Source organism: Paenibacillus sp. TSA_86.1, from assembly GCF_052691815.1.
The window spans coordinates 115,343-173,013 of record NZ_JBQZGE010000006.1; the positions used below are offsets into that span (position 1 = coordinate 115,343).

Consider the following 57,671-nt stretch of genomic DNA (forward strand, 5'->3'; position numbering starts at 1 on the left):
TTGGGAAGGCGGTGTCCCTGTGAACGAAAAAGCTACAATTCGTGACCATTTAGAACGTTATTTGAAAAGGAATCGGATGACCATTAATCGTTTCTCAGAGATTTCTGGTGTGAATTCCGGGACACTAAGCGGCACCTTGAAAGGACTTCGTCCAATAGGCTTGAATCAGTTGGATCGTATTACTGCTGGAATTGGTTTACCTGAAGGCGAGTTATATGAATTATACATAAACGAATATCTAGTAGACTCAAGCTTGGACTGGAGAAGACTCAGACCTTTTCTGTATCGTTGTGCGGAGTTAGGCCATATAACACATATGGAGACAGCGGTTAATTATGTGATTGATAACCTTTCGTACGTACCTCTGTTGTTTGAATTGGCTGAACAGTTATATGGCGAAGGAAAGCTGGAGGAATGTAAACCATTGTACAGCTGTGTAGCAGAAAGTGAGAAACTGCAGCATTCGGAACGCCTGGCTTTAAGCCAGTACCGTCTGTTTTCGATAGGACTTTCGAATGACCAGGTGAATAATCTTACTTTAGCCACACGCTTCGAACTGTTTGTAGAACGTCTGGATGAGCCGTATCAATTTGATGCACTGAATGACCTGATTAATGTGTATGCATCCTTACGCCGCTGGGACAAAGTGAAAGAATTTGCTGACCAGTTGCAGATCAAAGCTTTTATCCAATATGACGCCAAGAAAACATTAAGAGAAGTTGAGTCTAAAACGAAAAAGAAGATGGTATTTTATGCTTTGTATTCTTACCTTGCTCTTGCCGAGGTCAGTTATCAATATGGAAAATATGAAGAAACGCTTCAGTATGTTTCAAAATATGCTGACTACAGCTGGATCAAAGATCCGACCGAAGAAGAAAAGATTGTAATCCTTCAGTTTCAGGATTGGTCAGAAGGAAATAATTACTATTTCAGATTATTGTCAGGTGAGACAGAGTTGATTCAAGATTATTTAACGTATATTTCGGATCGAAAAAAAGAAGTGTTCCCTGCACTATGCGCGATAGTGACCACAGCGAATCGATATAATGTCAATATTGATGATGTTCTTGAACAATACCAATCTTATCTTGATTACGAGGAGCAGACTAGTCGCTTTGGGAAAATGAGCAAGCAATACACGAATGATCAATATGGTATTTTGTTGGCAGGGCTGGGTACGTATTATTTGAGAAATAACAACTATGACAAAGGCCTGACCTATATTCGCCAAGGTATGGAATTTGCAATTGAAAATGTGAATAAAGACGGGCTTCTGGATTGTTTAGGCCTGTTTGATGATTTGCAGTATGGAGTAACTGGACGAGGTACCAAGCCGAGTGCAGAGATGCTCATCGAGAAGATTCAGAGGTTGTACAGTCCGGAACGACGATAAAAGAGTACGAAAAGTGAAGCATAGACATCGAAGAAAAGTGTATGCACATGTAAGTACAGGTAGACGCTATCCTCTTTAGGTCAAAAAGAGGTTTTACTAGTTGTTACCCTGATGATCATCCGATTTGGAATTCCTTGAAAAGACAATCGATATCGATCGTCCAAAGGTTTTTCGGATAAGGGTTTTTTTTATTGTCCAATGTTGGAGTTTATTTGAATTTCTGTTAATTAGCAGGATGTTCTAAAATGATACAGCAGGGAGGGGTGTTATGGATCGTGATGAACTCAAACTGCGAATCGAGGAAGCGAGGCAGCAGCTCCATCAATTAAAAACGGAGTACGGCGAGCTTCTTCACCCCAGGGTCATCCACCAATCCATGGTGCTGGATGAACTCATTAATAGGTACAATCAGGTTAAAAGGATAAAGCCGATGGAGTAATCCATCGACCTCTGGGCGAGGAACTTTGGCCGGTCGCTCGCCCTTCTATTTTAGCATAAGCTGATGTGTCGAAAGAGAAACGTTCAACTTACATACAGTTTTCCTTCACGGTGACATTTTCGTTGGTTATGGTGATGAGGGAAGTGCCCGACAGTGATTCGGTATAACCGCATGCTGTTTCTTTATAGGTTTTGCCACGACTGTCCTTAAATGTAACGTAGACAGAACCTTCGCCTCTGATTTTTAACTGTGGAGCAAACTTTACTTTTTGCCCCTTCGTGATAGCCTTATTCAACGTATAGAGCAAACCTGACTGTTCTGGTTTCTCTGCCGAAGCTGAGTCTGTAGGTGAACTTTCACCTGTAACTGCCCCAGCCTGAATCTGGGTGATGTCATAGTCTGATTGATTGTCGATGGTAATTCTGAGCTTGCGGAACGGATCGATTGCATTCAGAAAGCTCATGATAGCGATAGTGCCCAGCACAAGGAACAGGCCAAGAGCAATCGTGAGTTTTATTTTGGAGAAGGGGCGACGAGGTTTGGTGTGCATGAATAAACCGTCCTTTCTAGTCGAGTGGAATTCGGTACTCTTTCCTATAGAGAAATAAACGTAGAAACGGCTTCAAAAGTTGGCTTTTGAAATTGTAGAGCCGTAAGTTAATGGGAACTTATAAGAGGGATATGATAAAGTAGATATAATATGAGGAGTTGAAGTACCTAGAGAGTTGGCCACTAAGGTAACTAGATAACGAATCAGGTGCGCCAATATACATAATTATCTCACCTAAGTTATCACATCCAGATGAGGAGGATACAAATATGGAATTGTCTCCAATGAATACGGAACAATTTGCGAGTTTTCGCAGCCGTTCAATTGCAGATTTTGCACAGGAAAAGGTAGAAGCAGGAACGTGGGCGCCGGAGGAGGCGCTAGGGCGTGCAGAGGAATCGTATGAACGTTATCTGCCAGAAGGGTTAGACACCCCGGGAGCATATGTGTTCAATCTGGTGCACCCGGTGGACGGCATTGTTGGATACCTTTGGTTTAATATTACGGAGAATCGCCGGGGGAAAGAAGCCTTTCTGCTGGATATCGTGGTGGAAGAAACCTATCGCGGCAAAGGGTATGGTACAGAAACGATGGAGGCACTTGAAAAGACCGCGCGGAGTCTCGGGGTGGATCGCATTGGGCTGCATGTGTTTGGACATAATGAGCGGGCAAGCAGCCTGTATCGCAAGATGGGCTATGAAGTGACGGACTTGACGATGTACAAGGAGATCAATAACAAGGGCTAAGGCTAGGCTTTAATCCTGTAAATCCTATATCTAAAACGGATCATTCATTCAGGTCCAGTAAACGACTTCAAACAAGTGGCCCGAAGAGGATACACAGATAGACACATGAACCAAGGATTTGAAGATGGGGATGGTTGCGGGTGAATCGGCGAAGTTCCTTGATGCCTTGGGGTTTGTCATATATAATGTATAGGATTATCCATACCGAACAAGTAATGAATGAGGAGTTGTCATATACATGGCTTTGAAAGCAGGAATAGTGGGGCTTCCGAACGTCGGAAAATCTACGTTGTTTAACGCAATTACACAAGCAGGTGCCGAGTCGGCAAACTATCCATTTTGTACGATTGACCCGAACGTGGGGATCGTAGAAGTACCAGACGAGCGTTTGGACAAATTGACAGAACTCGTTGTACCGAAAAAAACAGTGCCTACCGCATTTGAGTTTGTTGATATCGCAGGTCTGGTACGCGGAGCAAGCAAAGGCGAAGGCCTGGGCAACAAGTTCCTTGCTCATATCCGTGAAGTGGATGCGATTGTGCATGTTGTTCGTTGTTTTGTGGACGAGAACATCACTCACGTCGATGGCAAGATTGATCCGGTAAGTGACATTCAGACGATTAACCTGGAGTTGATCCTGGCAGATATCGAGAGTGTTGAGAAAAAAATCGACCGTTCCAAGAAAAACCTGAAGGGCGGTAACAAACAGGCTGCTATGGAAGTGGAAGTGCTGGAGAAAGTGAAGGCTGTTCTGTATGAAGACAAGCCCGCACGTAGCATGGAGCTGACAGACGAAGAGCGTCTGATTGTACGTGACCTGCACTTGCTTACGCTGAAACCCGTTCTGTATGCTGCAAACGTGGCTGAGGACGAAATCGGTGATGTGGCAAACAATGCATATGTGCAAAAAGTAAGAGAGTTCGCAGCTGCTGAAAATGCAGAAGTGGTGCCGATCAGTGCAAAAGTGGAGGAAGAAATCTCCGAACTGGAAGGCGAAGATAAACAAATGTTCCTGGAAGAACTCGGCATTGAGGATTCCGGTCTGAACCTGTTGATCAAAGCTGCTTATAAATTGCTTGGATTGTATACCTACTTCACAGCAGGTGTGCAAGAAGTTCGTGCGTGGACGATCCGAAAAGGAACCAAAGCACCAGGTGCAGCAGGTGTTATTCACACCGACTTCGAGCGTGGATTCATTCGTGCAGAGGTGGTTTCCTATGACGATCTGGTTGCGGCAGGTTCGATGAACGGCGCCAAAGAGCGTGGTCAACTGCGTCTGGAAGGTAAAGAGTACGTGGTGAATGACGGCGACGTCATGCACTTCCGTTTCAACGTTTAAGTTTAGTTTGCATGAACTGAACGTGCTGCATGGTCTATATATCTTCTTTCTAGCCCCCGGGATATCGGCAACGATAATCCGGGGGTTAGTCGTGTTCTTGTATAAAAAGTTTGCCAGTTCCTTCAATGGAATGAAAACATAGCCGGGTTATCATACTATAGGAGACACCCCAAAATTCAAACGTAACGGAGGTTTTTCCATGCGAGTACTTCTTATTTTCCTAGTGCTTTTAGGTCTAAGCATCAGTTTTGTCATCCTCATGGATTTGTTGATTGGTCTGCCTCTCTACGTTTCGATCAGCAATGCGACATCTCCCTTTTTGTTCATGAAGGTGGATGAATGGATCACCCTGATCTTTGTGTTGCTCTATGTCATTGGTAAACCAGTCATCCAACATTATCTGAGTCGCAAATAACGGTATTGTTGTTCAAGGCTCAGGATGTACCTCTCCATCGGCCGCGTTTTTTCAACCATCCTCCAATCAGTAATAAGACTGGAATTGCTCCACCCATAGGTAAAAAAACCGTTTGTAGTGCTATATTTCCTTCCTTAATATGTTCAGCAAAGTTACTGGAGTTGATCAGTGAAACCACCAATATCAGGAGTCCGACAGGGTATATCATCGTCCGCTTGTCCCGAATATGGAATAAATCTGTAATTGAACTCACACAGGCATAGTAGAAAATCGCAGTCTTGAAGAACACGCCAACAATCAAGAAGAGAACGAAAAAGACATCCAAACGCTGTACAAAGGCTCCTACATCAATCAGGCTGATCATGTCCAGCAAAGGAAACGTACTTTGTGAGGTGATATCTACACCTAGAACGGCAATCTGAAGCATGCTGGATATGGTGAGGATAATGCCGCTAATGAACACTGCGACAAATCCGAAACGAAGGCCTTGATTGGGCTGATCCAAGGAAGGGAAAATCACCATAAAACAGATTAATTCGGTATAAGGAAACTCAAAGGTCTGCTTCAAAAAGGGGGTAAACACAGCTCCCCATCCGTTTCCCAGCAAGGGAAATAACCGTTCTGTCTCGATTACGTTGGAACAGAGTAAAAGCACTACGCTTAACAGGCCGACTAGCAGAAGTACGATCAAAAATATCTGTGCAGTTCGGGCTAATACCTCAATTCCTTTATCCAAAACATAAGCTACCGCCAGAATCATCGCGGCTTCAACGACAATAAGAGGAGTTTGATCCAGTACCGAATTGATGAGTAAATCCCCGCCATCACGCAGATCGCGAGAAGCACCGTACAGAAAAAAGATAATGTAGAGCATGCCCAGGATCAGACCGATCGGTTTGCCAAGCAGTGCTCTAATATGACCGATGAGCTGAAGCTTGGGAGCAAGCCGGAACAAGGCTGCGTATACCCCGAAGAGGATGAGTCCACCAGCATTCCCGAGCAAGGTTGCGATCCAGGCATCTCGCTCAGCTGTTGTCCCCAAACTAACCACCAGCGAGGTTCCCATATTGAACAGAACCATCAAAGCGAGCAATTGTTGAGCATTGATCTTAACTTCGTCCACTGTTTGCACCTCCGACATGGTCATGGTCTTTTACTTGATAATCTTGCGAAGTTTGGCAACCATCCACAAGAGAAGAGGAATCCCGATGCCAAACATAACAAAGATGGTAACAAGCAATATATCCCCTTCTTCAATCTGTTCTGCAAAATTGCCGGAGAGCATTAATGACATCAGCAGCGCAATCAATGCAATCGGTGAAACCCATTTTCGGTAGTCCGAAACCTGAAACAGATCTGTAGCAGCCATAATGCCGGCATACAGGAAAATTGCAATTTTGAAAAAATCACCGACAATCAGGGTAAGCACAACAAAAACATCCAGACGCTGCACAAAATCACCGACATTGATTAGGCTGATGGTGTACAACAGAGGGAAGGTGGCTCGATTCGATATTTGTGTTCCCAGTACTGCGATATTGGTTGCACTGGAGTAGCTGAGAAGAAAACCGCTGGTGATTACTGCGGCAAAGCCAGCACGTGTTCCTTGCCTGGAGTTGTTATGTAAATACGGGAACAGCATGGTGAAACAAACCAACTCTTCATACGGGAACTCAAAGGTTTGCTTCAACGTGATGTCCAAGATGGGACGCCAACCATTTTCGAGCATCGGAAGGAGTCGGTCTACCTCGATGATTCCGGAAACATACATCAAAAGGTTGCTGGTCACCGCGAGTACCCCAAGAACGAAGGCAAAGATTAGTGCGGTTCTTGCCAACACCTCTATTCCCTTGCTAAGAACATATCCAATGGACAATATCATTACGGCACTGACAACAACTTCAGGTGTTTCGTCCAGTACAGAGGTGATCAGCAAATCGGAGCCTTCACGCAAATCCCTCGCTGCTCCATGAATAAAAAAGAGAATGTAGAGTATGCCCACAAACCAGCCCGCCTTTTGGCCTAAAATGGCTTTAGCATAACCTGTGAGAGGAAGCTTGGGGTATAAGCGATACAGCGAAACGTAGATCGAGAAGATAAGTAGCCCTCCTGCTACCCCAAAAAGGACAGCTAGCCAAGCATCTTTCTCTGCTTTGGTAGCAAGAACACGTATAATTGCAGTTCCTGCGTCAAAAAGCAGGACTAAGGCAAATAACTGGCCAGGGCTGATCTTAGCTTTTTCCACACCGGATTCACCTCTTCTTTGCTATTTTTCTTTCTTTAAATCATGTAAATAGGGTTTCGTAATCTTGCCTGTACGCTGGATCTTTGACTCGACATGTACCTCGAATTCACAAGTAGAAAATAAGGTGTTCCATTTATCTTCCAATCGTTTCCATGCCTTCGGATTGGCCCGGTTAATCGCATCTCCAAACCCCAGCACATCGGTTTTCATAGCTTGCACGGTTTGGATAGCCCCAACGACTTCCTCCTTAATCTTGGCGTTCACCTGCAACTCCAATTTGCGGATTTCCTCTGATTTGGATGGATCAATCGAAGGACAAGTAACCTCCCCCACCGTACTGACATTCCGTATTCGGATGTGTATAACAGGTTGGCCTCCTCTGAACGTAGCTTTTGTTCGTATTTTGCTCTTGAACACTTCAATGGCGATCGCGTCTTTTTTTTCTTCACAATCCAGACTGACAATGGTATTATGGATTTTTTTGTTGATCCATGAAATTCCTCGAGCATCCTGATGGTTGATCCAGCCGAGTAAACGGCCTTCTTTAAAAAGGGCCATTCCATTAATAACAAGCTGTACAGGAATATCTGTCCGCTCCAGAGTAGACTTGTTATGACCTGAATTTTGTGGTCCAGTAATCTCTAAACCGCTAATGACAGGCCCTCCTCCTTTAATCAGCAGTCCTCGAATAACATCATCGATGCCTGACTCGTAACTTTCGGCTAAAACGCGTTCTGATGTTTTTAATTTTCCCAGAATGGCATTCGCCGGAATGCTCTCAATGGGGGTCAGCGTTTTGAGGATACTGTTTGCATCAGTATTCTTCGCGATAAAAACCCTTGTTCTCAGTCGAGGTTCAGCATCTCGCTCCATAAAGTCAAATATAGATTCAATGCCTTCTTTCGCCATCTCCTCGCCAATGATCAAATCTCTGACATGCTGTACGTTCAGTCGGCGAGGGACTTTTTTGGAAACTTTGCGAGCAGCCTCCAGCAGAGTATGTCCTTCGCTGCTATACACGACAACCGGGACAACCTGTCCCGTTTTCCCGCCAGCAATCTCTCTTGCGTTAACAATTTGAAAGGAGTAACGATAGGTATCCTGATCATGCGCTTTATCAATGCCGATTGCCAAGGGCAGCGCCAAATTATTCAATTCCTTGTAGTTCCAGCAGCCTGTCAGGAGAAGTAGAGAAAGAAAAGGGAACGCCAGAAGCTTTGCTCTCCGGCCCATGGTTATTCATTCCTTCCGTTGTGATATGAGGACGTTGACGATGAATCCCCGCTCTTCACTTGAGCATCGGACGGCAAGGACATGTCTTTAATGTGAGGACGTGTCGCCGCCGACTTGATTGGAGAACGCCAGATCGTATCTTTCTGCTCTTTGAAGTCAAAGGGTGCAAACGGAGACAAGTATGGGACGCCAAAAGACTTCAGACTGACCATGTGAGCTATCAGCATAATCATGGCGATGATGATCCCGTAAAAGCCGAGTGTGGATGCAGCAAGCATAAGCGGAAAACGAATCAGTCTGGCAGCATTGGTCAGCGTGTAACCGGGTAAAGTGAAGCTGGCAATGCCTGTCAAGGACACAATGATGACCATCATGGCTGTGACGATACCGGCCTGTACTGCAGCTTGTCCCAGCACAACGGCACCTACAATCGAAACGGCTTGACCGACTGCCCTGGGCATACGAGTGCCAGCCTCGCGCATGATTTCAAAAGCAAGCTCCATCAGCACAGCTTCTATAACGATCGGAAAAGGAACACCTTCTCGCTGGGCTAGCAGGTTAATGACCAGCAGCGTTGGGATCATCTCATGATGATAAGCCATGACAGCAATGTAGATGGAAGGTACAAGAATGACAATTAAAAAGCTCAAATAACGAATGATTCGCATAAAGATGGTAAAGTCAAATCGCTGATAATAATCCTCAGCCGCCTTGAAAAACTGTGGGAAGGTCGTGGGTAGGATCAATGTGTTTGGTGAGCCGTCTACGAGGACGGCAATTCGCCCTTCCAGCAGGTTGCCAACAACAACATCTGGACGCTCTGAATTGAATACCGTCGGGAACGGAGTAATGGCATCATCTTGAACTAATTCCTCGATATAACCAGATTCGAGAATTGCATCAATATTGATGTCTTTTAATCGTTGTTTTAACTCCTCCACAACCTGTTTCGGGGCAATATTTTGCAAGTACATCATGGCCACTTGGGTGTTGGTCACAGCTCCAATGTTCATAGATTCCAGCCATAGATCGGGGCTCTTGAGGCGGCGTCGAATCAGTGAAATGTTTGTACTGATGGATTCGGTGAAGCTGTCCTTGGGACCTCGGATATTAATCTCTGTCTCAGGCGGCATAATGCTGCGTTCATTGTTACTTTGAATATTCACGATGATACAGTTCGTGGAACCGTCAATGAGAATGACTAATGCCCCGGACAATATGGAGTTCATCATGTTGCTCCAACGGTCCAGAATTTGTGTATCCCCAGTGCTCAAGGCTCTGGATTGAAGGAAATCAAAAAGGGTTCCCGAGTCTGGATCAGGTGGCAGAGCATTGTTTAATGTGTTGACGGACATTAACGAATGGCTGACAAAATCATTGATTTTTTCTGCGTCCGTCATACCCTCCATATAAACAACAGCGACGGGGGAATCTGCACCGGGGACTTGAAATGTACGTACAATAATATCCGAGCTTTGCCCTAATTCTTGTTGGATTTGTTGAAGGTTTTGCTGCAAAGTGTGGTGTAATGGATTCCCTTGAGCATCCTTTGAGAGACTCATTTCGTTGGTGTTTCGTATTTTTTTCGAACGAAAGTGCCGTTTCAAGGACATGAAAATTCTCCTTTGATATGGTATTGCTCTGTATTATCAGTAATTGAGTGGAAATTATACGTAATGCTATATATCGGGAAAAATTATTCAGGGGCAAATCTGTTTTGTTTGGATCTTTATTCAGATGTATCAGATCATTTATGCTGTATGATTGCGGTCTCACTGGATTGTTTACCTGTGATGGATATATTAAAAAGAAAGAAAAACTCTTGAGGAGGCGGCAAAGATTGGAGCAAAATTTAGCTGCTCGCACCCTGAACAGTTACTGTTCAGGAGCATAAGAATATGCTATAATTAAGAGTCGTATACCCATGATGAACTGATTGTTCCATCGATGAGATGAGACGAGGGCTTCAGGAGGTAGGCGATTTCTTTATATCACTTTAAAAGTAAAGGATTTGATGACGTTGTAGCGAGATATACGTCGATCATATAACAGAATGAGAATGGAATGACATGCTGCGGTCAGGGGATTCAGTCAGAATACTGTGGTTTGTGGATTTTTGAATTATAGATATGTAATGCGAATAATACATGTTGATTTTGTATTGAAATCAGTATGTGCATGGACAAAATAAAACGTGAGGTGACTATACATGTTGGATAAATTGCAGGCGTTAGCCGATCGTTATGACAAGCTGAGCGAGCTTTTGTGTGACCCGGATGTAGCTAGCGATAACAAAAAGCTGCGTGAATATTCCAAGGAGCAATCCGATCTTCAGCCGACATACGATGCGTACAATGAGTACAAACAGGTTAGTGAGGATCTGGAAGCGGCGAAGGAAATGCAAGGCGAGAAACTGGATGACGAGATGCGCGAGATGGTCAAAATGGAAATTGATGAACTGTCTGCTCGCCAGAAAGAGCTGGATGAACTCATTCGTGTGCTGATGCTGCCCAAAGATCCAAATGATGATAAAAACGTCATTGTGGAAATTCGCGGTGCAGCTGGTGGAGATGAAGCGGCGTTGTTTGCAGCGGATCTGTACCGGATGTATACCCGTTATGCAGATGCGCAGGGCTGGAAAGTTGAGCTGATGGATGTAAATACCAACGATCTCGGCGGATTCAAAGAGGTTGTATTCATGATCAACGGACGCGGTGCTTACAGCAAAATGAAATACGAAAGCGGTGCACACCGTGTACAGCGTATTCCAACAACGGAATCGGGCGGACGGATTCATACATCAACTTCAACCGTTGCGGTGATGCCGGAGGCGGAAGATTTTGATATCGAAATCCATGATAAAGATATTCGTGTAGATACATTCTGTTCCAGTGGTGCCGGTGGACAATCGGTTAACACAACGAAATCAGCGGTACGTGTAACTCACGTGCCAACAGGTATCGTAGCAACGTGTCAGGATGGCAAATCCCAGAACTCCAACAAGGATAAAGCGTTGCAAGTATTGCGTACACGGATCTTTGATATGAAACGTATGGAAGAGGAAGCGAAAATCTCCATTGAGCGGAAGAGCAAAGTCGGAACGGGTGACCGCAGTGAGCGGATTCGTACGTACAACTTCCCGCAAAGCCGTGTGACGGATCACCGCATTGGTCTGACGATGCACAAGCTGGATCAGATCATGAACGGAGAGATTGAAGATATCTTGTCTGCCCTGACGATTGCTCAGCAGACTGAGATGATGGATAGAGGAGAATAATCTGTGACGGGCGCGCAGTTTGTAATGACGCCGGAGCAGAGTTGCCGGGAAGCCTTCGTAGAGGCTTCCTCTTTTTTGGAGAAGTGCGGCGTGTACGAGCCGCACAACAATGCACGGCTGCTGCTGGAACATGTACTGGGCGTCTATGGCGCCCGGTACTACATGATGCAGCCGGAGCCATTCCCCGGCGAGCTGCGCAGCCGCTGGGAAGACGCCGTCACGCGCAAGGCTGCGGGTGAGCCGGCGCAATATATTATCGGCAGCCAGGAATTCTACGGGCTGCCGTTCGAGGTCACGCCGGCCGTGCTGATTCCGCGGCCGGAGACCGAGCTGCTGGTCGAAGCTGTGCTGCGCGCAGCAGACCGCGTGTTGGCCGGCGCCGGCGGTGCCGTGCGCGCCGTCGACATTGGCACGGGCAGCGGTGCCATCGCGGTGACGATGGCTTCGCTTCGCCCGCAGTGGCAGGTGTCCGCCGGGGACCTCTCGGCGGATGCCCTGCACGTGGCCGCGCGCAACGCGGCCGCGAACGGTGTACAGATCGACTTCCGTGAAGGCGATCTGCTTGCTCCGTTCGCCGGGGAGCGGTTGGACATCCTGGTGTCCAACCCTCCCTACATCCCGGCGGGAGATATCGCCGGGTTGCAGCAGGAGGTGCGCGATCATGAGCCGCGCCTCGCACTGGATGGCGGTCCGGACGGGCTCGCCCCGTATCGCATCATGCTGGAGCAGCTGAAGCTGCTGCCTGCGCCGCCGCAGATTGTCGGTTTTGAGCTGGGCATGGGCCAGGCTCGGGACGTGGCAGCATTGCTGGAATCGGCGGGACATTGGCCGGAGATTATTATCGTTCCTGACCTTGCCGGAATCGAACGGCATGTCCTGGGTGTTCGACCTTCGGAACAGGTGACAAAAATGTAAGGCACGTAAGTTTTCTTTTTGCCGTGAAATCCTCTACAATGGGGTATGCCGAAGATTTTCTGAATGCTTGGGGGAACATAATTACATGCTGCACAAATTCAAAAAGATCGACTACTCCATCGTTTTTATATTGGTGATTCTGATGGTCATCTGTATAATGGCCATTTACAGTACGACGTCTGGTCGTCCGAAGCTAGAGGGCTTCACCAAAAATATGATCGTATTTTATGTGTTGGGTTTTGTTGTTTTTTTCGGAATGTCCATGATCAACTATAAGTTTATCGTCAAAAATTATTTATACATCTATGGGCTAGGCCTATTACTGTTAGTTCTGGTCTTGTTTATTGGTAATGAGTACTACGGAGCCCAAGGCTGGCTTTCCATTGGCGGGATCAGTCTTCAGCCTTCGGAGTTGTTCAAGCTATGTCTGATTGTCATGTTATCTACACTGCTCGCCAGGAAGAAGAACAGGCCTTTGTTTTTTGGTCGAGATGTCATTCCAGTCAGTTTATGTGTTCTGCCGCCCTTGCTGCTCGTGTTGCTGCAAAATGATCTAGGTGCAGTACTCAGTTATATTTTTATCTGGATCGGTTTGTTATGGATCGGCAATATCAAATTTTCACATGCATTGATTGGTTTTGTACTGGCGGTAAGTGCCATCGTTGCTGGCATACAGGCGTATATTCATTATCATGATGAAATTACAGGTTTCCTCAAAGATATTAAACGTGCACACTGGGCAGAACGATTTGACCCGTGGCTTGTGCCTGAACTGACGTCCAGAGATGTATTGTGGCAGACATACAACGCCAAACTTGCCATTGGTTCTGGTGGTGTTACCGGCAAAGGATACATGGAAGGCACGACTATCCAATCTAATCGGGTACCCCTGGCCTATGCGGACTCTATTTTCGTACAGATTGGTGAAGAGTATGGCTTTGTTGGTGCATCGGTACTTCTTTTACTGTACTTCATCCTGATCCACAGGCTGGTGTTGATTGCTTTGGAGTGTAAGGATCGGGTGGGTGCGTATCTGATTGTAGGGATTATCGCGATGATTCTGTATCAGGTCTTTGTCAATATAGGACCGTTTATAGGACTCATGCCACTGACAGGTATCACGTTGCCATTCATCAGTTATGGGGGAACATCGCTGGTCATTAACATGATCAGTATGGGCATTGCCATGAGCATTAAGGTACACACCGAAGAGAATGAAGATATTCTGGGTGCAGTGGAGCAGCCAAGTATTACAGAACTGATCTTGAAACTGTTCAGACGTAAATCTGCGCAGCAGGAGCAACCGGAACAATGACATGAAAGGGTATACTGAGGTATACCATAAAGCTCCTATTAAAAGCTCTTTTATAACGATGCGCTCGTAAAAAAACAGATCAGCTTTGGAACCGACCTTTCCAGCATTTGCGGGGGAGTAGGTTCTAAAGCTTTTTTTGTTGTGACCGGATTTCCATTCTCCTACCCAATTCGGTACAATGGTAATATTGATCATTATTGGTAAAGCGCGATGTGAGAACTTAGGGGGAAACTCAAACACCATGTGGAAAACGGTGAAAAAGCTGGATGGCATCATTCTTTTTGTCTTGTTGTTGTTAATGGTTATCAGCATATTTGCCATTTACAGCGGTACACGTTTTGATCCCAAACTGGCGAATCATCATGTGAAAACGATCTATTTCTATGTGGTGGGATTTATCGCTGTTATTGGAATTGGTTTGATTAACTACAAGTTGTACGTGAAATACGCGTTTATGGTGTACGGTATAGGTATCGTTTTCCTGATACTGGCTAATGTACTTGGAAGTAAGGTGAACAACGCGAATGGCTGGCTGAAGATCACGGAGACCATTTCGTTTCAACCTGCCGAATTGTTCAAAATGATCCTCATTCTGTTTCTCGCCCATCTCATTGTGAAACGTAAACGGGGGGAGCTGGGGTTCTGGAGAGATGTGGTACCGATTGGGCTCTGGACATTTATTCCGTTTGCGCTCGTTATGGCACAGAATGACCTCGGTAACGCTCTGGGTTATGTGGTCATCCTGATTGCGGTGTTATGGATCGGAAATATCAAGCTGAAACATGCGTTAATCGGGCTCACGATTGTAGCTGCATTCTTTATTGGTTTCATCAAATCGTACACCTTCTATCATGATGACGTGTTTGCCTTCCTGGAAAAGATCAAACGTGAGCACTGGGCTGAACGGATCGATCCGTGGCTTGTGCCGGAGAAAGCCACAGCCAAAGCGATGTGGCATACGAAAAATGCAGGGCTCGCCATCGGATCAGGCGGGATTACGGGCAAAGGGTTCCTGGAAGGAACCTCTGTTCAAAGCGGACGTGTGCCTTATACGTACTCGGATTCGATCTTTGTTGTGGTGGCGGAGGAATTCGGTTTTGTGGGAGCTTCGCTGTTAATCCTGTTATATTTTATCCTGATCCATCGGATGGTACTGATTGCGCTGGAGTGCAAAGAACGAGCCGGGCCCATTATCATTGTGGGCATTATCGGGATGTTACTCTATCAGGTGTTTGAAAATGTAGGAGCGTTCCTTGGCCTCATGCCGCTGACAGGCATTACCTTGCCATTTATCAGTTATGGAGGGACGTCTTTGCTAATTAACATGGCCTGTATGGGCCTGGTAATGAGCATTAAGTTGTACGGTGACGAGGACGAAGATGAACTGTTTCCGGAGGAAGAATCTCCATCCTTAATGCAGCGAATTCGGAGTCTGATCAAAAAGAAAAAAGAGAACAGCGCGATGTAGTAGTGTTTTTTACGGGTTGGAGGGATTATTCATGATGAATAATTTTCAAAAGATTGTGTCTTGTAGCATTTTAATCCGTTGCTATCTTCGAAGAAAGCTTAGTGAACACTAGGCTTTTTTTGTATGTGCGAAAAGGGAAGTTTCAGGGGAGAGTAGAATAAATGAGTGTTGAAATGATCTCTTTTTACTAAGAAATCTCTTTTCGCAACGGCGATAAGGAATATGTCTATGCTTGTCACCCTGGTATATAGCTAATACATCTTCTTCTATGAAAAATTTTAATAGATTTCAGGTTTGTACTAGGTTTACTTCTTCCTCTACCGGGCATACTGATAGACATGAGAGAGTTGGCAGCTGGATATCGGAGCCGAGGGGGAGAACGGGATGAACAGACGAATGGTTAAACAAATTGGACTTATCATTGGTTGTCTTATGATGATTATTATGATGTGGGAAGGTCAGAAAACAGACGCGGCTGTTGCCGCTGCAGCGATTCCGGAGCAGTCGATCCGCCTGCGGATTCTGGCGAACTCGGATACGGCTGGAGATCAGCTCGTGAAACGTGAGATTCGGGATGCGGTGGTTGCACAGATGGGCGAGTGGGTTGGAACGCTGGAGGATCCGCAAAGTCTGGAGCAGGCGCGCCATGTGATTCGTGAGCATCTGTCCGAGATTGAGAATCGGGTAGGGGAAGAGTTGACGAAACGCGGACTGACCTATGATTACCAGGTGGAGCTTGGCACGGTTCCTTTTCCAACAAAGCTATATGGCGGTACTGTGTATCCAGCGGGTGATTATGAAGCGGTGCGGATTACATTGGGCGAAGGCAAGGGGCAGAACTGGTGGTGTGTGTTGTTCCCGCCTTTATGTTTTATCGATGCGAGCACTGGAGATGCATTGGCAAAACCAACGACAGTCTCTGCGGCGGCTGGGGATTCGGTAGAAGTGAAAGCTTCTGTACAGGGAGAGACACCCGAAGCGAGATTCTTCCTGTGGGATGTGGCCGTGAAATTATGGGATTGGATAACAAATTTATTCACTTAACAACGATTTGTTGATACCAAAAGTTGGAGTGCAATTGGAGTCCAAGATAGAATATAGAATACGAGAGGGGAGTTTCGTTGCAGGTTTGCAGGGAGCTTCCCTTTTTTATATAACAAATTTATGGTGGAAGTACCCCATGTTTGGATCAAACCTGTAACGTGACAGATATGATATACTTATATGTACTGAAATTGAACCTACTTGAAGTTTAGGGATGATGATATATATGAACAGAGAGCATGAAGCGAGATCACATACCTCGTTAGAGGACAAGCATGGCAATGAGGCGGCAGAGTCGGCCAAAGGTAAACAAAATACGGCTTACTGGGATGTCAGAGCACTGGTACAGGAGCAAGATGAGGCGGAGGAAGGGCAAGAACTTTTCCCGGTTTCCGGTGTGAAAAAGGGTAGCACCGCCCGTGAAGCGGCGCTCGTGGACTTGAAGGCAGCCGCGGCTTGCCTTCGTCAAGGGGAGATCATTGCCTTCCCGACCGAGACGGTCTATGGCCTCGGCGCAGATGCGCGCAGCACAGAAGCGGTGGAGGCGGTATTTGCCGCCAAAGGGCGGCCATCCGACAACCCGCTCATTGTGCATATCGCGCACCGTGACCAGTTAGATGATCTGGTCACCGAAGTTAATGCAGCGGCGGAAGCGCTGATGGCGGCCTTCTGGCCGGGCCCGCTGACGCTGGTGCTGCCGGTTAGGCCAGGGGCGGTGTCCCCGCGGGTCACTGCCGGGCTGGATACGGTGGCCGTGCGCATGCCGGATCACCCGGTGGCTCTGCCACTCATCGCGGCGGCGGCATGCCCTGTGGCTGCGCCAAGCGCCAACCGTTCCGGACGGCCTAGCCCGACCCTCGCCGCACATGTGCGGGAGGATCTGGATGGCCGCATCGGCGGCATCGTGGACGGCGGCCCCACAGGGGTGGGCGTCGAGTCCACGGTGGTGCAGGCCGGTGACGACGGTACCGTCACCATCCTGCGCCCTGGCGGCATCACGGCGGAACAGCTGTCCGCCGTGGCCGCCCGTGTCGCCACGGACCCGGCGCTTCTCGCCGAAGGGTCCGGGGGCGACAGCACCAGCCCGGCGCCGCGCTCGCCGGGCATGAAGTACACGCACTACGCACCCGCAGGGGCGCTGTGCGTGGTGGAGGGGCCGCCCGCAGCGGTGGCGGCCTGGATTAGCGCCGCCCTCGCAGAGGCGGCGCAGCGCGGAGAGCGCACCGCGGTGCTGGCGTTCGCCGAGCACGCGGAGCAGTACCGCGCCGATGCCGTGTTCTCGCTGGGCGACGCCAGCGAGCTGCAGGAAGCTGCGCGCAGGCTATACGCCGCGCTGCGCAGCTGCGACGAGCAGGGCGCCACATATATTGTGGCGGAAGCCTGCTCGCGCGAAGGGCTGGGAGCAGCCGTCATGAATCGGCTGCTCAAGGCGGCGGGCAACCAACTTATTCAAGTTGATTGAGCCGCCCGTCTGAACGCTCCTGCCCATCGGGTCAGGAGCACCAACTTTCGCGGGCAGTCGTAACATTTAACGAAACAAGTTTTATTTTCTTGCGGCAAGCGTAAGCGGGCCTTGAGCTGCTTTTCCCATCGTAAGGGTATATTGATACTTCGTTGCTCCACTTCCCCTGCATCCGTCATGTTTGGGTCCTTGTCCGCATATCGTGTACAAGAACCTTTACGCGACTTGGGGGTATGAGGATGTGGGATGTGTCTGCCCATGTGGGGCAGTTGGTAACCATTCTGATTATGGCGGTTGCGCTTGGACTTGATGCATTCTCGCTGGGCATTGGAATTGGCATGAAGGGCGTACGGCTGCGGGATATATTGAAAATCAGTACGGTCACAGCACTGTTTCATGTCATTATGCCGCTTGCTGGAATGTATATGGGTAAGTATGTCAGCTCCTTGTTGGGCGATATTACGAACTATGCGGCAGGTGGCTTGCTGGTGTTACTGGGTGCCCACATGATTTTGAATGCGTTCCGCGAAGGGGAAACCAAACTGGTGGATCATCGCTCCCTGCTGGGTATTATTTTATTTTCGTTCAGTGTCAGCGTAGATTCATTCTCTGTCGGGGTGTCGCTTGGTATGTTCAGTAGTGATCTTGTCCTGACCATTCTGGCATTTGGGTTCTGTGGTGGCTTAATGTCCATCTTGGGGCTGCTTCTCGGACGCCGGGTGAGCCAGAATATGGGGGATTACGGCGAGGCTGTAGGCGGGGCGATCTTGCTTGCCTTTGGACTTTTGTTTATATTCTAAAATAAAACGTGTAAATCATCGGATAGGCATATCACATCTTTGATCCAATGGGGAGGCTAACATAATGAAACATATTTTATTCGTATGTACAGGCAATACGTGCCGCAGCCCCATGGCAGAAGGGCTTTTGCGGAAACTCGCTTCCGAGCGCGGCATCCAGGTGCATGTTCGTTCTGCAGGTGTAGCCGCAACGTCGGGTATGCCGATATCGCGTCATGCCGAGGCGGTGTTGAGAGATCATAGTGCGGAAGGTCCAGCTCACTCCACACAGCTCAGTGCAGAACTGGTTGAATGGGCGGACCTCATTCTGACGTTGACCCGGAGTCATAAACAACATGTCATGCAGGTGTTTCCGGACTCCATTCAGAAGACGTACACCCTGAAAGAGTATGTAGAGAACGATGCACAAGTGCTTCAAGACCTGGAGGAATTGGACAGCCTGTTCGCTACATTGGAGATGAAGCGGGCACTTGGACAAGAGATTCTGGCCTCGGAGCGGGAGCGTGCGATTGAGATTAGACAGAGAATTCCAAGTTTCGACATCTCGGACCCATTTGGCGGCAGTCGGGATGATTACAACATTGCGGCGGCAGAGATTCGGACGGCGTTATCCCGTCTTTTGGATAAGCTTGAATAATTCAGGCAAGCAGAGGAAAGATATAGAAACAGAACAAGCGATGTAAATTAACCGTTGATTTTAAGTGTCGGTTGATTTATGATGAAGGGGAAAACAGGGATCCGGTGTAACTGGCGACGAAGTGGGCACAACCACAATGGAGCACCGGAACAAACGGCCGGTCGCCTGGGCAAAAGAGCAATTCTGCGATACCCGCAGACTGCTCTTTTTTTCGTCTTTCATCTGATTTTTCGCTATAATAGTACCTGAGATGCCATGCAACGTATGTGTAGAGCGAATGTGCACAAGAGAATGGGCATGATTTTATCGGGAGGCGATAGGATGACTATTGAACTGGATTCGGAACAACCCGGATTGCAACAACAGACCGCATCGATCCTGCGCGAACTGGCATTAGCCGGGAAGCTTGGCTCCGGTCAAGTTGTAGTTATTGGCACAAGTACAAGCGAAGTCGCAGGCCAGCGGATTGGAACAAGCGGTGCAGTGGATGTGGCGCAGCAGTTGCTTGCAGGGGTTCGTGAGGTACAGCAGGAGTTTGGTTTCGACACCGTATTCCAATGCTGTGAACACCTGAACAGGGCGCTTGTAATGGAACGGGCGTTACTTGAACGGCTTGGACTGACAGAGGTTGGCGCTGTACCTGTGCCGAAGGCTGGTGGTTCCATGGCATCTACCGCCTATCGTTCATTGTCCGATCCATGTCTCGCTGAACATATTCAGGCTCATGCAGGTCTGGATATTGGAGAAACGATGATAGGTATGCATTTACGCCATGTTGCAGTTCCTTTTCGGACCTCGCTTCGTTACATTGGTGAGGCTCGTGTCGCGGCAGCACTGACACGTCCGAAACTGGTTGGAGGCGAACGTGCAGTTTATCGAATGGAAGAAGAGCCCGATTCGACTTTTTGTGACTAACGTATAAAGTGAAATGATGTTTACACGTAAACGGAGAGTGCAACACCAATCTGGAGAAGCAGAGCGTTCACGTTTATCACCGAATTTTCCCCTTTATCAAAGGGGTTCAAAGAAATTTGGGGATAACAGTGATCGTAAGATGGTGATGCAATCGAAGTCAGGAGTGTAACCTGTAGGCTCGCTTTATAACTTCATAATAATTAGGAGGAATTTAATCATGGAACAATTGCGTAAGAATGACCCTGCAGTACTGGAAGCGATGAATCTTGAACTGAAACGTCAACAGAACAACATCGAGCTGATCGCATCCGAGAACATCGTAAGCGAAGCGGTAATTGAAGCAATGGGATCTGTTCTGACGAACAAGTATGCTGAAGGATATCCAGGTAAACGTTACTATGGCGGTTGTGAGCATGTGGATATCGTTGAAGATATCGCGCGTGATCGTGCCAAAGAATTGTTTGGCGCAGAGCATGCCAACGTGCAGCCACACTCCGGTGCACAAGCGAACATGGCCGTATATCTGGCAGCGTTGAAGCCTGGCGATACGGTACTGGGTATGAACCTGGCACACGGCGGTCACTTGACGCATGGTAGTCCGGTTAATGCTTCTGGTTTGCTGTACAACTTCGTTGCATACGGCGTACAAGAAGATACATTCCTCATTGATTATGATGAAGTTCGCAAAGCAGCATTCAAACACCGTCCTCGTCTGATCGTGGCAGGTGCAAGTGCATATCCACGTACCATTGATTTTGAAAAGCTGGCTGCCATCGCCGATGATGTTGGCGCTCTGTTTATGGTCGATATGGCACATATCGCAGGACTTGTTGCAGCTGGATTGCATCCTAACCCAGTGCCACATGCACACTTTGTAACGACAACAACACATAAAACACTGCGCGGACCACGCGGCGGTATGATCCTGTGCCGTAAGTCTTGGGCAGCTGCAATTGATAAAGCCGTATTCCCGGGTTCCCAAGGTGGACCATTGATGCACGTTATCGCTTCAAAAGCTGTAGCATTTGGTGAAGCTTTGCAGCCTTCGTTCAAAACGTATGCTCAGAACGTGGTGAAGAACGCACAAGTGCTGGCTGAAACATTGATCGCTGAAGGATTGAACATCGTATCCGGCGGTACAGACAACCACTTGATGCTGATCGACACACGCAGCGTGAACATCACAGGTAAGGAAGCAGAGCATGTGCTTGATTCCATCGGAATTACCGTGAACAAGAACGCTATTCCGTTCGATCCTACAAGTCCGTTTATCACTAGCGGTATCCGTATCGGAACACCAGCGGCGACTTCCCGTGGTATGGATGAAAAAGCGATGGTATCCATCGGTAAGATCATTGCCAAAACACTTAAAAATCCAAAAGACACAGCAACCCTTGATCAGGCTCGTGCAGAAGTAACTGCTTTGACGGACCAATACCCACTCTACACCGACCTTAAATACTAATACTGTCTCTTTTACTGCTAAAAAACATTGCTCGTGCTGTTTGTATTTGAAGGTTGTTAAAATGGAATACAGATGAACGAAGTGAGCAGAATGAGGCCGTAGAAGCGGAGCGTTCGCATTTATCCCCGAATTTTCACCTTTCTAAGGTGATTCATAAAATTTGGGGATAACGGCGATCGAAGGAGCATTCTGGTGGCGGAGTGGTATTGTATTTAACATTTTGCTATTCAAGTGACACAACAGCACGAGCAAACAGGACCGGATGAATCATTTTCCGGTCCTGTTTTTGTAGGATTCGCTTTTCTGTAATGATTAGGTGCCCTTTGATGGTGTAATTCAGTGTGGGTGATGATATAATATACAGGATTTATCGAGCCTGTGAATGATGGCTAGGTATATTTGGAAATGCTTAACTCATGAAGAACTTACCGGAGGGACAATTTAATGGGAAAATTAGTAATATGTGATCACCCCCTGATTCAACACAAACTGACGTTTATACGCGACATGCGTACGAATACGAAAGATTTTCGTGAATTGGTTGATGAAGTAGCCACGTTGATGGCTTACGAGATTACAAGAGATGTTGAACTGGAATCGATTGATGTACAGACTCCTGTAGCAGCAACACAAGGAAAAGTAATTTCTGGACGTATGCTTGGACTGGTACCGATTCTGCGCGCAGGACTGGGCATGCTGGATGGCGTTGTGAAGTTGTTGCCAGCGGCAAAAGTAGGACATGTTGGTTTGTTCCGTGACCCGGAAACACTGCAACCGGTTGAATACTACACCAAGCTACCTACAGATGTAACGGAGCGCCAACTGATTGTAATTGACCCGATGCTGGCAACGGGCGGATCGGCCATTGCAGCGATTGACGTGCTCAAGAAACGCGGCTGCACTCAGATCAAGATGATGAACTTGGTTGCAGCGCCAGAGGGCGTAAAAGCAGTACAGGATGCACACCCGGATGTGGATATCTATGTGGCTGCACTGGACGACCGTCTGGATGATCACGGATATATCGTGCCAGGACTTGGCGATGCAGGAGACCGTCTGTACGGAACGAAATAAGCATATTTTCATGCGGATTAGAAAAGGAGCTTTGCTCGAATGTCCAAAAAAATTAAAGTGATGACAATCTTCGGAGTGCGTCCGGAAGCCATCAAGATGGCTCCGCTTATTCTGGAATTGCAAAAACATCCCGAGTCCATTGAGTCGATTGTTTGCGTAACTGCGCAGCATCGTCAGATGCTGGATCAAGTTCTTGAAGTTTTCGACATTCATCCCGATTATGATCTGGATGTCATGAAGGATCGTCAAACGTTGAACGAGATCACCATTCGTGTTCTTGGCGGTCTGGAGCCAGTTTTGCGTGAAGCCAAGCCGGATATTGTGCTGGTTCACGGAGATACCTTGACTACATTTGTAGCCAGCTATGCAGCATTCCTGCAACAGATTCAGGTTGGGCATGTGGAGGCAGGATTGCGGACGTGGAACAAGCTGTCGCCGTATCCGGAAGAGATGAACCGCCAATTGACGGGTGTACTGGCTGATTTGCATTTTGCACCTACTGACTGGTCTTCTTCCAATCTTGCAAAAGAAAATAAACCGGAGTCTAGTACCTACGTCACAGGCAACACGGTAACCGATGTGTTTCAATATACAGTACGGGAGGATTACAAGCACCCGGTACTAGATTGGGCACAAGGCAAACGCCTGGTGCTGATGACTGCTCATCGCCGTGAATCTCAAGGCGAGCCTCACCGCAACATTTTCCAGGCCGTCAAACGGATTGCAGACGAATTCGAAGATATTGCCATCGTGTACCCGGTGCACCCTAGTCCTGCTGTGAAGGAGCCGGCTCACGCGATTTTGGGGAATCATCCCCGTATTCAGTTAATTGATCCGCTAGACGTAGTGGATTTGCATAACTTTTACCCGCACACTCACTTGATCCTGACCGATTCAGGCGGTTTGCAAGAAGAAGCGCCTTCGTTTGGTGTGCCTGTTCTTGTACTGCGCGATACAACAGAGCGCCCAGAAGGCATTGAAGCTGGCACGCTGGAATTGGTAGGGACGGAAGAAGAACGCGTATATGAACGGACCAAGGCGTTGCTTTCGGATGAAGCACTGTACGCAAGCATGAGCCAAGCTGCTAATCCATACGGTGATGGACACGCATCGGAAAGAATTGTCAATGCGATTTTGCACCATTTTGGCGTGAAAAGTGATCGTCCGGAATCATTTCACAGAAAGTTCAAAAAATAATTCACATTTTTTGACGGTTTTACGGAGGGGATAGCATACAGTTAAACTGTACGGTTTTCGCGGGTTTATGGGCTTTAGAGGTTCATAAGCCCGGCGTTTCCCCCTTTAAAACGCTAAAATCAATCAATTGACAAAGGCTCTCATCATTCAGTAAAATTAACTGGGATTGCAAGGGTGGCGTGGAAAATGGCCGATTCGAACAAACCAAATTCATCCCGTAACCATGACGATAATGTATGGAAAGCAATGGGGCTCGTGACAGCTTTTGGGATCGAGATTGCCATTCTCGCTGTTGCCGGATATTACGCTGGCTCCTGGTTGGACAAGACCATTGGAGGCAACGGAATATGGATCGCCGTAAGCGTTCTCTTTTTTCTTGCGGCAGGTGGGGTAAGCATTTACTTTATCGCGAAAAAAATCATGGGGGAAAGTGATGAGTGAACTAGCCAGATACCGCAGATCAATGACTGTTTTCGTCATGTATGTACTTATGATTTGTTTTCTCGCAGCGGCTTTTATGCCACGAGTGGAGACAATTGCTTTGGGACTAGCTCTGGGTACAGGAATTAGCTGGATTAATGCATTTTACCTGGGCTACAAAGTAAGGAAAATGTCTGATGAAGCGGCAGAAGGTAACTTGAAGCGTGTGAACCTGGGATTTTTGACAAGAGCAGCGCTGGCTGTGCTCGGTATATTTTTATCGATGCGCTTTCCGCAGTATTTCAATACATATGCGGTCGCAGGTGGTCTGGTTATTGCGCAATTTTCCTTACTGATTATAGGGATTATCTATTCCCGCAGAGCAGAATGAAATTAGGTGCTGCAGCTTTCAAGTCGAGAAAGGGGTGAGAAAAATATGCATGAAGCTCCAATTATTATGCTTGGCGGATTTCGACTGGATTTATCAGTTGTGTTGATGCTGGTCGTTACAGGTGCCCTTGTTTTTATTTTCGCTGTACTGGCGACACGAAGATTATCCGTTGAAAACCCCGGCAAGCTGCAAAATTTTATGGAGTGGGCAGTAGAATTCGTCCGCAATCTGATCTCCAGTACAATGGATATGAAGAAAGGTAAACATTTTATCTCTCTCGCTCTTTCCATGATTATGTTCATCTTTGTAGGGAACATGCTCGGACTTCCGTTCCAGGCAGTAACCGGGATGGATAAGGTAGAACAAGCGCAAGTATTCGGTCAACCGATTGTTACGGCCGTGGAAGCCTTTGAGAAGGCCCATGCCAAGGATCCGAATGCACATCCACACGTTGAACTGGCTTGGTGGAAATCACCGACAGCAGACTTGTCTGTAACGATGGGACTGGCCCTGGTTGCTTTCCTTGTATCTCATGGACTTGGATTATTCCGCAACACCAGAGGATATCTCAAGCATTACCTTCAGCCGTTTGCCCTGTTCTTGCCGATCAACTTGATCGAGACGGCATCGAAGCTGTTAACACACGGTATGCGTCTATTTGCGAATATCTTCGCGGGTGAGGTACTGATTACAACGATCCTGAAGCTGACCACATTCAAAGTGTTTGGTGCGATCGCGGCTATTCCACTGTTAATGGTTTGGCAAGGCTTTAGTATCTTTATCGGCGCGATCCAGGCATTTGTGTTTGTTATTTTGATGATGGTATACATCTCACAGAGCATCGAGACGCACGAAGAACATTAAGTTTCAAGCCCTAAGAAGATATCTTCATCAGGCTGAACAATAAAAAATACGATTTATTATTTTAAGGAGGATATACAAATGGGAGCAATGGCATTAATCGCAGCAGCAATTGTTGCAGGACTTGGCGCGTTTGGCGCAGGTATTGGTAACGGTATGGTAATCAGCAAAACGGTGGAAGGTATCGCTCGTCAACCAGAAGCGAAATCTACTCTTCAAACAACAATGTTTATCGGTGTAGGTTTGATCGAGGTATTGCCGATTATCGGTGTGGTACTCGCGTTCATGTTCTACGGTATGGCTTAATTTAAATGGATAAAGGTTTGGCGGGGAAGGCCACAGCCCTCCGCGCCTTCTTTTTAGGGAAATGTCCGTCCTAACAGGCGAACGTTTTAAGGATACCTCCAGGAAGGAGTGAACAGATTGAATTTCATATGGGAAAATACAATTCTTGCGATGGTTGCATTTGCAATTCTATATTGGCTGCTTAGTCGCTACGCTTTCGGCCCTTTGTTCTCCATTATGGAAAAGCGTCGTGAACTCGTGATGACGCAGATGAACGAGGCTGCACAGACTCGTGAACAGGCTATTGCCTATGTGGAGGAGCAAAAACAAGCTCTGGAACATGCGCGCAAAGAAGCTCACGACATCATCGAGCAGTCCAAACAAACGGGCGGCAAGCAGGCTGAGTCGATTTTGGCTGATGCCAAGGCAGAAGCGAATCGTCTCAAAGACGATGCGGTACGTGAGATCGAGAGCGAGAAGAACAAAGCAGTCGCAGCACTTCGCAGCGAACTGGGTACAGCTTCCGTTCAAATTGCTTCCAGATTGATTAAAAAAGAAGTTGAGAACGGTCCTGCACAAGAGGAACTTGTGAACCAATACCTCAATGAGGTAGGAGGCCGACAATGAGCCGCGATACGATTGTTGCCAAGCGTTATGCGAAAGCATTGTTTGAAGTTGCACTTCAGCAGCAGCAGGTGCTCGAGGTTGAACAGGAACTGCGCGCCGTAGTTAGTGCGTTAACTGGAGATGCCGAGATTATCAAGTTTATTGTATCTCCGAACATCTCTGATGAAGCCAAACAAAATGTGCTTCGTGCAAGCCTGGATGGCAAAGTGTCCGAACCTGTCCTTCGTACGGTTCTGCTCATGATTGAGCGTGGACGCGTTGAACTGTTGGACGAATTGTTGAGTGACTACGTGAAGATCGAAGGGGATTCTCTTGGAATCGCTGACGCTCGTGTATACTCAACATATGCTTTGAACGATGAGGAAAAAGAAGCGGTAGCCCGTGAATTCGGTGGCCGTGTGAATAAAAAGATTCGTATCGAGAATTTTGTTGATCCGACTCTGCTGGGCGGATTGAAAGTCGCCATTGGCGATACGATCTATGACGGCAGCTTGGCTGGCAAGCTCGAACGTCTTGAGCAGTCTTTTAACAGACGAGTACAGTAGATTGGGGTGAGGACATTTGAGTATCAAACCAGAAGAAATCAGTACATTAATTAAGAGCCAAATCGAACAATACAAGACCGATATCGATGTAGTCGAAGTCGGAACGGTTATCGAGGTTGGTGATGGTATCGCTCGTGTTTACGGACTTGAGAACGTCATGTCCAACGAGTTGGTTGAATTCCCAAGCGGTGTAATGGGACTCGCCATGAACGTGGAAGAAAGCAATGTCGGTGTCGTTATCCTGGGACCTTACTATGATATTCGTGAAGGCGACCAAGTGAAACGTACTGGTCAAATCATGCAGGTGCCTGTAGGCGAAGCATTGATTGGGCGCGTTGTGAACCCGCTCGGTATTCCAGTGGATGGCAAAGGGCCAATCGCTACAACGGAATTCCGTCCGGTTGAAGGTAAAGCACCAGGCGTAATGGATCGTAAATCCGTTCATGAGCCGATGCAAACAGGAATCAAAGCCATCGATGCAATGGTACCAATCGGTCGCGGACAACGTGAGTTGATCATCGGTGACCGTCAAACAGGTAAAACATCAATTGCCATTGATGCAATCCTGAACCAAAAAGGTAGCGGCATGAAGTGTATCTATGTTGCTATTGGTCAGAAGCAGTCTACGGTTGCACAAGTTGTGGAAACTCTTCGTCGTAAAGGCGCAATGGAGTACACGATCGTTGTAACAGCAGCAGCTTCCGATCCATCACCACTCTTGTACATCGCACCGTACTCCGGTTGTTCGATGGGTGAGTATTTCATGTACAAAGGCGAGCACGTTCTGGTCATCTATGATGACTTGACTAAACAAGCTTCTGCTTATCGTGAGCTGTCCTTGTTGCTTCGTCGTCCACCGGGCCGTGAGGCTTATCCGGGTGACGTCTTCTACCTGCACTCCCGTTTGCTGGAGCGTGCTGCGAAGCTGAATGATGAACTGGGTGGAGGTTCTTTAACCGCACTGCCGTTCATTGAAACACAAGCTTCCGATGTATCTGCTTATATTCCAACGAACGTAATCTCCATCACGGATGGACAGATCTTCCTGGAAGCTGACTTGTTCAATGCTGGACAACGTCCGGCGATCAACGTTGGTATCTCTGTATCCCGTGTCGGTGGTTCTGCTCAGATCAAAGCGATGAAAAAGGTTGCAGGTTCCCTGCGTCTTGACCTCGCTCAATATCGTGAGCTTCAAGCGTTCTCCCAGTTCGGTTCCGATCTGGATAAAGCGACTCAGGCTCGTCTGAATCGTGGTGCGCGTATGATGGAAATTCTGAAGCAAGGTGTTAACCAGCCGTTGCCTGTAGAACAACAGGTAGTCAGCTTGTATACTGCAGTTAAAGGATTCCTTGATGAGATTCCAACAGGTGATGTTACTCGTTTTGAACATGAGTTCCTTGCGTTCATGGAGAGCAACCACCCGGAAATTCTGGGATCGATTCGTGACACGAAAGAACTGACAGCAGACAATGAAAATGCACTCAAAGGTGCAATCGAGAAGTTCAGAAAGAGCTTCGCTGTCTCTGTCTAAATAGATGATTGTAGCTGCGGAGTTGTCTAACCGATTCCGCATGTCTGCATGCAAAACTTTGACTCTGTCAAAGCAGGATTATGCTTACGAAGTAGTTTTGACTATGTCAAAACTTTAAGGTGGTGAAATCATGGCAAAAGGTATGCGCGAAATTAAGCGTCAAATTAAAAGCGTACAGAGTACCAAGCAGATCACCAAAGCAATGGAGATGGTTGCAGCTGCAAAACTGCGTAAAGCGCAGGAAAAAGCAGAGGCAGCACGTCCATATTCAGAGAAGTTGAAAGAAGTTGTGGCGAGTATTGCCTCCAGTACCCAAGGTATCCAGCACCCGATGCTGGAAAGCCGTCCGGTCAAAAAGACAGCGTATCTGATCATTACGTCAGATCGGGGTCTTGCAGGTGGATACAATGCGAACGTTCTGCGTCAGGTGAATCTGACTCTGAAAGAGCGTCATAACTCTCAGGACGATTACGAATTATTCGTTATTGGTCGTAAAGGGCGTGACTATTTCAGAAGACGTGAAATAGCTATGGCTTCCACAACAACGGATCTGTCGGACTCACCTTCATTCGCAGATATCAAATCCATCGCTCATGAGGCGGTTCATGGATTTGAACTGGCTGAATTTGATGAATTGTACATTTGTTATAACCGCTTTGTAAATGCGTTGACCCAGATTCCGACAATGGAGAAACTTCTTCCTATGGAAACACCTGAGTTAACAGCTGTAGATGGACCGACTGCAAGCTACGAGTATGAACCGTCAGCTGAAGCTGTGCTGGAAGTATTGCTTCCGCGTTATGCGGAAACATTGATCTACGGTGCACTGCTGAACGGTAAAGCGAGTGAGCTAGGTGCTAAAATGACAGCGATGGGCAATGCAACCAAAAATGCATCCAAGCTCATTAACGAACTGTCATTGACTTACAACCGCGCACGTCAAGCAGCGATTACACAGGAGATTACGGAAATTGTGGCAGGTGCTAACGCAGCACAAGGCTAAATGTTTTTTATTTAATGAAGGCTTGCACTGCAAAGATGAACGAACGGAACTTTATTTTTGCCAAAGTAGCAGGCTTGTAGGAGGGGAACGTTAAGATGAACAAAGGACGCGTTGTGAGCATCATGGGTCCGGTTGTTGACGTCGAGTTTGATCGCGGCGGTCTGCCGGAAATCCTCAATGCCATTACGATCACTACAGTAAGCGAAAGCGGCGTTAGTGTAAATCTTACACTCGAAGCTTCGAAACATCTGGGTGACAACCGGGTACGTTGTATCGCGATGTCCTCCACGGACGGTCTCGTACGTGGTATGGAAGCCGTAGATACTGGAGCTCCAATCTCTGTACCTGTCGGTGAAGCGACACTGGGCCGTGTATTTAACGTACTCGGCGAAGCAATCGATACTGGCGGTACTGTAGCAGCTGCACACAAAAACCCGATTCACCGCTCTGCTCCTGCATTCGATGAACTGACGACCCAAGCGGAAATGCTTGAAACAGGTATCAAAGTTATCGACTTGCTGGCTCCTTACGCTAAAGGTGGTAAAATCGGTCTGTTCGGGGGCGCCGGTGTAGGTAAAACGGTAACCATTCAGGAACTGATCAACAACATTGCGCAAGAGCACGGTGGTATCTCCGTATTTGCCGGTGTTGGTGAGCGTACACGTGAAGGTAACGACTTGTATCACGAGATGAGTGATTCCGGCGTTATCAACAAAACAGCAATGGTCTTCGGACAAATGAACGAGCCTCCAGGCGCACGTCTTCGTGTAGCCCTCACAGGTCTGACCATGGCGGAATACTTCCGTGATGAAGAAGGCCGTGACGTGTTGCTCTTTATCGATAACATCTTCCGTTTCACCCAAGCGGGTTCAGAAGTATCTGCCTTGCTTGGACGTATGCCTTCTGCGGTAGGTTACCAACCTACGCTGGCAACCGAAATGGGTCAATTGCAAGAGCGTATCACTTCAACGAAAAAAGGATCGGTTACATCCATCCAGGCGATCTATGTACCTGCGGATGACTATACTGACCCGGCTCCTGCAACAACGTTTGCTCACTTGGATGCAACAACCAACTTGGAGCGTAAAATCTCCGAAATGGGTATCTACCCTGCGGTAGATCCACTCGCATCCAGTTCCCGGATCTTGTCTCCTGAAGTTGTTGGCGAAGAGCACTATAGCGTTGCACAAGGTGTTAAACGTATCTTGGCACGTTATAACGAACTTCAAGATATCATCGCGATCTTGGGTATGGACGAGCTCAGTGAAGAAGACAGAGCGCTCGTTTATCGTGCGCGTAAAATTCAACGTTTCTTGTCCCAGCCTTTCCACGTTGCTGAAGCATTTAACGGTATTCCGGGTAAATACGTTCCGGTTAAAGAAACGGTGCGCAGCTTTAAAGAGATTCTCGAAGGCAAGCATGACGATCTGCCGGAAGCAGCATTCCTCTTCGTGGGTACGATTGAAGAGGCAGTGGAGAAAGCTAAAACACTGGTATAATCTGACTCCAGGATTGTCCTTATGAAGCGAGCTATCCTTCGGATAGTTTCAGGAGGGATGGAATTTGAGCACCTTTTTGTTGGAAATCGTAACGCCTGAGCGCCTCGTCTATTCACAGCAAGTGAACAGCGTCATCGCTCGTGGTATTGAAGGGGAACTGGGGATTCTCCCTGGTCATATCCCGATGGTTACACCTTTACAGATTGCACCAATCATTATCAAAAACGGAAAAGAGAACAAGCAGGTCGCTATCGGCGGCGGCTTCATCGAAGTCCGCAAAGATAAAGTTGTTGTACTCGCTGAGAGTGCCGAATTCCCGGAAAGCATTGATGTGGATCGTGCGCGTGCGGCCAAAGAGCGGGCAGAACGCCGGCTTGCTAGCCAAAGCAACCAAGACCATTTTGATCACCGCCGTGCAGAGATTGCTTTGCAAAAAGCGGTTAACCGGATTAACGTATACGGCAAATAAAGTAACTTATGGAGCCCGGCGGCACAGTCTGCCGGGTTCTTTTAATCTTTTACAGCGAAATAGGCAATTGATTTCAGGGATAGCTACGAGATCAGTTATGAATTTGAAGGTTAGAGAGCCCTCTCTTTATATAGTATGAATCGTTTCACATCATTAGATTCACCTTTTAATCGGCCCATGAATAACATATAGGACTTAAGTAATATGGGCGCATTCCCCTGATAGAACCAATTTTTACGAAAGTAAGTTGAATTATTTCCGAGGAAATGACAGAATCGATATCGATGTAACGCTCTTTTATGTCGTTTTAGTCACACAATCCTAGCGAATAAAAATTAAAATGTTTTTTGAAGTGGAAATCAATGTAATTGACAAGCGATAGTGAAACAGCCTATATTCCATAGAGTCAGCAGATGCAAGAAGCTGGATACTAGATTTCCGTCATCATGTACAGCCAAATTGTTGCTGCTCGGTCATATAGGTATCAGGTGATCCTGCGATCCGGAGTATAACTGACAGCTGAACGTGCATATTTTTCTGCTTCGAACATTCCAGTATACTAACAAGTTATGGGTGCAAGGCATATGATATGCTGATCATTGCAACAATTAAGGTGGAGGTAAAAGATATGGGTAATGATCTGGCGAATCAGGTGAACCAGACATTGAGCACCAACAGTCTGATCTCAATCGTTGTTTCTCTTATATGTATTGCGATAACGTGGTGGTCACTGCAAAATCTGAAACTGGATTTGGTAATCAGACAGCCGAAAGGCCCTCAGGGAAGACTGCTACATTTGCTGCTTGCTATTATTCTGGGGCATGCCGTTGCTGGCTTTGTTATTGATTATTTGTCTTGGACTCAAATGTTGAGAAATTTGTTTTAATGTTGAGATGGTTGGTTAATCATCTGTTAGGTTCTTCAGTGGCTCAATGTCGAATAACATCGATTAATTGTGTTAACAATTAGAGTATAAGTTGTCGGCCAAAACTCAAGAAAAAAATGTGAACGTTTAATTGAACGAATTTGAAGTGTTTATGTAAAAAATGCTTGTATCGCACAAATCAACAGTGTTATGATGGAAGTTAGGGAATTCACAATTTTCCACTTATTATGTAGGTTATAAACGGGATATCCGGTTGGTACCGGCTAAAAATCATCCCAATGGGTCTGTTCTGATGCTATGATGGCCTTTTTGATGATTTTCACAAAGCCACTAAGCAAGAAGCACAGAACACATGGTATCATCGATATGAATTATACAATCCAATTCTTTTCTGAATAGACATCTGAGCATACATGCCAGAATTTGTCGAAATTCCACACACAGCAACAGTCCTTTCTATCACAGTAGGGCTCACGTATTCCGGAATGAAGAAAAGGGAATAAAAGCGCGGAGGGAACCATGATGAGCAAATTTATCGTCCGCGGTGGCAAAAGGTTGACCGGAAGTGTCAAAGTTAGCGGCGCTAAAAATTCTGTTCTTCCGATCATCGCTGCCTCTCTCTTAGGGGAAGAAGGACAAAGCGTTATTATTGACGCACCTCCTCTAGACGATGTGATGACGATTAACAAAGTGTTGGAATCGCTGGGAGCGGGAGTTACATACCGGGACGAAGTGATTACCGTAAATGCGGAGAATCTTACTTCCTGTGAAGCCCCGTATGAATGGGTTAGTAAAATGCGGGCGTCTTTTCTGGTCATGGGGCCTTTGTTGACGCGTTTGGGTCAAACAAGAATCTCACTACCTGGGGGATGTGCCATCGGTACACGACCGATTGACCAGCATCTCAAAGGTTTTGAAGCCATGGGAGCCGAGATCAGCTTGGGTCAAGGTTATATCGAAGCACGTAGCCAAGGACGGTTGCGCGGTGCGAAAATTTATCTGGATGTGGCTTCTGTAGGTGCCACTCAAAATATTATGATGGCTGCAACATTGGCCGAAGGTGTAACGGTTCTGGAGAATGCGGCGAAAGAACCTGAGATCGTGGATCTGGCTAATTTCCTGAACGGGATGGGAGCTAAAGTCCGCGGAGCCGGTACGGGCGTTATTCGTATTGAAGGTGTGGAGAAGTTGTCTGGTGTCAGACATACGGTAATCCCGGATCGCATTGAAGCGGGAACATATATGGCTGCAGCAGCAATTTCTGGTGGTGACGTATATGTTGAAGGTGCCATCTCCGATCACTTGGGTTCCGTCATTGCTAAGCTGGAAGAAATGGGCGTAACCATACAGCCGGATGAGAATGGGGTACGTGTTATTGCCGATCGTCCACTCAAAGCAGTGGATGTCAAAACATTACCATACCCAGGATTCCCGACAGATATGCAATCCCAGATGATGGCTTTGCTGCTGGCATCGGAAGGAACTAGCGTTGTGACAGAAACGGTCTTTGAGAACCGCTTCATGCACGTTGATGAATTCCAGTTGATGAACGCAGAGATCAAAGTAGAGGGTCGCTCGTCTATCGTTACGGGCAATGCAGAGCTGAAAGGTGCCAAAGTGACAGCTACAGACCTGCGTGCAGGAGCTGCTCTGATCATTGCTGGCCTGGTTGCTGAAGGTACAACTGAAGTGGGTGGTGTGCATCACATCGACCGTGGTTATGTACATTTGGCAGAGAAGCTTAATGGCCTTGGAGCGGATATCTACCGGATTTCGGTGGAAGAGCCTAAGCTGGATGCAGTTAAAGCACCTAGCGAAAAGGTTGAGGAAGAAGTTCCAATGTTCAAAGTACAACCAACTTGGGTGTAACATACATTTATGTTACGGATCATTCTTCGCGTATAATCCACAGTAACATATGGATTTCGGATAGAAGAGAGATCGTAAACGTATGGGTTTGACTAAGCTAAGCCTTCGGGCTTGGCTTTTTTTGTGTTCTTTTTTATATTTCCAAATGGAGGGGATGGTAGTGCGTTAAGTACCTGATTCTATTAATAGCTGATCTTAAAATGTACCCATATAACATCTGATTCTGTATCTGTTCTACACAAGATGAAAGAGCATCTGTTGCATATCCTGTTGATAGGATCGGCTGCCTAAACTGCATAACAGCAATGTTTTCGAGTATCCACTAATACGGGAGACACGGTAATAAACAGATGTATACGCCTTTCGTTTCTCTTAAACCTGGTTCTATCAGATCCAGAGAACTCATATCTTAAACTATGGATTTGACAAAAGAACCAGTCATGACCTGGTCATCGACAACGGAGGGGTAACACGGATGAAAGAAGCTCGTGTACAAGTGAAAGTGCCTCTTGTCCCACGGCCCGGAATACAGGGATTAGAGGAAAGTTCGATCCAGGATACAGAGAAAGACAAATCTGCTCCTGCGAAGAAGGGAAACAAACCGCTACAGATGGCGAAGGTACAGATGATAACGGGGGGTAAGCCTGAAACGATATATGCCAGACCTGGGCAACATTTTGCGGAGGAGCTGAAGCAAGAAGCTACAGCGCATGTGAATATCCCCATTATTGAGTTAGATCCCTTTCGCAAGGTGAAACGTCGTCGTATGCGTGCTTTTGGCCGTCGTCACCGCTGGGGGCATATTCCTTGGCGTTGGCAGCCCGCAGCAGCCGTTTCAGCATTGCTCGTTCTGGCGATAAGCATTCCGGTCATTCTGGTGTGGCCGCGAGCAGCCGAGCAGGTCAAATCAACGCCATCTCCTGCAGGCGTTAGCACTAGTACGAGTACAAAGAGTCCAAGCCCTGTACCTGCAGTGCCTGTAACCTACCCTGAGCCTAATGTACGTGTTTACTTGGCTGCCAAAGGCATAACGATACAGTTGCCGCTTGAGACATATGTGACGGGGGTAGTGGCTGCAGAGATGCCGGCTGAATTCAGACTGGAAGCATTGAAGGCTCAAGCGATAGCTGCTCGTACTTTTATTGTGAGAAGACTCGCTGCAAACGATACAAGTGGCGTACCTTCAGACGCAGCAGACGTGACGGATACGATTCGTCATCAGGTCTTCATTCCTCCTGACCAGGTAAAGTCCGATTGGACCCGGCTAGGTAAAGCAAAGGAGTGGGAGAAACTTCAGCAAGCTGTCCGTGAAAGCCGTGACGCAGTCATGACGTATCAAGGTCGGGCGATCACAGCATCCTTCTTCTCAACTAGCAATGGATATACGGAAAATGCAGAGGATGTGTGGGGCAACGTTGTTCCCTACCTGAAGAGTGTGGATAGCCCATGGGATAAACAGCTGGCTCCGGGTTTCAGAGAAACGATTACGATGAAACGCAGTGATATTTTGCAAAAGATGAACCTGGATGCGATTCCGGTAACTGCTGAAAAGAGCGGTTCCTGGATGAAAGTGTTATCTACCACTAAGGGGAATCGTATTAAGGAAATACAGATTGCCGGCGAAACCTTCAGCGGCCCGGAAGTCCGCAAACGTCTTGGGCTCAGATCCAGCCAGTTCAGCTGGAAAACGGAAGGTGATGCAGTGCAGATTACGACATATGGATATGGTCATGGGGTGGGTATGAGTCAATGGGGAGCTAATGGCATGGCGCAGGAGGGGCACACGGCTACCGAGATTCTGAAACATTACTACACCGGAATCTCTTTCGGACAGGCATCCAAGATGTTAGCTTCAAAACAGGAGAGATGATAACAGCCGGTCGAAAGGTTTTCTGGCCCCGGAGCGGCGCACGCCCTACCACCCATATATAGCACTCTTTGAAAGCTGCGTGAAAATAATTAGAGTCGCGCGTGTATAAAAGAGTTGCACCCGGTAACACTTGTTACTGAGGTGATCAAGATGAATGAACAAAACAACAAAAAAACAGTCCAAGAAGAAACTCCTAAAACAACGCAAGGAGTACCGGCTGCTCAGCCCTCTTCGTGGAGAAAAGCAATGTCCAAACGTTGGGTTTTCCCGGCAGTCTACATCGCAGCAGCAGGCATTATACTAACTCTAGTGTGGGTCTATCAGGGAACAGGCGGTAAAGCTCTGAACCCGGACTCTGCTAAAGAAGCAGTAGAAACAGGCGCAGCGAGTACTGAGGGAACAGCGACAGGCGGAGAACAGGAAAGTGTGGAAGTTGTTGCAAAGTCGGAAAATTTCGTATGGCCCGTAGCATCTCCGTCCGAGATTTCGGTCGTGAAACCATTCTATGACAACGAAGCTTCAAGTGAAGAACATGAGGCGGCAATGGTGCAGTACAATGACACATTTATTCCGAATACGGGTGTAGATCTGGCGCGGGGTGACAACAAATCCTTTGAAGTCAAAGCAGCACTCAGCGGAAAGGTTACACGTGTTGAGCAAAATCCGCTCACAGGTCAAGTGGTGGAAATTACCCACGGCGACAACCTGAAAACCGTATACCAAAGCCTTGCTGACGTCAAAGTAAAACAGGACGATGAAGTGAAACAAGGGGATGCCATTGCATCTGCTGGTGTAAGTGAACTGGGTAAAAACTTGGGGAACCACCTTCACTTTGAAGTTTATGAAGAAGGACAGCCCGTGAACCCGCAAGGATATCTTCCGGAAAAATAAATGATTTTTACCGCACTAACAGGATGGGCAGGGGTGAATAACCTCTGCTCTTTTTATGCTTTTCAGAAAATAATGGGACTTCCGAAGCTTGTCACTCCTCTAAACCGCGAATATATAGGCATGCTCCTCATATAATGTACCAAACTATCCACACAGTAGGGAGGCGGGAGCGTGCACGATTACATCAAGGAACGGACCATCAAAATTGGTCGCTGCATTGTTGAGACGAGAAATACGGTCCGTACCATTGCCAAAGAATTCGGCGTGTCAAAGAGTACTGTGCATAAGGATCTGACGGAGCGTCTGCCGGAAATCAACCCTGATCTTGCTGACCAGGTGAAACACATTTTGGAATACCATAAGTCGATCCGTCATTTGCGGGGCGGTGAAGCGACCAAAATCAAGTACAAAAAAACGAGTGGAAAAAAACGTGAGGTGCTGGCTTCCGCCAAATCATAAGCAAGTTCTTCAAGAACTAGGCCAAAAAGCTCACAGTATGGATTGAATCCCTCCCCTGAAGTATGATATGTTAAAAGCTGGTACAGGATCGAATTATGACATCTTATCAGCCCGATTTTTACATATATATGTTGCACTTTGTCGAACGAGCGGTGACGTGATAAGAGACACTTTTTCACAGGATACGCTGACCAAATAATATCACTTTGGGGGCTCTTTTATGTTTAGCAAGGATATCGGTATTGATCTTGGCACGGCAAACGTGCTTATTCACGTGAAAGGAAGCGGAGTTGTTCTCAATGAACCTTCCGTCGTGACCATTGAAAGCGATACGAAGCGGGTCCTTGCTGTCGGGGAAGAGGCGCGTCGTATGGTAGGGCGTACGCCGGGTAACATTGTTGCCATTAGACCGCTGCGCGATGGCGTTATTGCGGACTTCGAAATTACGGAAGCCATGCTTAGACATTTCATTAGCCGTGTGGGGGCGAGAAGCTGGTACAGCCACCCTCGAATTTTGATCTGTGCACCAACGAATATTACTTCCGTAGAGCAGAAGGCCATCCGTGAAGCGGCGGAGCGCAGCGGTGCCAAAGAAGTATTCTTGGAAGAAGAGCCGAAAGCGGCAGCCATCGGTGCGGGTATGGATATTTTCCAGCCGAGCGGCAATATGGTCGTGGATATCGGCGGCGGAACGACTGACGTTGCAGTCCTGTCTATGGGCGACGTAGTCACCGCCTCTTCTATTAAAGTCGCAGGGGACAAGTTCGACGAAGCCATTACCAAGTTTATCAAAGCAAAATATAAACTCATGATCGGTGAACGTACAGCGGAAGATATCAAAATCGCGATTGGTACCGTGAATGCAGCTGCTCATAAGGCCGAGATGGACATTCGTGGTCGTGATATGGTAACAGGTTTGCCTGTGACGGTAACCGTGTCAGCAATTGAAATACAGGAAGCGCTATGGGATTCCGTGCAATCCATTATCGCTGCAGCCAAGTCCGTATTGGAACGTACACCACCAGAACTGTCTGCGGACATTATTGATCGCGGGGTGGTATTGACGGGCGGTGGTGCATTGCTGAACGGACTGGATGAACTGTTGTCCAATGAATTGCATGTACCGGTATGGGTTGCAGAGGATCCGATGCACTGTGTTGTCAAAGGGACAGGCATTATGCTGAATAATTTGGATCAAGTAGTTAAGAAAAAGTTCTAGTCTGCCGATATAAAGAGCAAAGGGTTCACTGCAAAGGTGAACAGAACGGACAAACAGCGATCTGCAATGCAGGGACAAGCGTTTGAGGAGAGGGGTTCATTCATGTTAAGAGGTCTGTACACTGCTGCTGCGGGAATGATTACAGAGCAACGTCGCCATGACACAGCCACGCAAAATATCGTAAATATGAACACAACGGGATACAAACAGGTGAACAATGTAAAGCGCGCGTTCCCGGAAATGCTCATTACTCTAACAGGCGGGGATCCCAATCTTCCAACAAAGCGGCTGGGCAGACTCAACTCCGGTGTATTCGCGGAAGAGAGTTTATCCATGAATATTCAAGGTGCCCTTATGGAGACGAAGCAAAAAAGTGATTTTGCAATTTCCTCCAATCTAAGTGTGAATGATCCTCAGACAAACCAGCCTGTTCCGTTTGATGCTTCTGGCAAATTTGTACGAGCAGATGGAACCGTAACGTACCAGCCACAGGCGTATTTTACGGTTCGGGATGCAGATGGCAATACCCGTTATACACGTGATGGTCATCTGGAAGTGAACGGAACGGGGCAGCTTCTCAGCTCCACCGGTTCTCAGGTACTGGATAGCAACGGACAACCCGTTGTATTGACAGGTTCTGTGGAGCAATTTAAAGTGGATGAGCAAGGCCGCCTTGTTAATGCGGTTACGGGTGCTCCAACAGGCGTTACGCTTGGAATCAGTGTTATTGACCAGCCGAATCAGTTGGTTCGTCAAGGTGACGGCAACTTTAGCCTGAATGAAGATAATGGAGCAACCGCTAGAATGATGGCTGCTGCCGATAATGTTCAGATTCATCAAGGTTACCTGGAAGGATCGAATGTAGATGCCTCCCAAGCAACCGTTGACATGAATGCTGCATTCCGTGCATATGAAGCGAACCAGAAGGTCATTCAGTTCTATGACCGCAGTTTGGAAAAAGCTGTAAACGAAGTTGGTCGTGTATAACGCCATTCATTTATAACCGAACAGTGAGGGGCTCAAGTGCCCTTAGCGAAGCAAAGCAGGAGGTTAAACCACCGCATGAATAATTCCATGATCAGTGCCAAGGTTTCTATGACCGCGATTCAGCAACGACTGGATGTCATTGCCGATAATATTGCCAACGTGAATACGGCAGGCTATAAGAGCAAACAGGCAAGCTTTGAGGATGCCCTGACTCGCGTACAGCAGCAAGATGATAAGTACAAGCAGGATGGACGTTCGACACCGATGGGATATAACCTCGGTTTTGGAACACGTCTGGTCAATCTTACCAGAGATATGTCCCAAGGTAGCATGAAGGAGACGGGCAACCCGACAGATTTGGCTATTGAGGGCAACGCGATGTTTGCTGTTCAGGCGAATGGTCAGAAACTATGGACACGGCAAGGGGCATTTCATTTTGTACCGGATATGCGTCCAAAAGTTAATCCTAATGATCCGGACCGGATGGTGCTGGTCAATGACGCCGGGCATTTCGCTCTGAATCGTCAGGGGGAGCTGATTACGGCTCCAATGAATAGCACGGTTGCTTTTGATGATAAGGGTAACTTGCTGATTCGTCAGGGGGGTGGAAATGCCGTCATTACAGGGCAGTTGCAGATGGTGGATATCGAGCGTCCTGAAGGACTCGTGCAATTAGCGGATAATCTGTTTGGTCTGGACGCCGGGGTAACCGAGAACGATGTATTCGGGGCTAACGCGGCAACACGTGTGCCACAAGCATCGATCCGTACAGGTTTTCTTGAGCAGTCTAATGTGGATATGACACAGGAAATGGCATTGCTGATGCAAGGTCAGCGGATCTATCAACTGGCGGCGCGTGCGCTTACGTCCAGTGATTCCATGGCGGGTCTTGCCAATAATATGAGAGCATAAAGGTGAATGGGATGACAGAAACACAGCAGCAGAACAGCAAGCCGGAACAGAAGGAAGTCAAGAAGAAAAAGAAGAGTTGGTGGCGCATCGCAAGATGGTTTCTGATTCCGATTCTGCTTGTTCTTGCCCTCGCTGGCGGCATGGTCGCTGGATATGTGGTACTGGGCAAACAGGATATCGGTTCCGTATGGCAATGGAGTACCTGGAAGCATGTCTATGATCTGGTATTCGCTCCATAAGATAACGAGTACAGCGAAAACTCCTGCGCAGGCAGGAGTTTTCTTTTTGGTGTTGAAAACAGTATAATGATGGATGACGTTTAACGTCAGAAGAGGCCTCCCCTGCGAAAGACATGCTGTCATCGCGAAGAGAGACCCCTTATCTCAACCTTCACTACTGCAGTCATGAAGGATATTACTAGTGTTAACCCTAAATCAACATTTCATACTACATTAAAAATGAAACTCATTTATATGAGGATCGACTTGATCATATCCGTTTTTTGTGATCACGATAAGTGGAGGGAAGAGAATCGTTCAAAGAAGCACAGCGTCCGCGTTTGTCACAGAATTTTACCCATGATAATGGGATCAAGAAAATTCAGGGACAATGGCGGTCATGGAACGATCTCTTTCCGGAACGACCTAAGTGAGCACATAAAACGCTATGATGGAGAGTCTTCGTATAAACACCCCGAGAGGAGATTATATTGTGCTAGATATCAAACAAATTCAATCCATTATCCCGCATCGCCCGCCTTTCCTGTTGGTGGACAGAATTTTGGAGATGGAGGATGGCAAACGTGCCGTTGGTTTGAAAAATGTAACCATTAATGAACCGTTTTTCATTGGTCATTTTCCGGAGTATCCCGTAATGCCGGGGGTATTGATCACGGAAGCATTGGCTCAGGTTGGTGCAGCAGCAATGCTGAACCTGGAAGCGAACAAAGGCAAAATCGGTTTCCTGGCGGGACTCGACAATTTCCGATTCCGTGGACAAGTTGTGCCTGGAGATACGTTGATCCTGGAAGTGGAGATCACCCGTCTGAAAGGTTCGATTGGTAAAGGCAAAGCAACGGCTCGTGTGGAAGACAAAATTGTCGCTGAAGGCGAAATCATGTTTGCACTGTCAGACCCAAGCTGATTACATATGGTGAATCGTGAACAGCTACGTGCGTAAATAGAAATTTATATAGACGGAAGGGGCTTATTGGATATGGAACAGTTAAGCGCAGCAGCAGCCGAGACGTTGCAGCAATGGTTGGAGGATGCTTCCATTGATGAAGCAACCAAACAGGAGCTTCGTGATTTGAAGGATCAACCGAAAGAGCTGGAAGAGCGTTTCTACAGAAATCTGGAGTTTGGTACAGGTGGGTTGCGCGGTGTTATTGGTGCCGGCAGCAACCGGATGAACAAATACACGGTGGGTCGTGCGACACAAGGCTTTGCCCGGTATTTGCTGGAGCAGCATGGGGACAAGGAAGGTAAACCTTCCGTTGTTATCGCTCATGACTCCCGTCATTTCTCACCTGAATTCTCACTGGATGCCGCGCTGGTGCTGGCAGCTAACGGTATTGTTGCCAAGTTGTATCCATCCCTGCGTTCTACACCACAACTGTCCTTCAGCGTGCGCTATCTGCAAGCGACGGGTGGTATCGTTGTAACGGCAAGCCATAACCCGCCGGAATACAATGGATACAAAGTGTACAACCACGAAGGCGGACAGCTGGTGCCGCATGAAGCAGAGAAAGTCATTCAATATATTCAAGAGGTTCCTTCCTTGGCTGATGTGAAAAAGCTTACACAGGAGGAAGCCGAAGCGCAAGGGTTGCTGATCTGGCTGGGTGAAGAGGAAGATCAGGCGTTCGTAGATACGGTGGCAAACCGCAGTCTGAGCCGTGAACTGATCCAATCCGGCATCGGCCGTGATTTCAAAATCGTGTACACACCGCTGCACGGTACAGGTAACCTTCCGGTTCGCCGCGTACTGGAGCAGATTGGATTCGAGCAATTGTACATTGTCGCTGAGCAAGAGCAACCGGATGCTGAATTTTCGACGGTGAAGTCCCCTAACCCGGAAGAGCGCGAAGCGTTCACACTGGCGATGAAGCTGGGCGAATCCGTAGGCGCAGATATCCTGATCGGTACAGACCCGGATGCAGACCGTATGGGTGCTGTCGTGAAAGACAAAGATGGTAAATATTTTGTCTTGTCCGGTAACCAATCGGGTGCCATTATGGTACATTATCTGCTCAGTCGTCTCCAAGAGACAGGTACGCTGCCAAGCAACGGTGCAGTAATCAAAACAATTGTAACGAGTGAGATGGGTGCAGTGATTGCGGAACATTACGGTGCAGAAGTGATGAATACCCTGACGGGTTTTAAATATATCGGTGAAAAAATGAATCAGTTCGAAGCCACCGGAAGTCATACCTTTCTCTTCGGATATGAAGAGAGTTATGGTTACCTCTCCGGCAACTATGCCCGTGACAAGGACGCTATCCTTGCCTCGATGTTGATTGCCGAAGCCGCTGCCTACTATAAGAGCCAAGGCAAAACACTCTATGATGTGTTGCAGGAACTGTACAACCAATTCGGCTTCTTCCTGGAGAAACTGGAATCACGCACGCTCAAAGGCAAAGACGGTGTTGCACAGATTCAAGTAAAAATGACCGACTGGCGTTCGAATCCGCCACAGGAAGTTGCGGGCATTGCTGTGCAAGATGTGCTGGATTATTCATTGGGTCTGGACGGGCTGCCGAAGGAGAACGTGCTGAAATTTATTTTGGCGGATGGTTCATGGTTCTGCCTGCGTCCTTCGGGCACAGAGCCGAAGATCAAAGTGTACTTCGCGGTGCGCGGTGAGAGTTTGCATGATGCCGAAGGCCGGATCGAACGTTTGGCTTCAGCAGTCATGTCGCGTGTAGACGCACAATAAAACAAATGGTACTGTAAGAAAAAGATGCAGAAGGCCTCTCCGCACCGTAAGGTTGGTTGGCGGAGGGGTTTTTCTTTGAAATAAAATGGCAAGTGTGCTGGCATATAAGAGAGCGTGTTAACACATGCTGAACGTAAGAATCATAAGAGCAGAACGGGCATTTGGTTCCAACAACTGAGGAGGTTACACGTAGTGCGTCAAAAATGGCTTTATTGGAATAACGCTTCCCGGAAGTGGTTGTGGCTCATCGTTATTATTGGTTTGGTAGCATCCATCCCGGTTATCCGTGATCGGGTACAGACAGAATCTTCAGCGAACAAGGTAGAACTGGTCTTCAATTATCGAGGGCTGCTGGATATCTCCACGTATCAGGCTCATCCACAAGATTTTATGGATCAACAGATGACAAGGCTGAAAGATGCCGGTGTGACAACGATGGCTGTGTTTGAGAGCACGCTCGACGAGCTTAAGAAAACACGCCGCTTGATGGTTTACTCAGGTCAGGATCTTGCGAATATGACCAAAGAACTGGTTCCTCCCAATGCGAACTATACTTATGTGTTGTTCACGTCGGAAGAAAATGCGCAGACCTATACCCCTATCATTGAACAAACGTTCGCTGAACGTCAGATCCCGGTTAAACCCTGGGAGTATGAAGGACGCAGCGGCTTAATATTGCAGACACCGCCGGAGAATGCCAACATGCAGCCGATGCAGCCCGACCCGGTTGCGGTGAAAATGCTGCGTGATAAAGGTTTTCATATTTTGCCCCGGATCTCCGACACCGTACCATACAACCAACAATCGATGGAGCGTATGCTTACGTTCTTCGAAGAGAATGGTGTGACACGTATCCTGTTTGATGGGGATGCAGTGAAAGGGTACAATGATAATGCAGAGATGAAGAGTCTGGATCAGTTTGCTCAGCTGCTGAACAAACATCATATTGGTCTGGCTGCGATTGAAAATCTGAAGAAGCCGCAGGATGGGTTCCAGACGCTGGCTTACAAGATTGATTACAATGTGACTCGTCTGTACTCACTAAGTGATGCGGACGCGAATTTAAAAGAAGATACCATTGCAGATCGATTTGTACTGGCAGCCAAGGATCGCAACATTCGCATGATTTATATGAATGCTGCACCAAGCCGGAATACAGCCAAAGCGGCCATCACCGATCCGATCGAAAATCTGATCAAAAGTTTGGGTGAGCCGGGACATGCCGTTGAACGTATGGCTAAACATGGCTTTGAGCTTGGACAGGCCGAAGCATTCACGGTGAAAGATTCGTCCATTCAACGTTATGCGAAGCTGATCGCGCTTATTGGGGCAATCGCTTTGATTGCACTGATGGTTTCTTATTTTGCCCCTGTGTTTACGATTGCGGTATTCCTCCTTGGACTGGTGGGTAGCGCAGGTTTGTTCCTGTTAAAACCTACACTGCTCGAGCAGGGAATCGCTTTACTGGCGGCAATTTCCGCACCAACGATTGCGATGGTGCTGGCTGTTCGGACGGTGAATGCGCAACAACTGCGTCAGCCGGATGCTCCTGCGGGTCGTCGTTTGGCACAGACACTCGTTTTATATGTGAGAACATCGATTCTTTCATTTGTGGCCGTACCTTTTATGATCGCATTGTTGAACAACATCACGTACAGCTTGGTTATTAATCAGTTCCGTGGTGTTAGCCTGTTGCACTTTGCGCCGATTGGATTGGTTGCAATTTATATTGTATTCTATCGTGGTTCGGGTTCAATCTCTGTGAAACAAATCAAAGATATGCTGCGTATGCCAATCAATATTCTAATGGTTATACTGGCGCTTGTTGCTGCCGCTTTTGGATATTATTATCTGAGCCGTACAGGAAATGCGGGTACGGTAACACCATTCGAGATGTTCCTGCGTACGACGCTGGAGGATACGTTTGGAGTACGACCTAGATTCAAAGAATTTGTGCTGGGACACCCGCTGTTTATCGTTGGCGTGTTCGCCGCTTTAAAATACCGTAAAGTCATCTTTGTGCTTATTATCGCTACGATGGGTCAATTGTCCATGGTTGATACGTTTGCACATATTCATACACCGGCTGTACTGTCACTGATTCGTGGGGTGATGGGACTCGGACTTGGCTTGATCTTTGGTATCATTGCTGTGGGTGTGTGGCAAGTCGTGGAAGGATGTTGGAAAAAATGGTCACCACTTCTAAGAAATTAGTCATTTCGGGATACTACGGATTCCGCAACAGCGGGGATGAAGCTGTGCTGAAATCCATCCTGACTGCATTGGAGGAAGAGAGCCAGCGGTCAAACGTAACGATTGAACCGATTGTACTCTCCATCGATCCAGCGTGGACAACTTCCATGTATGGTGTTCGTGCAGTTCATCGGATGAAGCTGAAGGAAGTTCGCGAGGCACTCAAGGAAAGTGATGGACTGATTAGTGGCGGGGGAAGCTTGCTGCAGGATGCGACGGGATTGAAGTCCATTCCTTATTATCTGGGTGTCATCAAGCTGGCTCAGTGGTTGAAAAAGCCTACATTTATCTATGCTCAGGGAATTGGCCCTGTTAACCGTAAAATCTTTAACCCGATGATCAAATCGGTATTCAGATCTTGTACCTATGTTTCGGTTCGGGACGAGCAATCCGCCGATTATCTGCGGGGTCTTGGACTCAAATGGAACCAGATTCATGTCGTGCCTGATCCGGTGATGGGGTTACCTCTGCCGGATACCGCTTCTATTGATCAACAACCTGTCCATTCACAGGGTTCGGCAGATAAACATGCCGAGCTGCCTGTGGTTGGGGTGTCTGTTCGGTTCTGGGAAGCGGATCGCAAGGAGCTTACCGCTATCGCCGCTGGTTTGAAAAAACTGGCTGCGCAGAAGGCTGTACATCTGCGCTTTATGCCGTTCCATCTGCCTGATGATGTGCAAGCATCCCGTTTTATTATGGAACTGATCGGTGATGTGACCAGTAAAGGCAGCGAAGTTAGCATCACGGAAGATCTGACCGATCCTCAGCAGATGCTGGAGGAAGTGAGCCGCTGTGATCTGATGATCGGTATGCGTCTGCATAGTCTGATCTACGCGGCATCACAGTATGTCCCGCCCGTCGGCATTTCGTATGATCCCAAAATCGATCAATTTCTGCTTCGGCTAGAAAGTGATGCTGTGGGTAATACGAGTTCACTTGATGGGGATAAGCTTGCCCAAACGGTAGCTGGACTGCTCGATCAGCGTTCACAGTGGCTAAAACAAAACGAAGATCGCATTACTGCATTGAAGCAGGAGGCCAGAGAGCCTGCCAAGCAGATTATTACCTATTTAGGCCGCAAAGGATGAGATAACAATGACTCAGACCGGAACGATTCCTACCGTTTCCATCTACGGTATCCCCTTTTCCAAACGAACGATGAAAGAAACGGTCAAGACGCTTGAAGAAGCTGTCTTGTCGAAACAGCCACATCAGATCATCACTGCCAATCCGATTATGGTCATGGCTGCACTGGAAGACCCTGCAATGATGAAGGTGATGCAGGATGCGGAGATGATCGTACCGGATGGAACCGGTGTGGTATGGGCTGCGAACTACTGCGGTGACCCTGTAGCAGAGCGAGTACCGGGTTTTGAACTTTTACATGAATTGCTGCGGGTTGGAGAAAACTATCGATGGGGCGTGTATTTGCTCGGTTCTACCCCTGAGGTGATTCAAGAAACGGCGGTTCGGTTACAACAGCAGTATCCGGCTATTCGTATTGTGGGTTACCGCGATGGATTCTTCGGTTCGGCTGAGGATGAACAGGTGGTAGCTTCGATTCAGCAGGCTGCGCCTGATCTGTTATTCGTTGCTCGCGGAGCGGATACCCAAGAACCCTGGATTCACAAACACAAGCATGCACTGCAAGTTCCTGTCATGATGGGGGTTGGCGGCAGCTTTGATGTGATCTCGGGCAGAAGCAAACGGGCTCCTAAGTTGTTCCAAAAGTTAAGACTCGAATGGTTCTATCGTCTGTTGCGTGAGCCTAGCCGGGCTGGACGTATGCTTGCGCTCCCGAAATTTGCCCTGAAAGTAATGAGGGACAAAGAAAACGTGACAAAAGCCCGTTAAAAACAGGTAATTACGAGATAAATGCTTGTTTTTGCTAGAAATTGAGGATAGCTTTTCGTATATGATCAGCGTATAATTCATTCCGGCACATACGTGTGTCACTAGTTGAAAATATTTTTTTCGTTGCACTAGGCACTACGATGTCAGAATAACCCTCTGATCGCCCTTATCCCCAAATTTCTTTATATCCTTGTTCAAGGATGAAATTCGGTGATAAATGCGAACGCTACGCTTCAATAGGTTATTTCTGCCCTCTCCGTTAAAAGTGCAACAGTATATCTTTTCAAAAGTGAAAAACAATGTTTCTTTCATATATAGAAAAAAAGAGATCAGGGGATTTATAATTTTTGTTCAGGTATTATAATTGGGGGTCGAATGTTCAAATGGTAGCGATCTTTATCATTGGATTTCTAGTGTCAATGGGACTTGCTTTAGCTCTGACACCGCTTGTTAAAAAGTTCGCAGTTCGCATCGGTGCGATGGATACACCGAATGCGCGTAAAGTGCATACCCGGATCATGCCGCGTCTTGGCGGATTAGGTATTTTCCTGGCTTTTATCATTACGGTTGCTGCACTGCTTCCGTTTGTCTCTGCCTGGTTTACCACTCGGGACATGAGTTTTGTTAGTGCATTTCTGGTCGGAGGTTCCATCATTGTATTGATTGGTGCTTTGGATGACCGTTTTGAACTGTCTGCCAAAGTAAAGCTGCTCGGACAGATTGTAGCTGCATCTGTTGTAGTATTCGGATTTAACATCCGTGTAGACTTCGTCAACATTCCATTTCAGGATGCGTATTCTTCACTCGAGACGTGGGTATCCATCCCGCTGACGATTCTGTGGATTGTTGGTGTCACTAACGCCATTAATCTGATTGACGGACTAGATGGTCTGGCTGCTGGTGTATCCGGTATTGCTATTGGAACGATCGCAGTGATGTCTTTCCTGATGGGCAATACCATGATTGCTCTGATGTGTCTGGTGCTGCTCGGCAGCATTATCGGATTCTTGTTCTTTAACTTCCATCCAGCCAAGATATTCATGGGGGATACCGGTTCACTCTTCCTTGGTTTCTCACTGGCAATGCTTTCGATGCTCGGATTCAAACAGATTGCAGTTGTGTCCTTCATTACACCGCTGATCATTATCGGTGTGCCGCTCTCGGATACATTGTTTGCGATTATTCGCCGTGCGGTACAACGGAAGCCGATCTTCTCACCGGACAAAGGCCATCTGCATCACTGCCTGCGTGAACTGGGATTCAGCCATCGTCAGACTGTACTGATCATTTACGGTATTGCTGCATTCTTCGGTGTGCTCGCGATTATCCAATCTTCGGCAGCGATGTTTGAAGCAAACTGGGTAACCTTTGTTGTGATCTGTATCATGATGTTCTTCCTGCAAGTGGGTGCTGAAGTCATCGGACTTGTTAGCAAAACGAGAAGACCCGTGATCAACTTCCTGATGCGTATGCGCGTGAAGTTGAACCCACAGACCCGTTCTAAATCCTAAACAAACAAAATGGATGATCTCCTGCTATTGTTCAATCTCATATTATAAACCCTGCCTTATCCGGAAATCGGATAAGGTTTTTTGTTTTTTTTGAGATTTTTACTAAATAATTGGAACCTTTTTGCCGATAAATACTGGTAACTGACTTAAAAAGAGGAGAGATGATACGTAATGCAACAAAAGAAACGGCCGTTGGTCTGGATCATGTTGGTCACCATGGTGCTCTCATTGTTCCCACAAGGTCTGTTCGGTGGATCCGTTGCTTCGGCTGCCAACGCACTGACTACCTACTTTACACCAGATAATACTGCGATAAGCAAAACAGCGGATCTCAACATTGAAGACTCGGCGAATGGAAGATTCTTGACTCGAGATCGAGCTTATCAGACGACTCAAGGGACAATTACAATAACAGGTGCTTATGCTTTTGTATCCAAAGATACAATGCGTGTCAAAGTAGAGCAACTAAACTCTGTTAGCGCACCAAGCAACAAAACGAAGTGGGAGCCGGATGCCACCCGTTCCAACACAACTGCAGTAAACGCCAGTACAAGTGGAAACAACTTTACGGCAAACAACATTACCTTGTTCCCTGGCTTTAACCGGATTACCTTCACGGGGACTCAGGGATCTGTAGAACGTTCAGATACGTTCTATGTGTTGTATGATCAAGTTCCATTTATCCAAGATTTCAAGATTTTCACCGATCCAAGCAGTGGTTCCAATACGTCTTACGGTCTGAATGAAGGAGCGCAGACGGTAGTCAATACACAGTTTGTATCTGTTCAAGGTAAAGTTCAGAATTCAACCAAGGTCACCGTTTCTTTGAACGGCGGAGAAGAACTGGATTCGTCTTTGCTGCAAAATGGAACATTTTTCACGCCGCAATTAAAACTGACTGCGGGATTAAACAATATAAAATTCAAAATTGCCAACGGCTCGGATTCTATCCTTACCGAACGTGCAGTTTATTATTATGACAAAGATCAGCCGTTCTCCAAGCTGAATATCATTCTGAACGGGGGAGAAACCAACTCGGTTCTGAACAACATCCCGACATATAGTACAGCAGCTGCTGATGCTACGCTTGAAGTGCAGGTGGTGTTGCCATATTCAGCGAGCGCTACTTCATTTCAAACTTCAGGTACTCTCACGGTGAATGGAACAACGATGACACTGGGGACAGTTAAAGAAACCGTTATCCCCGGTCCTGACGGTTCCACACCTGAATATCGGATCGTAGAGTTCACAACAACGACTGCATATCCATTGCAGACAACGACGACTCCTGCCGGAGTTGCGAAAAGTCAAATAGCTAATGTTGTTGTTGGGCACGGAACATTCAGTTCCGGATATACAGGGAAGTTTACTTACGCTCCAGGTGTTAAAACGATTACTAATATGTACTATCTGCCAGATTACGTTGGCGGAGCTACTACGAATAAAGTACCGTTGAACAATGCTCAGATTTCTACAGGAGATTTCTACATTTTGGTTGAGTCCAGTCAGGCGATTGGCACGGAAATTCCAGTTGGCGAATATTTGCCGACAGGTACAACCAAGCTGACAATTACAGACCCACCAGCAGGTGTGACTGTTCCAGTAGATGCAACAGGTAAGACGAAGGTGTATTTGGTAAAAAATCTGGCTAACGGCACCCAGAAAATGCGTTTCTATTACACAAATCCTGATCCGCATTATGATGTGACTGTGTCCTATGCTTCCAAAAGCTATATTTACGTAGCCAACTTATATGATGGGCAGAACTATACGTTCAACTCCAAAACGACCCAGTCCTTAACGGTCAATGGTGAGTTTGTTGGTTTCAGTACCCTTGCATCTCCTCAATTCACGAGTCAATTATTTGTGAATGGTGTAGCCAGAACACCTGCTGGTTTCCCGGGCACCAACGGTAAGTTTTCCTTCCCGTTGACTATTGGCGGTACGGGAGAACTTGTATATGGGGAAAATACAATCACAATTACAGGCACAGATAAAGACGGTGCAGGTAAAACGAAGATCATTGAGAAAAAACTAAGAATCTATATTTCGGACAGCAACGTGTCCAACATCGATAAATTCATGCCCGTCCCTGTTCCAACGGATTCTCGTGTCGAATTTATCAAGAATGATGTGAATCTGTATACTCCTGAAGAGATGGTCAACATCTTCAAAGTGACTCCAGACTTTATCATCCGTGATGGTAAGTATGTAACGAGTAAGGATAGATATGATCTGGTATTTAAGGGCGGCGGTGCAACAATTGCGAATCTGTACTCCGGTTCCAAGCTGATCTATAACTATGCAATACCGGTTGGAGTTGATGCGAAGTCGAATCTACCAACTTCAGACGGTCACATCGCTGATGTTGCCGGGAATCAAGATCAATTCATGATCCGTATTCGGAACTATATTTTTGAAGCACCAGGCAGCCATGTATACACGTTAGAGCTAATTAACAGCACGGGAGCAAGAACGACACAACGATTGGAGATTGTAAGAGAACCGTCTTCTTATCGTATCCTCTCTCCTGTAGCAACCGTTGGACAACAGATTGTTGTTAACAAAAACTATGTACACTTTGATATTGAAGCAGAAGGTGCATCACAGGTGTTGATCGGCAAAGAAGCAGCCGTTAAACGCCCAGATATGGACAACCGCTTTGTTCTGGATTATGTAGGTTTGACGCCAGATAAGAATAATGCGATCAAAATCCAGATTACGCGAGAGGGCGGCAAGATTAACGATACGGTTAACGTATTCTATACAAGCACCGTTGGTGTAGATGCACAGTATATGGCACCGAAAGTGGCCAACAAATATTCTGCATTTAATAAAAAGCTTGAATTGTCGTTCCCGAAAGCAACCATTCTGCAGTCGGCTACCAAATCAAGCAGTGGCGTGATCAAGTATTATCCGGACAACAAAATCCTGTTTGGTATTGTTGATCCGAAGGATGGCGTACTGGAACGTAAGAATGATTACGGCTTTAATATTGGACAAGCAGATCCTCGCAGTACTGGAGGGTTGTCACCTATCACCGTTCCGACCATTTTGACAGAGATGTTTAACTCCAACCTGACAACAAGTAACTTCGTTCCGGTATCCGATACGTATTGGATTAATGGCGGAATTGGTGAACTTGGAGACAAAGGTTCAAGCGGATATAAACCAGGAACGAATGGTGTAACACCGTACTCCCTGGAAGGAAGCTTTACACAGTTCCCGACAGAGCGAATTCTAGTGCCTTCCAACCGGGGGACGCTCAGTCTCGCTTATGATCCATCGATTGTAGATGAAGTGGGTTCAACCATTAGTGTATTCCGTTACTCCGATAAGAGTAATATTGGACAATGGGAACCGATTGGTGGAGCTGTGGATACCAAGAAACATACCATTACCGTGTCTTTTGACGAATTCGGCTATTACAAAGTAATGAAGCTAAGCAAAAGCTACTCGGATATTACGAATCACCCATGGGCAAGAAATATTTTGAATGCTCTTTACTCCAAAGGAATCATGAACAATTTGCGTTTTAACGCGTTTGGTGCAGACGATCAGACTTCACGTGGGGAGTTTGCTACCCTGCTGATCAAAGGTTTGGATATTCCTCTGAACTATTCGAAGGATATACAAACCTTCACAGATGTAAATCCAACAACAGCAAGCGATACATGGGATTTCGCATCTATTGAGACAGCGGCCAAAGCAGGTATCATTACAGGACTCAGTGATGGATACTTTGGTGTAGAAGATCCAATTACACGTGAGCAGGCAGCCGTTATGATCGCACGTGCGATGAGCATGAAGCTTGCCGCAAACGACAGTAAGCTGGCAGCAACGATGTCTAAATCCTTCCAGGATTCTAATCTGATTGAGTACTATGCCCGTCCTTCGGTGCAGGCGGTATCCAAGGCGAAAATTATGGAAGGCAGTCCAGTGCAGGGCAATGCCAAATCATTCCTTTTCAATCCAAAAGGGAACCTGACTCGCGCTGAGGCAGGCAAAATTGCCGTTGAACTGTTCAAAAAAGGAACTAAACTTTTCCCTAAAACGTTAAGTTAATGTATCAGATCTGAGAATGTTTTAGGAAGAACCTGTCCCTTAAATGAGAAGGGGCAGGTTATTTTTACGGCTGAATATGAGATGGTATAGAAACCTTTTATAATAGAAGGAAACAGTTTTTTACCAATAACTATTTTTGTAATTTGCTAGAGATTAAGATACAATAGCGGTAAATACACAATGATCTAGAGGGTGAAGTTAGCTTATGAAACCGATTTATTCTAAGGCTCAGCTGGGCTACATGAAGGCGAAGACACAGTTCGAGAAGCAAGCAGTCATTCTGGAGAAAAAGTTGGAAGATACACGCAAGACTCAGGAAATCTCTCAGGAAGTGATGGAAGGGCTAGTACAGACTACGGGCTTCCATGATGCGTATAATAATCTGGTTCTGGCAGAGAATGAGCTGATTGAATGGTCTCACATAACGATGAAACATGAGAAGACGTATCGTGAGAACAGACTTGCGATTGATGACATGTATCTGAAGTTGAACAGTGATCCGAAGATGCGTGCACAGATTATTGAATTGGCAATGAAAATTCGATAATATACAGAATTGAACATGTGAAAGAGGGCCAAATGGCTCTCTTTTTTTATTTTGGAAAATGTGGAATTTGTCGCTTCATCGTCATAATTAGCGGGTATAAATAAACGTCCCACACATTTCTGACTCTTTCTTATTACAGATGGCGAATCAGCAAAGTGGTGGTACAACTGGTTTTGAACACGCTAGAAACCCGCACTGCACCAATACATAAATAAGTTCAAAACTTTTTTTGCGGAATGCGCAACTTTTTGAAATCTACTGCGTTTAAGATGTAGAGTCGAAAACATTGGGGAACTTACCAAGAATGACCTCGTGAAGAATCTTGTCTATTTATTAGAAAAAATTACTTTACGGCACGAGAGACCCATTGTATAATACGTTAGGTAGGATTAGGAAACTACTCTATTTACGTGTGATTCTATCATTATTCTAGGTAACAAGTTTCTGTGATATGCTCACAGACATCATTTATATTAACTTGCTCATGACTCTGGAAAGGGGGTGCGACAATAGAATGAGGAACACGAGCGACCCTATTAAAGAAAATTCCAATGTTATGAACACCCAAGGAGGAGAAAAAAAGTTTATGAAGAAAATTTTATCCGTAGCTTTGTCTACAGCAATGGCATTCTCAATGTTTGCTTCTGTAGCATTCGGTGATACAGCAGTTTCCCCGCAACAACAGTTTGATGCATTGAAAGCAAAAGGTATCTTCGAAGGTTTCCCTAACGGTACTGCAGGTTTGGATCAAGAGATGACTCGCGGTCAATTCGCAAAAGTTATCACTAAATTGCTCGGCCTGAAAGAAGTTACTGGTCAACTTTCTTACAACGACAAAAACTACACAGCTAAAAACTGGGCTGTACCTTACATCGAAGCAGTAACTGCTGCTGGTATCATGGAAGGTAAAGACAAAGTTAAAAAAATCTTTGACTTCAACGGTAAAGTGACAATCGCTGAAATGGCGACAATCCTTACTCGTGCACTTGACCTGGAAGTTCCAGCTGAAACGAACAACAATGCTCCAGCATGGGCTAAAGGTTATGTTCAAGCAGCAATCAACGCTGGTCTGATTGACGCTAAAGCTAACTTCACTGCTAACGCTTCCCGTCAACTGTTGGTAGGCGCAGCTTACTCCGTTGATCAAGCTCAAAGCTTGAAAGTTGCTTCTTATGAAGTAAGCGAAGCTGGTAAAGTTGTTACTTTCAAAATCAGCGACGGTGAATCCGTTAAAGTAACTTTGGATAAAGCTCTTGAAGCTAACAAAGAAACTGAAGTGAAATTCACTTACAAAGAAAAAGAATTCACTGAAAAAGTTACTTATGTAGTAACTACAGCTACTAAGCTTGAGAGTGCAACTGCTACTAACTTGGCTCAAGTAGTTCTGAACTTCGACGGCAAAGTTGACAAAAACACTGCTGAAGACGAAGATAACTACACAATTGCTGAACGTGATACCAATACAGCTAAAGGTGTAAAATCTGCAGTTCTTTCTGCTGATGGAAAATCAGTTACTTTGACAGTTGCGACTGGTAACGAAACTGGTTTCACTAACCAAGTAGCTTACAAAGTGAGCTTCAACAATGTAAAAGCTGGAGATAAAGTTTTGAGCGTTAAAGACCAAGAGTTTACTCCAGTTGATTCTACACTGCCTGTTGTTGAGAGCGCTCAAGCTCTGGGTAACAAAACAATTCGTTTGGTGTTCAGCGAGCCAATCAGATCCGCAAACCCAGGTAATTTCCAAGTTGACGGAAACACTTTGGTTGGTACAACTAAAGTTACAGGTAACACTGTAATCGTTAAATTGTACACTGCTCTTTCTGATGGTGCACACAAAGTGACAGCTACAAACGTTGAAGATTATGCTGGTTTCAAATCTTTGGCTAAAGAGTTGAACTTTGATGTAGTTGCTGATACAACTGCTCCAACAGTTACTGTAGAAAGTGCTACTTTCGAAACAGTTACATTGAAATTCAGCGAGCCAGTTGACCCAGACACAGTGTTGGCTTCCAACATCTATTGGTTGCAAGGTTCTACTAAGAACTACGCTACTGGATCAGTACAACAAGTTTCCGATGACACTTTCAAATTCACATGGGCTAACAAACTGCAATATGCAACTGACGTTTATGTGACTAACGTGAAAGATTACTCTGGTAACACAATTGCTGCTGACACTAAAGTTGCAGTGAACCCTGTATTGGATCAAACTCGTCCAGAAGTTGTTAATGCTGAACTGAATTCTGATCGCAAAACAATCACTGTGAAGTTCTCCAAAGCTTTGGAAGCTGCTTCTGTTGACGCTAGCGACTTCGTGATTAAAGATGCTGATGGTAAAGAAGTTAGCAAACTGAAAACTGCTACTCCTTCTGCTGATCGCAAAACTGTAACAATTGTTCTTGCTACATCTTTGACAGAGGGTAAAGCTTACACTTTGAACATCACTGGTGTAAATGACGATACCACTTTGAAAAATTCAATTTTGCCTTACTCAAAAGAGTTGACTGTTAAAGATACAACTCCACCACAGTTGGTTACTAACCCTGTTGTAAGAAATACGACTAACAACACTATCACAGTTACTTTCAATGAAGCTATGGCTGTTTCTGGTGATGGTGCAATCACAGATCGTGCTAAGTATTCTTACCACACAACTGCAGATGGATGGCAAGTATTGCCTGCATCTGTTAACATCAACGTATCTTCAGATGGTAAATCTGCGGTACTTGGATTCCCACAAAATATCAAAGTTAACAATGTTGATAAATTACAAGTGCGTTTGGTTAAAGACGTAGCAGGTAACTATCTTCAAAACTTGACTTCTGGTGATTTGACAGTAGGAAATGCTACAGCAGTTACTTATAGCTCTGCTGCAGCTACAGCTACTAATAAAATCGAAGTAGCATTTAGCAAAGAGTTACTTGCTAGCACAGTTACAGCTTCTGACTTCACGGTTAAAGCTGGTCAAACAGAATTGAGTGTTATCAACGCAGTTTTGGCAAGTGATGCTAAGAAAGTAGTTCTTACTTTGGCTGACTCCACTAAGTTGAATGAGAACGGTACTTATGGTACTGGTACTCCTTCTCCTGTAACGGTAGTAGTTAAAGATGGTGCAACTACTTCAACTTCAGCAGGTGAAGTGATTGCTCAAGGTACAAAAACTGTATCTGACAGCATTCCTGCAACAATTGAATCTGTTAAAGGTTTGGCTAATGGTAAGTTGCAAGTGACATTTAACGAAACTCTTGCAAGTGCAGCTACAGTTGCTGAGCGCGCTAACATTGCAACTGACTTCGTTATCAAAAATAGTGATGGTACTCTTGTTCCTGACACAGATTATAAAGTTGAATCTGTTAATGGCGCTATTGTAACAATTAACTTCACAGCAGAACAATCTGGTGTTGGTTCGGTTGCTATCCCTAACCCTAGATTCTTGAAAGACGCTTCTAATACTACAGTTGCTTCCTCTTCTGCTATTGAAGTAGAACTGAAAAAAGATACTACAGCTCCAACTGTAACAACGTTGTTGCCAGCAGCTGGTAACTTCACATCATCTACTACTCACACATTGGTTTTCAGTGAAGCAATTGATACTTCAAGCCAAAATGCTGTTAAAGCAGCTGTTGATGCTGCTTACTCCGCAACTGGAACTGCTACAGTTTCAAGTGCTTGGACTTCAAACACTACTTTGACAGTAACTATTACTGCAACAGATGCTACTAACCAAGTTACATCTGGAGCAGTTGCAAATACTAACGTTACTGACTTGGCAGGTAACACTTCTACTGGAGTTGCATTGCAACAATAATATTTTGTTTTAATAAGAGGAGCCCTTGTGGCTCCTTTTGTTT

50 protein-coding genes and 1 riboswitch are annotated in these 57,671 nt (G+C 46.6%); of the genes, 45 read left to right on the forward strand and 5 right to left on the reverse strand.

The annotated features are described in order from the left end of the window. The first annotated feature begins 19 nt into the window (after positions 1 to 19). Positions 20 to 1,393 (forward strand): helix-turn-helix domain-containing protein, encoded by a 1,374-nt coding sequence (locus tag ACUTVW_RS14645; protein WP_445646503.1) that lies wholly within the window; start codon positions 20 to 22, stop codon positions 1,391 to 1,393. Positions 1,394 to 1,661: 268 nt separating this feature from the next. After that, on the forward strand, positions 1,662 to 1,832 hold the full coding sequence (locus ACUTVW_RS14650; protein ID WP_445646504.1) for a Spo0E family sporulation regulatory protein-aspartic acid phosphatase: 171 nt from the start codon (positions 1,662 to 1,664) through the stop codon (positions 1,830 to 1,832). Positions 1,833 to 1,920: 88 nt separating this feature from the next. Here the strand turns inward: ACUTVW_RS14650 and ACUTVW_RS14655 are convergent, their stop codons facing one another. Further along, the gene (locus ACUTVW_RS14655) at positions 1,921 to 2,382 is read right to left on the reverse strand and encodes a hypothetical protein (protein WP_445646505.1); all 462 of its coding nucleotides are present in this window, start codon (positions 2,380 to 2,382) and stop codon (positions 1,921 to 1,923) included. Positions 2,383 to 2,651: 269 nt separating this feature from the next. Between ACUTVW_RS14655 and ACUTVW_RS14660 the strand changes: the two genes are divergently transcribed. From ACUTVW_RS14660 to ACUTVW_RS14670, 3 genes are all read left to right on the forward strand, one after another. Then, positions 2,652 to 3,128 (forward strand): GNAT family N-acetyltransferase, encoded by a 477-nt coding sequence (locus ACUTVW_RS14660; protein ID WP_434749135.1) that lies wholly within the window; start codon positions 2,652 to 2,654, stop codon positions 3,126 to 3,128. A 238-nt stretch (positions 3,129 to 3,366) separates the two neighbouring features. Further along, positions 3,367 to 4,467, forward strand: coding sequence for a redox-regulated ATPase YchF (ychF, locus tag ACUTVW_RS14665; RefSeq protein WP_434749136.1), 1,101 nt, complete (start codon positions 3,367 to 3,369; stop codon positions 4,465 to 4,467). Positions 4,468 to 4,666: 199 nt separating this feature from the next. Then, positions 4,667 to 4,882, forward strand: coding sequence for a hypothetical protein (locus ACUTVW_RS14670; RefSeq protein ID WP_434749137.1), 216 nt, complete (start codon positions 4,667 to 4,669; stop codon positions 4,880 to 4,882). Positions 4,883 to 4,901: 19 nt separating this feature from the next. Here ACUTVW_RS14670 and ACUTVW_RS14675 read toward each other — a convergent pair whose 3' ends face one another. Genes ACUTVW_RS14675 through ACUTVW_RS14690 form a run of 4 tightly spaced genes read right to left on the reverse strand, consistent with a single transcriptional unit; the run spans position 4,902 to position 9,973 of the window. Next, a complete protein-coding gene (locus tag ACUTVW_RS14675; protein ID WP_434749138.1) occupies positions 4,902 to 6,005 on the reverse strand; it encodes a GerAB/ArcD/ProY family transporter in 1,104 nt (367 codons plus the stop codon). A gap of 30 nt (positions 6,006 to 6,035) precedes the next feature. Then, positions 6,036 to 7,127 carry a GerAB/ArcD/ProY family transporter gene (locus tag ACUTVW_RS14680; RefSeq protein ID WP_434749139.1) on the reverse strand — a complete coding sequence of 364 codons (1,092 nt, stop codon included), beginning with the start codon at positions 7,125 to 7,127 and terminating at the stop codon, positions 6,036 to 6,038. Between the two features lie 21 nt (positions 7,128 to 7,148). Further along, positions 7,149 to 8,360: a Ger(x)C family spore germination protein gene (locus ACUTVW_RS14685; RefSeq protein ID WP_434749140.1), complete on the reverse strand. Its 1,212-nt coding sequence runs from the start codon at positions 8,358 to 8,360 to the stop codon at positions 7,149 to 7,151. A 2-nt stretch (positions 8,361 to 8,362) separates the two neighbouring features. After that, positions 8,363 to 9,973, reverse strand: a complete 1,611-nt coding sequence (locus ACUTVW_RS14690; protein WP_434758265.1) for a spore germination protein — start codon at positions 9,971 to 9,973, stop codon at positions 8,363 to 8,365. A gap of 596 nt (positions 9,974 to 10,569) precedes the next feature. Here ACUTVW_RS14690 and prfA point away from each other — a divergent pair. From prfA to ACUTVW_RS14890, 40 genes are all read left to right on the forward strand, one after another. Then, the gene (prfA, locus tag ACUTVW_RS14695) at positions 10,570 to 11,637 is read left to right on the forward strand and encodes a peptide chain release factor 1 (protein ID WP_434749142.1); all 1,068 of its coding nucleotides are present in this window, start codon (positions 10,570 to 10,572) and stop codon (positions 11,635 to 11,637) included. 24 nt (positions 11,638 to 11,661) lie between these two features. Next, positions 11,662 to 12,552, forward strand: coding sequence for a peptide chain release factor N(5)-glutamine methyltransferase (gene prmC / locus ACUTVW_RS14700; RefSeq protein WP_445646609.1), 891 nt, complete (start codon positions 11,662 to 11,664; stop codon positions 12,550 to 12,552). An 85-nt stretch (positions 12,553 to 12,637) separates the two neighbouring features. Then, positions 12,638 to 13,867, forward strand: coding sequence for an FtsW/RodA/SpoVE family cell cycle protein (locus ACUTVW_RS14705; protein WP_445646506.1), 1,230 nt, complete (start codon positions 12,638 to 12,640; stop codon positions 13,865 to 13,867). 241 nt (positions 13,868 to 14,108) lie between these two features. Next, the gene (locus tag ACUTVW_RS14710; protein ID WP_445646507.1) at positions 14,109 to 15,335 is read left to right on the forward strand and encodes an FtsW/RodA/SpoVE family cell cycle protein; all 1,227 of its coding nucleotides are present in this window, start codon (positions 14,109 to 14,111) and stop codon (positions 15,333 to 15,335) included. A 384-nt stretch (positions 15,336 to 15,719) separates the two neighbouring features. After that, positions 15,720 to 16,379: a stage II sporulation protein R gene (spoIIR, locus tag ACUTVW_RS14715; RefSeq protein ID WP_445646508.1), complete on the forward strand. Its 660-nt coding sequence runs from the start codon at positions 15,720 to 15,722 to the stop codon at positions 16,377 to 16,379. 226 nt (positions 16,380 to 16,605) lie between these two features. Then, positions 16,606 to 17,841 (forward strand): L-threonylcarbamoyladenylate synthase, encoded by a 1,236-nt coding sequence (locus tag ACUTVW_RS14720; protein ID WP_445646509.1) that lies wholly within the window; start codon positions 16,606 to 16,608, stop codon positions 17,839 to 17,841. A gap of 239 nt (positions 17,842 to 18,080) precedes the next feature. Then, positions 18,081 to 18,641 (forward strand): manganese efflux pump MntP, encoded by a 561-nt coding sequence (locus ACUTVW_RS14725; RefSeq protein WP_445646510.1) that lies wholly within the window; start codon positions 18,081 to 18,083, stop codon positions 18,639 to 18,641. A 64-nt stretch (positions 18,642 to 18,705) separates the two neighbouring features. After that, entirely contained in the window at positions 18,706 to 19,278 is a 573-nt protein-coding gene (locus tag ACUTVW_RS14730; protein WP_445646511.1) for a low molecular weight protein arginine phosphatase, read from the forward strand. 96 nt (positions 19,279 to 19,374) lie between these two features. After that, positions 19,375 to 19,456, forward strand: a riboswitch (ZMP/ZTP riboswitch). A gap of 143 nt (positions 19,457 to 19,599) precedes the next feature. Beyond that, positions 19,600 to 20,193 carry a TIGR01440 family protein gene (locus tag ACUTVW_RS14735; protein ID WP_445646512.1) on the forward strand — a complete coding sequence of 198 codons (594 nt, stop codon included), beginning with the start codon at positions 19,600 to 19,602 and terminating at the stop codon, positions 20,191 to 20,193. Positions 20,194 to 20,410: 217 nt separating this feature from the next. After that, positions 20,411 to 21,658, forward strand: a complete 1,248-nt coding sequence (gene glyA / locus ACUTVW_RS14740) for a serine hydroxymethyltransferase (protein WP_434749151.1) — start codon at positions 20,411 to 20,413, stop codon at positions 21,656 to 21,658. A 444-nt stretch (positions 21,659 to 22,102) separates the two neighbouring features. After that, positions 22,103 to 22,732, forward strand: a complete 630-nt coding sequence (upp, locus tag ACUTVW_RS14745) for a uracil phosphoribosyltransferase (protein ID WP_090922856.1) — start codon at positions 22,103 to 22,105, stop codon at positions 22,730 to 22,732. 39 nt (positions 22,733 to 22,771) lie between these two features. After that, positions 22,772 to 23,929 (forward strand): non-hydrolyzing UDP-N-acetylglucosamine 2-epimerase, encoded by a 1,158-nt coding sequence (gene wecB, locus ACUTVW_RS14750; protein ID WP_445646513.1) that lies wholly within the window; start codon positions 22,772 to 22,774, stop codon positions 23,927 to 23,929. A gap of 186 nt (positions 23,930 to 24,115) precedes the next feature. Beyond that, positions 24,116 to 24,370: an AtpZ/AtpI family protein gene (locus ACUTVW_RS14755; RefSeq protein ID WP_017691931.1), complete on the forward strand. Its 255-nt coding sequence runs from the start codon at positions 24,116 to 24,118 to the stop codon at positions 24,368 to 24,370. Beyond that, entirely contained in the window at positions 24,363 to 24,740 is a 378-nt protein-coding gene (locus ACUTVW_RS14760) for an ATP synthase subunit I (protein ID WP_445646514.1), read from the forward strand. Before ACUTVW_RS14755 ends, ACUTVW_RS14760 begins: the two co-directional genes overlap by 8 nt. A 45-nt stretch (positions 24,741 to 24,785) precedes the next feature. Continuing rightward, a complete protein-coding gene (gene atpB / locus ACUTVW_RS14765; protein ID WP_434749154.1) occupies positions 24,786 to 25,604 on the forward strand; it encodes a F0F1 ATP synthase subunit A in 819 nt (272 codons plus the stop codon). A 78-nt stretch (positions 25,605 to 25,682) separates the two neighbouring features. Beyond that, positions 25,683 to 25,907 carry a F0F1 ATP synthase subunit C gene (atpE, locus tag ACUTVW_RS14770; RefSeq protein ID WP_017691934.1) on the forward strand — a complete coding sequence of 75 codons (225 nt, stop codon included), beginning with the start codon at positions 25,683 to 25,685 and terminating at the stop codon, positions 25,905 to 25,907. 117 nt (positions 25,908 to 26,024) lie between these two features. Next, complete coding sequence (atpF, locus tag ACUTVW_RS14775; RefSeq protein ID WP_434749155.1) at positions 26,025 to 26,513, forward strand: F0F1 ATP synthase subunit B; 489 nt, start codon at positions 26,025 to 26,027, stop codon at positions 26,511 to 26,513. Further along, a complete protein-coding gene (locus ACUTVW_RS14780) occupies positions 26,510 to 27,058 on the forward strand; it encodes a F0F1 ATP synthase subunit delta (RefSeq protein ID WP_445646515.1) in 549 nt (182 codons plus the stop codon). The genes atpF and ACUTVW_RS14780 overlap by 4 nt, the downstream gene beginning before the upstream one ends. A gap of 16 nt (positions 27,059 to 27,074) precedes the next feature. Further along, positions 27,075 to 28,589, forward strand: a complete 1,515-nt coding sequence (gene atpA, locus ACUTVW_RS14785) for a F0F1 ATP synthase subunit alpha (RefSeq protein ID WP_095291229.1) — start codon at positions 27,075 to 27,077, stop codon at positions 28,587 to 28,589. Between the two features lie 130 nt (positions 28,590 to 28,719). Next, positions 28,720 to 29,592: an ATP synthase F1 subunit gamma gene (gene atpG / locus ACUTVW_RS14790; protein ID WP_445646516.1), complete on the forward strand. Its 873-nt coding sequence runs from the start codon at positions 28,720 to 28,722 to the stop codon at positions 29,590 to 29,592. Positions 29,593 to 29,687: 95 nt separating this feature from the next. After that, the gene (atpD, locus tag ACUTVW_RS14795; RefSeq protein WP_445646517.1) at positions 29,688 to 31,091 is read left to right on the forward strand and encodes a F0F1 ATP synthase subunit beta; all 1,404 of its coding nucleotides are present in this window, start codon (positions 29,688 to 29,690) and stop codon (positions 31,089 to 31,091) included. 64 nt (positions 31,092 to 31,155) lie between these two features. Then, a complete protein-coding gene (locus ACUTVW_RS14800; protein ID WP_434749159.1) occupies positions 31,156 to 31,560 on the forward strand; it encodes a F0F1 ATP synthase subunit epsilon in 405 nt (134 codons plus the stop codon). 628 nt (positions 31,561 to 32,188) lie between these two features. Beyond that, positions 32,189 to 32,446, forward strand: a complete 258-nt coding sequence (locus ACUTVW_RS14805; RefSeq protein WP_090922880.1) for a DUF1146 family protein — start codon at positions 32,189 to 32,191, stop codon at positions 32,444 to 32,446. Positions 32,447 to 32,968: 522 nt separating this feature from the next. Beyond that, positions 32,969 to 34,315, forward strand: coding sequence for a UDP-N-acetylglucosamine 1-carboxyvinyltransferase (gene murA, locus ACUTVW_RS14810; protein WP_445646610.1), 1,347 nt, complete (start codon positions 32,969 to 32,971; stop codon positions 34,313 to 34,315). A gap of 475 nt (positions 34,316 to 34,790) precedes the next feature. Next, the gene (gene spoIID / locus ACUTVW_RS14815; protein ID WP_445646518.1) at positions 34,791 to 36,185 is read left to right on the forward strand and encodes a stage II sporulation protein D; all 1,395 of its coding nucleotides are present in this window, start codon (positions 34,791 to 34,793) and stop codon (positions 36,183 to 36,185) included. Positions 36,186 to 36,335: 150 nt separating this feature from the next. Next, positions 36,336 to 37,076, forward strand: coding sequence for a peptidoglycan DD-metalloendopeptidase family protein (locus tag ACUTVW_RS14820; protein WP_445646519.1), 741 nt, complete (start codon positions 36,336 to 36,338; stop codon positions 37,074 to 37,076). Positions 37,077 to 37,247: 171 nt separating this feature from the next. Next, entirely contained in the window at positions 37,248 to 37,535 is a 288-nt protein-coding gene (gene spoIIID, locus ACUTVW_RS14825; RefSeq protein WP_024632710.1) for a sporulation transcriptional regulator SpoIIID, read from the forward strand. Between the two features lie 220 nt (positions 37,536 to 37,755). Further along, positions 37,756 to 38,754, forward strand: a complete 999-nt coding sequence (locus ACUTVW_RS14830; protein WP_445646520.1) for a rod shape-determining protein — start codon at positions 37,756 to 37,758, stop codon at positions 38,752 to 38,754. Positions 38,755 to 38,856: 102 nt separating this feature from the next. Then, positions 38,857 to 39,741: a flagellar hook-basal body protein gene (locus ACUTVW_RS14835; protein ID WP_445646521.1), complete on the forward strand. Its 885-nt coding sequence runs from the start codon at positions 38,857 to 38,859 to the stop codon at positions 39,739 to 39,741. A gap of 75 nt (positions 39,742 to 39,816) precedes the next feature. Beyond that, on the forward strand, positions 39,817 to 40,653 hold the full coding sequence (locus tag ACUTVW_RS14840; RefSeq protein ID WP_445646522.1) for a flagellar hook-basal body protein: 837 nt from the start codon (positions 39,817 to 39,819) through the stop codon (positions 40,651 to 40,653). 11 nt (positions 40,654 to 40,664) lie between these two features. Beyond that, the gene (locus tag ACUTVW_RS14845; protein ID WP_221791282.1) at positions 40,665 to 40,892 is read left to right on the forward strand and encodes a DNA-directed RNA polymerase subunit beta; all 228 of its coding nucleotides are present in this window, start codon (positions 40,665 to 40,667) and stop codon (positions 40,890 to 40,892) included. A 472-nt stretch (positions 40,893 to 41,364) separates the two neighbouring features. Next, the gene (fabZ, locus tag ACUTVW_RS14850; RefSeq protein WP_434749164.1) at positions 41,365 to 41,796 is read left to right on the forward strand and encodes a 3-hydroxyacyl-ACP dehydratase FabZ; all 432 of its coding nucleotides are present in this window, start codon (positions 41,365 to 41,367) and stop codon (positions 41,794 to 41,796) included. Between the two features lie 72 nt (positions 41,797 to 41,868). Continuing rightward, the gene (locus ACUTVW_RS14855; protein WP_445646523.1) at positions 41,869 to 43,590 is read left to right on the forward strand and encodes a phospho-sugar mutase; all 1,722 of its coding nucleotides are present in this window, start codon (positions 41,869 to 41,871) and stop codon (positions 43,588 to 43,590) included. A gap of 192 nt (positions 43,591 to 43,782) precedes the next feature. Continuing rightward, the gene (locus ACUTVW_RS14860) at positions 43,783 to 45,804 is read left to right on the forward strand and encodes a DUF5693 family protein (protein ID WP_445646524.1); all 2,022 of its coding nucleotides are present in this window, start codon (positions 43,783 to 43,785) and stop codon (positions 45,802 to 45,804) included. Then, positions 45,780 to 46,931: a polysaccharide pyruvyl transferase CsaB gene (gene csaB, locus ACUTVW_RS14865; protein WP_445646525.1), complete on the forward strand. Its 1,152-nt coding sequence runs from the start codon at positions 45,780 to 45,782 to the stop codon at positions 46,929 to 46,931. Before ACUTVW_RS14860 ends, csaB begins: the two co-directional genes overlap by 25 nt. A 7-nt stretch (positions 46,932 to 46,938) precedes the next feature. Then, entirely contained in the window at positions 46,939 to 47,697 is a 759-nt protein-coding gene (locus ACUTVW_RS14870) for a WecB/TagA/CpsF family glycosyltransferase (protein ID WP_445646526.1), read from the forward strand. 383 nt (positions 47,698 to 48,080) lie between these two features. Beyond that, positions 48,081 to 49,208 carry a glycosyltransferase family 4 protein gene (locus ACUTVW_RS14875; RefSeq protein ID WP_445646527.1) on the forward strand — a complete coding sequence of 376 codons (1,128 nt, stop codon included), beginning with the start codon at positions 48,081 to 48,083 and terminating at the stop codon, positions 49,206 to 49,208. Between the two features lie 171 nt (positions 49,209 to 49,379). After that, on the forward strand, positions 49,380 to 53,273 hold the full coding sequence (locus ACUTVW_RS14880; RefSeq protein WP_445646528.1) for an S-layer homology domain-containing protein: 3,894 nt from the start codon (positions 49,380 to 49,382) through the stop codon (positions 53,271 to 53,273). Between the two features lie 205 nt (positions 53,274 to 53,478). Then, positions 53,479 to 53,820, forward strand: a complete 342-nt coding sequence (locus ACUTVW_RS14885; protein WP_434749171.1) for a hypothetical protein — start codon at positions 53,479 to 53,481, stop codon at positions 53,818 to 53,820. 586 nt (positions 53,821 to 54,406) lie between these two features. Further along, positions 54,407 to 57,628: an Ig-like domain-containing protein gene (locus ACUTVW_RS14890; RefSeq protein WP_445646529.1), complete on the forward strand. Its 3,222-nt coding sequence runs from the start codon at positions 54,407 to 54,409 to the stop codon at positions 57,626 to 57,628. Positions 57,629 to 57,671 lie beyond the last annotated feature (43 nt).

Bases quoted from the DNA above. Each gene is read 5' to 3' on its own strand.
- ACUTVW_RS14720 (WP_445646509.1), top strand. From the start codon at position 16,606: ATGAACAGAGAGCATGAAGCGAGATCACATACCTCGTTAGAGGACAAG.
- ACUTVW_RS14875 (WP_445646527.1), top strand. From the start codon at position 48,081: ATGGTAGCGATCTTTATCATTGGATTTCTAGTGTCAATGGGACTTGCT.
- ACUTVW_RS14725 (WP_445646510.1), top strand. From the start codon at position 18,081: ATGTGGGATGTGTCTGCCCATGTGGGGCAGTTGGTAACCATTCTGATT.
- atpG (WP_445646516.1), top strand. From the start codon at position 28,720: ATGGCAAAAGGTATGCGCGAAATTAAGCGTCAAATTAAAAGCGTACAG.
- wecB (WP_445646513.1), top strand. From the start codon at position 22,772: ATGTCCAAAAAAATTAAAGTGATGACAATCTTCGGAGTGCGTCCGGAA.
- ACUTVW_RS14780 (WP_445646515.1), top strand. From the start codon at position 26,510: ATGAGCCGCGATACGATTGTTGCCAAGCGTTATGCGAAAGCATTGTTT.
- ACUTVW_RS14735 (WP_445646512.1), top strand. From the start codon at position 19,600: ATGACTATTGAACTGGATTCGGAACAACCCGGATTGCAACAACAGACC.
- ACUTVW_RS14730 (WP_445646511.1), top strand. From the start codon at position 18,706: ATGAAACATATTTTATTCGTATGTACAGGCAATACGTGCCGCAGCCCC.
- ACUTVW_RS14760 (WP_445646514.1), top strand. From the start codon at position 24,363: ATGAGTGAACTAGCCAGATACCGCAGATCAATGACTGTTTTCGTCATG.
- ACUTVW_RS14685 (WP_434749140.1), bottom strand. From the start codon at position 8,360: ATGGGCCGGAGAGCAAAGCTTCTGGCGTTCCCTTTTCTTTCTCTACTT.
- prmC (WP_445646609.1), top strand. From the start codon at position 11,662: ATGACGCCGGAGCAGAGTTGCCGGGAAGCCTTCGTAGAGGCTTCCTCT.
- ACUTVW_RS14705 (WP_445646506.1), top strand. From the start codon at position 12,638: ATGCTGCACAAATTCAAAAAGATCGACTACTCCATCGTTTTTATATTG.
- ACUTVW_RS14690 (WP_434758265.1), bottom strand. From the start codon at position 9,973: ATGTCCTTGAAACGGCACTTTCGTTCGAAAAAAATACGAAACACCAAC.
- prfA (WP_434749142.1), top strand. From the start codon at position 10,570: ATGTTGGATAAATTGCAGGCGTTAGCCGATCGTTATGACAAGCTGAGC.
- ACUTVW_RS14805 (WP_090922880.1), top strand. From the start codon at position 32,189: ATGGGTAATGATCTGGCGAATCAGGTGAACCAGACATTGAGCACCAAC.
- glyA (WP_434749151.1), top strand. From the start codon at position 20,411: ATGGAACAATTGCGTAAGAATGACCCTGCAGTACTGGAAGCGATGAAT.
- ACUTVW_RS14830 (WP_445646520.1), top strand. From the start codon at position 37,756: ATGTTTAGCAAGGATATCGGTATTGATCTTGGCACGGCAAACGTGCTT.
- ACUTVW_RS14755 (WP_017691931.1), top strand. From the start codon at position 24,116: ATGGCCGATTCGAACAAACCAAATTCATCCCGTAACCATGACGATAAT.
- spoIID (WP_445646518.1), top strand. From the start codon at position 34,791: ATGAAAGAAGCTCGTGTACAAGTGAAAGTGCCTCTTGTCCCACGGCCC.
- ACUTVW_RS14840 (WP_445646522.1), top strand. From the start codon at position 39,817: ATGAATAATTCCATGATCAGTGCCAAGGTTTCTATGACCGCGATTCAG.
- ACUTVW_RS14820 (WP_445646519.1), top strand. From the start codon at position 36,336: ATGAATGAACAAAACAACAAAAAAACAGTCCAAGAAGAAACTCCTAAA.
- ACUTVW_RS14655 (WP_445646505.1), bottom strand. From the start codon at position 2,382: ATGCACACCAAACCTCGTCGCCCCTTCTCCAAAATAAAACTCACGATT.
- ACUTVW_RS14870 (WP_445646526.1), top strand. From the start codon at position 46,939: ATGACTCAGACCGGAACGATTCCTACCGTTTCCATCTACGGTATCCCC.
- spoIIR (WP_445646508.1), top strand. From the start codon at position 15,720: ATGAACAGACGAATGGTTAAACAAATTGGACTTATCATTGGTTGTCTT.
- atpE (WP_017691934.1), top strand. From the start codon at position 25,683: ATGGGAGCAATGGCATTAATCGCAGCAGCAATTGTTGCAGGACTTGGC.
- ACUTVW_RS14890 (WP_445646529.1), top strand. From the start codon at position 54,407: ATGAAGAAAATTTTATCCGTAGCTTTGTCTACAGCAATGGCATTCTCA.
- ACUTVW_RS14710 (WP_445646507.1), top strand. From the start codon at position 14,109: ATGTGGAAAACGGTGAAAAAGCTGGATGGCATCATTCTTTTTGTCTTG.
- upp (WP_090922856.1), top strand. From the start codon at position 22,103: ATGGGAAAATTAGTAATATGTGATCACCCCCTGATTCAACACAAACTG.
- atpD (WP_445646517.1), top strand. From the start codon at position 29,688: ATGAACAAAGGACGCGTTGTGAGCATCATGGGTCCGGTTGTTGACGTC.
- ACUTVW_RS14835 (WP_445646521.1), top strand. From the start codon at position 38,857: ATGTTAAGAGGTCTGTACACTGCTGCTGCGGGAATGATTACAGAGCAA.
- atpB (WP_434749154.1), top strand. From the start codon at position 24,786: ATGCATGAAGCTCCAATTATTATGCTTGGCGGATTTCGACTGGATTTA.
- ACUTVW_RS14650 (WP_445646504.1), top strand. From the start codon at position 1,662: ATGGATCGTGATGAACTCAAACTGCGAATCGAGGAAGCGAGGCAGCAG.
- ACUTVW_RS14880 (WP_445646528.1), top strand. From the start codon at position 49,380: ATGCAACAAAAGAAACGGCCGTTGGTCTGGATCATGTTGGTCACCATG.
- murA (WP_445646610.1), top strand. From the start codon at position 32,969: ATGAGCAAATTTATCGTCCGCGGTGGCAAAAGGTTGACCGGAAGTGTC.
- ychF (WP_434749136.1), top strand. From the start codon at position 3,367: ATGGCTTTGAAAGCAGGAATAGTGGGGCTTCCGAACGTCGGAAAATCT.
- ACUTVW_RS14885 (WP_434749171.1), top strand. From the start codon at position 53,479: ATGAAACCGATTTATTCTAAGGCTCAGCTGGGCTACATGAAGGCGAAG.
- ACUTVW_RS14670 (WP_434749137.1), top strand. From the start codon at position 4,667: ATGCGAGTACTTCTTATTTTCCTAGTGCTTTTAGGTCTAAGCATCAGT.
- ACUTVW_RS14855 (WP_445646523.1), top strand. From the start codon at position 41,869: ATGGAACAGTTAAGCGCAGCAGCAGCCGAGACGTTGCAGCAATGGTTG.
- ACUTVW_RS14845 (WP_221791282.1), top strand. From the start codon at position 40,665: ATGACAGAAACACAGCAGCAGAACAGCAAGCCGGAACAGAAGGAAGTC.
- ACUTVW_RS14660 (WP_434749135.1), top strand. From the start codon at position 2,652: ATGGAATTGTCTCCAATGAATACGGAACAATTTGCGAGTTTTCGCAGC.
- csaB (WP_445646525.1), top strand. From the start codon at position 45,780: ATGGTCACCACTTCTAAGAAATTAGTCATTTCGGGATACTACGGATTC.